The organism is Microbacterium sp. I2 (assembly GCF_051364985.1).
Taxonomy (GTDB): Bacteria; Actinomycetota; Actinomycetes; order Actinomycetales; family Microbacteriaceae; genus Microbacterium.
On the sequence record NZ_JBLWIH010000002.1, the window covers coordinates 56,065 to 112,622 of the forward strand.

Here is a 56,558-nt window from a genome sequence, read left to right on the forward strand (position 1 = left end):
ACCGCGTCGGAGCGCACGAGGGAGACCTGACGGCGCTGCTGAGAGATGCCGGCTGCCTCGACGTGGTCGGGTCGGAACTGAGCGTGTCGGTGGACTTCGCCGACTTCGGGGACTGGTGGGCGCCGTACACGCGCGGGGTCTCCCCCGCCGGCGCGCAGCTCGCTGCTCTCGCGCCCGAGGACCGGGAGCGCGTGCGTCGTCACGCGCACGAGATCATGGGCGACGGTCCCTTCACGGTCGAGGCGACCGCGTGGGCCGCCCGCGGAGTCGCACCCTAGCCGAACTGCGGCCGCGCCCGCCGCCCGATGTCAGCTCGCGGCGAGCCGCTTCTTCTCGGCCTCGACGTCGTACGTCGCTGCGGGCCACTGCGGATCGATGTCTTCCAGCGCCTCGAGCAGCAGGTTCTGCACTGCCAGCCGTGCGTACCACTTGCGGTCGGCGGGCACGACGTACCAGGGCGCGTGCTCGGTCGAGGTCCGCTCGAACACGGTCTGGTAGGCCGCCATGTATTTGGGCCACAGCTCGCGCTCGTCGACGTCGCCGGGGTTGTACTTCCAGTGCTTGTCGGGGCGCTCGAGCCGCTCCATGAGCCGCTCCTTCTGCTCGTCGGGTGAGATGTGCAGCATCACCTTGACGACGCGGGTTCCGGCCTCCGTCACCTCCTTCTCGAACTCGTTGATCGCGCTGTAGCGTCGCTCGATCTCATCCGCCGGCGCGAGCTCGCGCACACGCCCGATGAGCACGTCCTCGTAGTGGGAGCGGTCGAACACGCCGATGATGCCCGGCTCGGGAAGTCGCTTCTGGATGCGCCACAGGAAGTCGTGCTCGAGCTCTTCCGGCGTCGGCTTCTTGAACGCTGCGAGCGCGACACCCTGCGGGTCGACCGAGCCCACGACGTGCCGGATGATGCCGCCCTTGCCTGCGGAGTCCATGGCCTGCAGCACGAGCAGCACCGAGGCGTTCGTGGCATCGACTCTGCTGCGCGCGAAGAGCCGCTCCTGATACTCGTCGAGCTGCACGCTCCCGGCCGCGAGATCGTCGGCGGCCTGCACCTTGTCTTTCGCATAGCCCGGCGTGGAACGCGGGTCGACGTCGGCGAGCACGAACTCGTCCCCGACGCGCAGCAGGTCGTGCACGTCCCCGGTCCAGTGCTTCTGGCTCTTGGCGATCATGGAGCCATCATGGCGGATGCCGGGGGTCAGCGCTCCAGCGGGACCTCGATCAGCTGGCGCCCGGTCACCGGCGACGTCAGCACCTGGTCGAGCTCGGAGCGCGTCGTGACGCGGTGATACTCCCACCCGTACGCTCGCGCGAGCTGCTCCAGCTGCACGGCATGGGGCGTGTAGAGCACGCGATCCATGACCTCGGGGTCGGCGACGGCCGCCACTTCGAGGGCGTCGAAGATCGTGCCGCCGCCGTCGTTGCCGACGAGCACCTGGATGCGCGGCTGCTCCTCGTGCGGCGGCAGCAGCAGCGCGCCGACGTCGTGCAGCAGCGCCAGGTCGCCCAGCAGCACGCGGGTCACCCCGGGTCGGCCGTCGCTCTGGCTCGCGAGGGCGATGCCGAGCGCCGTTGCGACGGTGCCGTCGATGCCCGCAAGGCCGCGATTGGCGTGCACCGGAACCTTCTTGCCGGGCAGGAGTGCGTCGGCGACCCGGACGAGCCGCGACGAGCCGAACACCAGGCGATCGTGCGGCCAGGTCGCTCGCCACACCGCGTCGACCAGGCCGGCCCGGTCGAGCGGAGCGCGGATCACCTCGAGCTCTGCCGCGATGGCACCGAGGCGCTCTTGTGGAACGGCAGAAGCAAGGCCATCGGCGTCGGGGGCGGGCGGTGCGAGGCCGACGGAAGCCGCGCGCGATGCCTGAACCCAGGCTCCGAGCCACGCGCGGTCGGCGTCGCCGGACGCGACGGCGACCGTGTCGGCCGCGACGGTGGCGCCGTTGAGATTGAGGGGCTCGCCCGTGCCGCGGAGTGCGACGATCTCGACTGCGGGGTCAGACAGCAGTGCGGACGATTCGCGGCTGAGCGTCGGGTGCCCGAGCACCACGACACGCTCGATCCGGCCGCCGAGGTCGGGATCCGACAACAGCGCGCGGTAGCCGTGCACCAGGTTGCGGCCGAACCGTGCGCCGCTGACGATCTCGGCGATGAGGGGCCATCCTCCGGCGTGCGCGAGCGCCTCGGCATCCGGTCCTGCGTCCGCTCCCGCGAGCACGACCGTACGGGGTCCTCGGACGAGCACGAACGGGTCCTCGGGTTCGGCAGGCACGTCGGCCTCGCCGATCCCGCCCCCGCCCTGGTACAGCGCACCGGACGCCTCGTCCTCGGAAGGCGCGTCGGCGGGCGCTGCATCGGGGTCGTGGTGGACGACCGTCCCCAGCTCGGCCGACGGCACGCCGAGCCACGACGGCAGCGCGCCCGACAGCGGCTCGCGGTAGGGCAGGTTCAGGTGGACGGGGCCTGCCGAGCGCACCCCGGCGCCGAGCGACGCGGCGACGGCCTCGTCGGCGACTGACCGCAGCATGGCGCTGTGCTCACCGCATCCGTCGCCGTCCGTCTGGTCGGGCACCGGAAGGTCGGCTTCGAACCGCACGGTGGGGGCGAACATGCCCGGCTGCCGCGTGGTCTGGTTCGCGCCGACGCCACGCAGCTCGGGTGGTCTGTCGGCGGTCAGGAGGAGCAGCGGGACGGCGGCGTGATGTGCCTCGAGCGCGGCCGGCAGCAGGTTGGCGACGGCGGTGCCCGACGTGCAGATCACGGCTGCCGGCATCCGTGTTTCCCGCCCGATGCCGAGCGCCGTGAACCCCGCGACGCGCTCGTCGACACGGATGTGCAGACGGATGTCGCCGCGGCGCTCGAGCTCCGCGGCGACGAGTGCAAGAGCCTGCGACCGTGACCCGGGGCTCAGCACGACGTGTCGCACGCCGAGTTCGACGAGGCGGCCCAGCAATGCCGCGGCAGCGTCCGTCGCGGGGGCCGGAGCGAGAGCCATGACGGGCGCGCCGGCGGGATCGGTCGCGCCGGCGGCGCCTTTCGGCTCCGTCACGTCAGCCGACGGCTCCGCGCTGACCCCGCGTGTCGTCCTCGCCGTCGGCGGGATGCGACGGGGGCTTCGGCGCGGGAGGCGTGCCGGAGTCTGCGGCCGGAGCGTCGAGGGCGGATCCCTCCGACGCGGCGGCGGCAGGACCATCGGATGCCGCGGGTCGGGCCGGCGGCTGGAACCGGGGGTCGTCGTCTTCGGAGTCGAGCTGCGCGAGCTCTTCCTCGAGACGGCGGATCCGCTCGTCCTGGTCGCTGATGCTGCCGATGCGTCCGAGGAACTCGGGGTCGTCGTCCGGAGCCTTGCGCTGCGCGATCATGGACTTGCGCGTGCGTCCGACGACGAGCCACAGGATGCCGCCGAGGACCGGCAGCAGCACGACGATGAGGATCCAGATGCCCTTGCTCACCCCACGGTGCCGGGTGGGCGGCTGGACGGCGCAGTCGACGATGGTGAACACCCAGAAGACGGCCGCCACCAGGGCCAGTATCAGCAGTCCCCTCGCCATGACCCCATCCTAGGCGGGCGGCGCGGCACACGGGTGCCCCGGGCGGTCTCGTGATCGAACCGTCGCCGTGGCCGACGCGGGCGAACGTAGGATTGTCGGGTGAAAGCGCGCTCGGCCATCGTCTACACGGTTCTGCGGCTGCTGGCGTTCCTGGTCCCGTTCGGCATCCTCATGCTGTTCCCGGTGATGCGGGAGTTCTACTGGCTCGCGGCGATCTTCGCCGCGCTCATCGGGCTGAGCCTCTCGCTGCTGTTCCTGCGAAAGCCGCTCGACGACGTCACCGCGGGCCTGGCAGAGCGCCGGGCTCAGGCGCGTGCCACCGCCAGTGACGAGACCGTCGAGGATGCCGCGGCCGACGCCGCGACCACCGACCGGCCCGATCGCTCCTGACCCGCCCCGGCTCGCGGCATCCGTCAGCGCTCTTCTTCCGGTGCCGGCACCCCGGCTTAGCACGCGAACACCGGACGAGGTTGAGAAACCGCACGTCGGTTGAGAAATCCTGCGTGCGATGGTTCGTCAACCTACGCGTGGTTTCTCAACCTCAAGCGGGTGCCGAACGTCGCGCGGCCACAGCGCGTCGAGCCGGCGCGGAGCCGGGCGCCGCGGCGCGGCGAGATCAGCCGATGAACGCCCACAGGAGGAACGCGCCGAAGGCCACCGACGTGAGCGAGGTGAGGCCGAGCGCGACGACGAGTTCACGCGGCTGCCGGTAGGTCCACACGATGAGGATCGCGGGCAGCCCCGCGAGCAGCGCGAACAGCGTCAGCCAGGCGATGGGGTAGAACAGCGCGAGGAACACGGCGATCCCGAACGGCGCCAGCACGAAGAGCGTGAACAGCCACCGCGTCGCTGTGCGGCCGATGAGCACGGTGAGCGTGCGCTTGCCAGCCGCGCGGTCCTGGTCGATGTCGCGCAGGTTGTTCGCCAGCAGCACGGCACATGCGAGGAGCCCCGCGCCGACCGCCCCGAACCACGCCTCTTGCGGCAGCGCGAGCGCCTGCACCCACGTGGTGCCGAGGGTGGCGACCAGTCCGAAGAAGACGAACACGAACAGCTCGCCCAGCCCGTAGTACCCGTAGGGACGCTTGCCGCCGGTGTAGAACCACGCTGCGAGGATCGCCACCGCACCGACGGCGATGAGCCACCACTGCTGCGTACGGATTGTGATCGCCAGGCCCGCGAGGGCGGCGATGGCGAAGAACGCGAGGGCCACAAGCAGCACCGTGCGCGGCTTGGCTTTACGCGATGCCGTGAGCCGGGCCGGGCCCACCCGGTGGTCGTCGGTTCCCCGGATGCCGTCGCTGTAGTCGTTGGCGTAGTTCACACCGATCTGCAGCGCCACCGAGACGATGAGGCAGAACAGGGCGATCACCCAGTGGAAGGCGTCGACCACCAGCATCGCGGCCCCCGTGCCGATGAGGATCGGGGTGATCGCGAGAGGAAGGGTGCGCAGCCGTGCCGCGCCGATCCAATCCCGCGCGGTCGCCTTCTCGACGCGCGCGGGGTCGCCCGAAACCCGCGGCTTCTGAGGATTGCCGCGCGCCGCCTGCTTCTTCGGAGTCGGACGCTTGCGCTTCTTGCTGGAGGTGCCTGCCACGAGAGCACATCCTAAGACCCCCGGCTCTGTTCCGTCGGCTGCTCCGCCCCGCGCGCCGGCGCAAGGGGCTGTGACCGACGACGGATGCCGCACACAATGGCGGCATGTTGAGCATCGGATCGATCGTGCTGACCGTGGAAGACATCCAACGCGCCGGGAACTTCTGGCGAGCGGCGCTGGGGTACGTGAACCGGCGTGAGCCGAGCGAGGACTGGGTGATCCTCGACCCGCCCAGCAAGGCGCACTGGCGCGACCCCGGCACCAGCCTCGCGCTCTCAGTCACCGGGTACCCGCAGCACTACCCGCCCCGCATCCACCTCGACCTGTACGCCGACGATCAGGCCGCTGAGATCGAGCGGCTGCTGAGCCTCGGTGCCCGCGAGGTCGACTGGCACGGCTACCCGCCGGACGCCGACTGGATCGTGCTCGAAGACACCGAAGGCAACCGGTTCTGCGTCGTCGACGTGGGCGCCGACGATCCCGACCGCGAGGAGTGATGCGGGTCAGTGCAACGCGAGCACCGCGCGGCGGATCGCCTCGCGGTCGGGTTTGCCCGAGGGCAGCGTCGCGAGCTCGTCGACGAGGATCAGGCGGGTCGGGCGTGCGTGCCCGCCGATCTCGGCCTTCACGGCGTCGCGGGCCTCTTCCAGCTGCACCGATTCGCTGCGGCGCAGGGCCTCACCGCGGGACGCGACGATGACGGATGCCTCGCCCCAGCGCTCGTCGGGGATCCCCACCACCACGGCAAGATCGAGCCCCGGCACGGCCCGCACGATGCGCTCCACCCGGTCGAGCGAGACGTTCATCCCGCCCGAGACGATGACGTTGTCGAGGCGTCCGCGCACGCGCAGCACGCCGTCCTCGAGGAGCCCCGCGTCGCCGGTGCGGTACCACCGCGTGCCGTCGTGGTCCCGGAGGAATGCGGCTGGGCCCACGCGGCCGGAGGCTCCGCTCGACGCGCCAGCGGCGAGTGGAGGGGCCGTGGGGACCGTCCTCTCGGCATCGCCGAGGTAGCCGTCGGCCAGCACCGGGCCGGCGACCTGCACCTCGCCGCGCTCGATCCGCAGGCGCACGCCGCGCAGGGGCACTCCGTCGTAGACGCAGCCGCCGCTGGTCTCGGTCGAGCCGTAGGTGCGCACGATGCGGGCTCCCGCGGCCTCGGCGCGCTCGAGCGTCGCCGGCGGGAGTGCCTGACCGCCGACCAGGATCGTCTCGAAAGAGCGCAACGCCGCCAGCACCGCGCTGTCGTGCTCGGCCGCATCGAGCAGTCTCGACAGCTGAGCCGGCACCAGCGACGTGAAGCTCGGCACGCGATTCCCGCCCTCGGACGAGGCCATCATCAACGCCGCCGCGGCGAATGCCTCCGGTGTGAAGGCGCCCGAGAGGACGGCCGGCTCTCGGTCGGCGACGAGCGAGCGCACGAGCACCTGCAGTCCCGCGACGTAGCTCGCCGGAAGCGCCAGCAGCCACGCGCCGTCGCCGATGCGATCAGCGGTGGCCAGGGCTCCGGCGGTGAGAGCGTCGCGGCTGAGGACGACGCTCTTGGGGATGCCGGTGGATCCCGACGTCGTCACCACGACCGCCGTGCCCGCGCGGACTTCGTCGGGCAGGTCGCCGACCATGCCGAGTGCGAGCGCAGGGCCCGCACCGTGCAGCGCACCGCGCAGCCCCCGCAGGATCTCGCGGGGGTCGTCGCCGGCGACGGGTTGAAGCTTCATGGCGTCAGTACTGCCAGGGGTACGGCGACCAGTCGGGATCGCGCTTCTCGAGGAAGGCATCACGCCCCTCGACTGCTTCGTCGGTGCCGTAGGCGAGGCGCGTCGCCTCCCCGGCGAACACCTGCTGGCCGACGAGCCCGTCGTCGACGGCGTTGAACGCGAACTTCAGCATGCGGATGGCCGTCGGCGACTTGGTCAGGATCGTACGGGCCATCGCGACAGCCTCGCGCTCGAGATCGGCGTGGGGCACGACACGGTTGACGGCGCCCATCTCGTACGCGCGCTGCGCCGAGTACTCCTCGGCGAGGAAGAACACCTCGCGCGCGAACTTCTGCCCGATCTGGCGGGCGAAGTAGGCCGAGCCGTAGCCGGCGTCGAACGAGCCCACGTCGGCGTCAGTCTGTTTGAACCGGCCGTGCTCGGCGCTGGCGACGCTGAGGTCGCACACGACATGCAGCGAGTGCCCTCCCCCGGCGGCCCAGCCGGGGATCACGGCGATCACGACCTTGGGCATGAAGCGGATCAGGCGTTGCACCTCGAGGATGTGCAGACGACCGGCGCGCGCGGGGTCTGCGACAGCAGCAGCGTCGTCGGAGTACTTGTACCCGTCGCGGCCGCGGATGCGCTGATCGCCGCCGGAGCAGAACGCCCAGCCGCCGTCCTTCGGGCTCGGGCCGTTGCCGGTGAGCAGCACCACGCCGATGCGCGGGTCCTGGCGGGCGAGGTCGAGCGCCCGGTACAGCTCGTCCACGGTGTGCGGGCGGAACGCGTTGCGCACCTCGGGCCTGTCGAACGCGATGCGGGCGATACGTCCGTCCGTCGAGACGTGCGCGGTGATGTCGGTGTAGCCATCCTCGGGCTGTCCGGGCGCGGGGGTCCACTCGGATTCGTCGAACAGCTCCGATACGCTCACCCGGCCAGCCTACGGCGGCGCGACCCACAGCGTCATCTGGCCGGGCGTGCGACCGCGCGCGCCCTACCCTGTAGCGGTGACCTCGACTCTTCGCGCGCTGGCCGCGGCCGCGGCATCCGTCGCCCTCGTCTTCACGCTCGCCGCGTGCGCCGGCGGCGCCCCCGAGCCCGCGCCGACCGAGACTCCTGCAGGTGAGACGAGCGTGTCGATCACAACGCAGACCGCGTGCGACGGCGACGAGGGCGTGACGCTGGTCGTGGACGCGACCGCGCTCGAGGGCGGCGAGCCGCAGGAACGCTGCCTCATCACCGAGGAGGCCGTCACCGCCGGCGATGCCCTCACCCTCGCCGGCGTCGAGACCGAGGGCACCGAGGAGTACGGCGACCAGGTCGTATGCCGCGTCGACGGACTGCCTGCCGAGGACGAGGCGCTCACCGCCGAAGACGGCTCGGACTACTTCGAGACGTGCCAGGCGATGCCGGCCGCATTCGCGTACTGGTCGCTGTGGGCGCGGCCCGCCGGTGGCGAGTGGGCGTACGCGCAGGAGGGTCTGCCGACCCTGCAGCTCGAGCCGGGCGACGCGGTCGGGCTGCTGTTCACCCTCCACGGTCAGCCCGCCGCACCGACGTCGTGACATGACTTTCCGGCCCGGCCCCGTGCGCGCCGCGGTGGTGCTCGCCACCGGGTTCGTGGTGGTTCGGGTGCTCTACCGCGTCCTGTTCCACGGCGCAGACGGCACCGGCGCAGTGCTCCTGCCGCTGCCCGAGCTGCGACTGCCGGCGCCGTTCGCACACGTGGTGCTGTTCGGCCCCGTCACGGCCGACGGCCTGGTGGATGCCGCGGCGAGCGCCCTGCCCATCGCGCTCGGCATCGTCGTGTTCGGCGTGCTCAACGCGCTCGTCGACGTCGCCCGCATCCTCGCGCGCGCGTCGCGCCGCGGACCCCTGCGCGGCGTTGCACGGGCCCTGGCGATCGCGTGGGCGACGCTCCCCTCGCTCGCCGATGCGGCGCGATCGGTCCGGTTCGCCCAGCGCCTGCGGGGCGAGCGCGGCGGCGCCCGGATGCTGCTGCCGCTGCTGCAGCGCACCCTCGAACGCGCCGGCGCAGTCGCCGCGGCCCTCGAGCTGCGAGGCTTCGCGGCCTCACGGCTTTCCGCCGAGAACGTGCCTTCGAGCCCGAGCAGGTGGGTTCCGCCCCGAGAAGGTGCGCACCTTCTCGCGACGGGGGGCACCTTCTCGACGGGGGAAGCACCTTCTCGCGGCAGGGGGAACCTGCTGGCGGAGGCCGGTGCAGAAGGGACTGAGGTCGTCGAGGTCCGCGACGCCGAGATCGGGTTCGGAACGGTACCGGATGCCGGGGGCCGCGGCATCCGCATCGATTCCCTGTCGCTGCGAGCAGGCACGCTCACCGTTCTGTCGGGAGCCACGGGTTCGGGCAAGTCGACGCTGCTGCGGGCGCTGGCGGGACTGCACACCCACGTGGACGCTGGCTGGAGCCGGGGGCTGGTCCGCGTGACGGGTCGAGACCGTGCCGCGGTGCCCCCGCGCGACCTCGCACAGCAGGTCGGCGTCGTGCTGCAGCATCCGCGCGAGGCGTTCGCAACCGAGCGCGTCCGGGATGAGATCGCGCTCTCGCTCGAACTGCGGGGCGTCGCGCGGATGATCGTCCAGGGTCGCGTCGAGGCGGTCGCCCAGCGCGTCGGCATCACACGACTGCTCGACCGGCCGACGGGCGGATTATCGGCCGGCGAGGCGACACTCGTCGCGCTCGCGGCGGCGATTGCCGACGACCCGATCCTGCTGCTGGTGGACGAGCCTCTCGCCGATCTCGACGCCGACGTGCGCGTGCGCGTCTCACGCCTGCTGCGAGCGCTCGCCGATGAGGCGGGGATGTGTGTCGTGGTCGCCGAGCATCGGATCGAACCGCTCCGTGCGCTTGCCGACGCCGAGCTGCGGATCGCCGGCGGCGCGGTGGTGTCGGTCGTCTCGGGCACGGAGCTGCGGGTCGAGCGCACCTCCGACCGCGCGGCGCTCCCCCTGAGCCGTTTCCGGCCGGCGGCGGGCGACCGCGACGGCGGGGCAGTCGGCGGCGGGCCGATCGCGCTGCGGGCGATCGACGTGACGGTGCGGCACCGCGACACTCTCGCGGTCGATCGGGCGTCGCTCGAACTCCGCGCCGGCGAGATGGTGGCGCTCGTCGGCGCGAACGGCGCCGGCAAGTCGAGCCTGCTCGCGGCTCTCGCGCTGCCCCGCCGCGGCACGCGGGTCGAGTGCGCGGGGCGCGCCGCGCTGGTTCCGGATGCCTCGGACGACCTCTTCGTGTACGACACGGCCGCCGCGGAATGCCGCCGCGCCGACCGGCGGGCTCGCCGATCGGCGCGATCCTCGGTGCAGCCGACGGCGACAGAGGAGCGATGGGCGGGGTTCCTCGGGCTCGACCCCGGCGGCACCGCGTTCGCGGAGCGCCTGGCGCAGCATCCGCGTGATCTGTCGGTCGGCGAGCGGCGCTGCCTCGCCCTCGCGATCCAGCTCGCGCGCAACCCCGCCGTGCTGATGGTCGACGAACCGACCCGCGGACTGGATCCGGCGGCCCGCGCGCTCGTGTGGACGGCGCTTGCATCGCTCGCATTGCAAGGCACCGCGGTGCTGTTCGCGTCGCACGAGCCGGAGGCTGCCGCCGTCGCGGACCGCACGCTCGTCATGCGCGCGGGCGTCCTCGCGCCGGGTGAGGCCGACGCCTCCGCTGTGCACTCGTCCGTGGTTCCCGTCGACGAGGCATTCCGGATGCGCCCCGGACGTGCCGTGACTCCGGATGAATCCGCCCGGCGCCCGCGCGAATCCGCGCCTCGCTTCCTCGCGACCACCGCCTCTCAGGAGTACCGCACCGCCCACGCGCGATGGGGTCTGCTCCTCCCCGTCGTCGCACTCGTCACCGCGAACCTCGTCGCGCTCGCCGCGTTCTGCTGGCCCCTGCTCGCGACGGCGGTTCCCGCGCAGGCCTCCGCCGCCGTGCCGGTCGCGGCCCTGGCCCTCGCGCCGCTCGCCGCGCTCGTGGTGTTCGCGACGCTCGACGGCTCGGTGCGCTCGGCCCACATGCTCGCCCTCCTCGGCACCCTCGCCGCGATCGGCGCGGCCGTGCGCGTCGCAAGCACCGGCGTCGGCGGCGTGGAGGCCGTCTTCATCCTCTTGATCCTCGCCGGGCGCGCGTTCGGGGCACGGTTCGGGCTGCTCCTCGGCATGGCGACGATCGCCCTGTCGACCGCGGTCACGGGCACCTTCGGCCCGTGGACGCCGTTCCAGATGTTCGCGTGCGCATGGGTCGGCGCGGGGGCGGGCCTGCTGCCCCGCCGCCTCGGACCGGCGGCCGAGATCGCGCTGCTCAGCGCCTACGGGGTCGCCGCGTCCTACGCCTTCGGGTTGCTCATGAACCTGTGGTTCTGGCCGTTCGCGGTCGGGTACGGAACCGGGATCTCATACGACGGCGCGGCACCCCTCGGTACCAACATCGCGAGCTTCCTGCTCTACTCGCTCGTCACCTCGACCGTCACATGGGACACCCTCCGCGCGATCACCTCGGTCATCGGCATCCTGGTCATCGGCCGCCCCGTGCTTGCCGCACTCCGCCGCGCCAAGCCGCTGCGGGCTGGCAAGCAGCCGCGCCGCACGCTGGCTCCCCAGCAGGTCGGCGCCCTACAGTGACGAACGAGCCGACGCGGAAAGGCATCATGACGACCCCGGCTCCCGCGCCGCTGATCGGGCACTACATGCCTGAGATCCATTCCCTCGCGAAGCGGGGGCTTCTGTGGGCGGTGCTCTATGGTCTCTTCGCACGAGGCAGCGCGGGCGGATGCCTCTCCCCTGCACAGAATCAGGTGATGTCACGGGCACAGGACTTATCCGCCCGGATCGTCCTGCCCCGGTGAAATCCCCTGATCTCGTGTCGTGAGCCCCGAGCGCGTCAGACCGAGAAGTACTTTGCCTCGGGGTGGTGGAAGACGAACGCGTCGGTGGACTGTTCGGGATGCAGCTGCAGCTCCTCGCTGAGTTCGACGCCCATGCGCTCGGGGCGCAGCAGCTCCACGACCTTGCGGCGGTCGTCCATGTCGGGGCATGCCGGGTAGCCGAGCGAGAAGCGGGCGCCGCGGTACTCGAGCTTGAACAGGCCGGCCGTCTCGGTGGGGTCCTCGCCCGCGAAGCCGAGCTCGGAGCGGATGCGGGCGTGCCAGAACTCGGCGAGCGCCTCGGTCAGCTGCATCACGAGGCCGTTGAGCTCGTAGTAGTCGCGGTACTTGTCCTCGACGAACAGCTTGGCAGTCACCGAGTCGATGCGCGCTCCAGCGGTCACCAACTGCACCGGCAGGACGTCGACGGCGCCTGACTCCCGCGAGCGCACGAAGTCGGCGAGGCACAGGTGCCGGTCGCGGCGCTGACGCGGGAAGTGGAACCGCAGCCGGTCCGACCCGACAGCACCCCCGGACCCCGTGTCGGGCGCGAGCAGCCCCGGCACACCGAGCACCCCGGACGGGTCGTCGCCGTGGTGCAGCACCACGACGTCATCGCCCTCCGACACCACGGGGAAGTACCCGTACGCCACCGAGGCGTCCAGCATGCCCTCGCCGAGGATCCGGTCGAGCCAGTAGCGCAGCCGCGGGCGGCCCTCGGTCTCGACGAGCTCTTCGTATGAGGCACCGTCCGCGCTGCGGCCGGGCTTGAGTCCCCACTGCCCCATGAAGGTGGCGCGCTCATCGAGGAAGGCGGCGTAGTCGTGCAGCGCGATGCCGCGGACGATGCGCGTGCCCCAGAACGGCGGCGCCGGGATCGGATTGTCGGATGCCACGTCCGAACGCGCCGGCATGGCTTCGGGCTCGGTCAGCGTGAGCTTGGATCCCGCTGCATGCCGGCGCTTCTTCAACGCCGGCAGGCCGACGGAGCCCGGATCGGCGCCGCGCGCGATCTTGACCAGCGGCTCCATGAGGGCGAGCCCCTCGAACGCGTCGCGCGCGTAGCGGACCTCGCCGCCGAAAAATCCGGCGAGGTCGTCCTCGACGTAGGCGCGGGTGAGCGCGGCGCCCCCGAGGATGACCGGCCACTTCTTGGCGAGGCCCCGGGACTGAAGCTCCTCGAGGTTCTCCTTCATCACGACCGTCGACTTCACGAGCAGCCCCGACATGCCGATGACGTCCGCGTCGTGCTCCTCGGCGGCGGCGATGATGTCGGCGATCGGCTGCTTGATGCCGAGGTTGATCACGTCGTAGCCGTTGTTGGTCAGGATGATGTCGACGAGGTTCTTGCCGATGTCGTGAACGTCGCCGCGCACGGTGGCCAGCACGATGCGACCCTTGCCCGAGGCATCCGCCTTCTCCAGATGAGGTTCGAGCAGGGCGACGGCGGTCTTCATGACCTCGGCCGACTGCAGCACGAACGGCAGCTGCATCTCGCCCGCGCCGAAGCGCTCGCCGACGACTTTCATGCCCTCGAGCAGATGCTCGTTGATGATCTGCAGCGGGGTCAGCCCTTCGGCACGCGCGAGGTCGAGGTCGGGCTCGAGGCCCTTGCCCTCGCCGTCGATGATGCGACGCTCGAGCCGCTCCCCCAGCGGCAGCGCCGCGAGCTCGGCCGAACGCTGATTGCGCAGCGCCGCGGTGTCGACGCCGGCGAAGAGATCGAGTATCCGCTCCAGCGGGTCGTAGATGACGTTTCCGTCGGCGTCGTACTCGCGCCGGTCCCACACGAGGTCGAGCGCGACCTTGCGCTGCTCGTCCGACAGCGACGCCAGCGGCACGATCTTGGCGGCGTCGATGATCCCCGAGGTGAGGCCCGCCTCGACGGCCTCGTGCAGGAAGGCCGAGTTGAGCACGCTGCGCGCGGCGGGGTTGAGTCCGAACGAGACGTTGGAGACTCCGAGAGTCGTCTGGATGCCCGGGTACTTCCGCGAGATCTCGCGGATCGCCTCGATCGTCTCGATGGCGTCGCGGCGCGTCTCCTCCTGGCCCGTCGCGATCGGGAACGTCAGGCAGTCGACGATGATGTCGCTCACCCGCATGCCCCAGTCGCCCACGAGCTCGTCGACGAGGCGCGACGCGATGCGCACCTTGCCCTCGGCGGTGCGCGCCTGGCCCTCCTCGTCGATGGTCAGCGCGATGACGGCGGTGCCGTGCTCCTTCACGAGCGGCATGATGCGGCCGAATCGGGATGCCGGGCCGTCGCCGTCCTCGTAGTTCACCGAGTTGACGACGGGGCGCCCGCCGATGAGCTCGAGGCCCGCACTGATGACGGCGGGCTCGGTCGAATCGACGACGAGCGGGAGGGTCGACGCCGACGCGAAGCGCGAGACCACCTCGCGGATGTCGGCGACGCCGTCGCGCCCGACGTAGTCGATGCACACGTCGAGCAGGTGCGCGCCGACACGGATCTGGTCGCGCGCGATCTCGACGCAGTCGTCCCACCGCTCCTCGAGCATCGCCTCCCGGAAAGCCCTCGACCCGTTGGCGTTGGTGCGCTCGCCGATGGCGAGGTACGAGGCGTCCTGGTGGAACGACACGTGCTGGTACAGCGACGCGATACCGGGGTCAGCGGTGATGGAGCGAGCCAGGGAGGCGCGAGACGAAACTCCCCGGGCACCCGCGGCATGCTCGAGGCGTTTCGTCTCGTCGCTGCGCTCCTCGCTCGACCGGAACGGACGGAGCCGCTCGACGACCGCGGCCAAGTGGTCGGGCGTGGTGCCGCAGCATCCGCCCACCAGTCCCAGGCCGAACTCGCGCACGAACTGCTCGTGCGCCGTCGCGAGCTCCGCCGGCGAGAGCGGATAGTGCGCGCCGTCGGCGGTGAGCACAGGCAGCCCGGCGTTGGGCATGCAGGCGATCGGCACGGCGGCATGCTTCGACAGGTGCCGCAGATGCTCGCTCATCTCGGTCGGACCGGTCGCGCAGTTCAGCCCGATCGCGTCGACGCCCAGCGGCTCGATCGCCGTCAGCGCGGCGCCGATCTCGCTGCCCATCAGCATGGTTCCGGTGGTCTCGACGGTCACCTCGACGAAGATCGGCAGACGGATGCCGCGGCTCACGATCGCCTGCTTGCAGCCGTTGACGGCGGCCTTGGTCTGCAGCAGGTCCTGCGACGTCTCGACGAGGAACGCGTCGGCTCCTCCGTCGATGAGACCTTCGGCTTGCAGCGCGAACGTGTGCTTGAGGTGGTCGTAGGTGGTGTGGCCGAGGCTCGGGAGCTTCGTGCCCGGACCCATCGACCCCAGCACCCACCGCATCCGTCCGTCCGCCGTCTCGGCTGCCTCCGCGCGCTGACGCGCGATGCGCGCGCCGGCTTCGGCGAGCTCCGAGATGAGGTCGTCGATGCCGTAGTCGTCGAGGTTCGACCAGTTCGCACCGAACGTGTTCGTCTCGACGGCGTCGACGCCGACGGCGAGGTATGCGTCGTGGATCGCCCCGACGACATCCGGCCGTGAGATGTTGAGGATCTCGTTGCAGCCCTCGAGGCCCCGGAAGTCGCCGTCGACCGACAGGTCGTACTGCTGCAGCATCGTGCCCATCGCACCGTCGGCGATCACGACGCGCTCCCGCACGGCATCCAGCAACCGCTGCGAGCGCTCCGGGCGCGGCACACCGTCGATGTCGAGGGCGAACCGGGGTGCGGGCGGGGCGGCGGTCACCCGCGCGAGTTTAGTGAGCCCCGGTCCGCGGCCACCCCGCGCTCGTCACAAAACGCCGCGCTGCGGCATCCGTCCCCTTCGCATCACACTTTCGCGCTTCAGGTGGCACGGCACGCGGGATCGATCCGGCGACTCCGCGTGTCGTGCCACCCGAACGACCCCACCTGCTCGGGTCAGGCGTTCTTGGCGTCGCGCCAGCGCAGCCACGAGCGGACCATGTCGTAGTCCCAGTCGGGGCCGTGGAAGGCCAGGGTGAACAGACGCACGCCGGCCGCGTACAGGTCGTCGGCGAAGTCCTCGCCGCGCTGGTGGAGCTCGTTCGAGATGACGAGGTCGGACGTGTCGCGCTGCTCGCGGTCGGCCCACCGCTCGATCACGTCGAGCTTGTGCGCCAGCTCGTCGGGCCGCACGAAGCTGTGCCAGATGTCGGCGTGACGGGCGACGAGGCGCAGCGTCTTCTGCTCACCCTTGCCCCCGATCATGACCGGGATCTCGCGGGTGGGTGCCGGGTTGAGCTTCTGCCACCGCGTCTCGATGCGCTCCAGCCCGGCCGCGAGGTCGTCGAGGCGCGACCCGGCGGTGCCGAACTCGTAGCCGTACTCCTCGTAGTCGCGGGCGAACCAGCCCGCCCCGGTCGCGAAGATGAAGCGGCCCTGGCCGCCGTTCTTCGCCGAGATGTGGTCGACTGTGCGGGCCATGTCGGCCTGCAGATCCGGGTTGCGGTAGCTGTTGCAGTTGACCAGAGCGCCGAACTCGACCCGCTCGGTCTGCTCGGCCCACGCCGCGAGCATGGTCCAGGACTCGAAGTGGAGTCCGTCGGGATCGCCCGACAGGGGGAAGAAGTGATCCCAGTTGAACAGGATGTCGACGCCCATGTCTTCGAGTCGGCGCACTGCGTCGCGGAAGGCCGGATACGGGGCGTGCTGGGGCTGCAGCTGCACGCCGAGGCGCACAGGAGTGTCGAGAAGCGGCATGCTGATCAGCCTAGGGGCGGCCGGAACACCGAGGCCGCGGAAGGTCCGTCGATGACGTCCCTCCCGCGGCCCCGAGCGGTCAGCGCGTGCGGTAGGTCTTGACGAAGACGTCCGTGATGTCCCACACCGCGATCCCCGCGATGATGAACCCGAACACGACGCTCAGGATGCCGGCGAGATTCGGGTCGGATGCTGCCGCGCCGCCGGTGACGGCCGGGAAGAACTCGGGGTTGATCAGCATGCCCTGCGCCAGCAGCACCAGCGCGGGAATCGCGACGGCGAGCGCGATCACGGCGTTGACGATCGCGAGCGTCCAGGTCCAGCCGCGGAAGAGATAGACCACGACGGCGAGTGCCGCCTCGAGCGCCATGAGCACGAACAGGCCGCCCACCCACCACGGCCACAGCGCGGGATTCAGGAACGCCAGACCCGGTTCCGTCGGCACGAGCCCGATGACCTGGTCCCAGATCAGGGCGCCCGCGGTGATCGCCAGGAACACCAGCGACGCGACCATGTCGCCGAAGCCGACTCCCTGCGGTCGGGGCTCTGGAAGCTGGTCGACCGTCCACTCGGTGAACGGTCTGCGCGCGCCACGATCCCAGCCGCGCTCGACGACGACGAAGATCAGGGTCGTCCAGAACACGACGTGCAACGCCACTGTCATGAGCGTCACGACGGTGCCGCCGATGATCTCGCCGACGTCCGATCCGGTCAGCGTCCGGGCCAGCGCGACACCGAGCCCTGCGGTGGGGATCACGATCCACAGCAGCAGCTTCAGCAGTCGCCACCACTCCAGGTAGTAGCGCGGGCCGATGAGGTACAGCGGCCGGCCGGTGTATTCGGCCGCGAGCTTCTCGGGGTCGCCGAGGTCGGTGAGCACCGCACGCTCGGCGACGTCGCGGGGCTCGCCGCTGTCGACGCGGGCGTCGATCTGGTCGTCGATCGAGACGCGCAGTTCGTCGGCGAGGTCGCCGCGACCCGATTCGGGCACGGTGCGCATCGCGGCGTCGACGTAGCGGTCGGTGAGGGTCGTGGCGGAGGTGGAGGAGGTGGCGTGCATGTCAGTTCTCTTTCGGAAGGCCGTCGATCGCAGCGGCGATCGAGTGGAAATCGTCGGTGAGGGATGCCGCCAGGCGCGAGCCGGCGGCGCTGGTGCGGTAGAACTTGCGGGGCCGCGCCTCGTCGGTGTTCCACTCGCTCGTGAGATGCCCCTGCTTCTCGAGCCGGCGCAGCAGCGGGTACAGCGTGTTCGCGTCGGTGGGAAAGCCGCGCTTCCCCAGCTCTTCGAGCAGCCCGTACCCGTACCCCGGCTGCTCGAGGAGCCGCAGGCACGCCAGCACGATCGTGCCGCGCCGCAGCTCCTGCAGGTGCGTCTCGAGGATCTCGGATTCGCTCATGGCTCACACTGTACTGTGTGTCACACACTATAGTCAACCGCACATTGTCGGGTTGGTTGTCGTCCCATTTCCGACGCCCGCAGCGGATGCTCCGGCGCGCCGACTCGAGCGCGCTACGGGGAACGAGCGGGAGGGGGAAGGATGAGGGGGTGAGCAACGATGCCGGCCGACCTTCCCTCGACGAGATCCTCGATACGGCGCGCGTCGTCGCGCTGCCGCTGGCGACGCGGTTCCGCGGCGTCGACGTCCGCGAGGCCGTCCTCTTCGAGGGGCCGCTGGGATGGACCGAGTTCTCGCCGTTCATCGAATACGACGACGCGGAGGCGGCGACGTGGCTCGCCGCGGCCATCGACTGGGGATGGATGCCGCAGCCCGAGGCCCGCCGCGACGCCATCGGCGTGAACGCCACCGTGCCGGCGGTGGCCGCGGCATCCGTCCCCGCGGTGCTCGCGCGCTTCGACGGCTGCCGCACCGCGAAGGTCAAGGTCGCCGAGCCCGGCCAGCGACTGGCGGACGACGTCGAGCGCGTGCGCGCGGTGCGCGAGGCGATGGGCCCGGAAGGGCGCATCCGCATCGATGCCAACGGCGCGTGGAACGTCGACGAGGCCGAGCACGCGATCCACGCCCTCGCCGAGTTCGACCTCGAATACGCCGAGCAGCCGTGCGCGAGTGTCGAGGAGCTCGCCGAGCTGCGCCGTCGCGTGAAGTACATGGGCATCCCGATCGCGGCGGACGAGAGCGTGCGCAAGGCCGCCGATCCACTCGCCGTGGCGCGCGCCGGGGCAGCAGATCTGCTCGTCGTGAAGGTGCAGCCGCTCGGAGGCGTGCGGCGCGCGCTCGACATCGTCGCCGAGGCGGGGCTTCCGGCGGTGGTCTCGAGTGCCCTCGACACGTCGGTCGGCCTCGCGATGGGCGTCGCGCTGGCCGCCGCCCTGCCGGACCTCGACTACGACTGCGGGCTGGGGACGGCGTCGCTGTTCACCGCTGACGTCGCCGACCCGCCGCTCACGCCCCGCGCCGGCGCACTGGCGGTCGGCAGGGTGGAGCCGGACCCGGCACTCCTCGACGCGAACGCGGCCGGCGGCGACCGTCGGGCGTGGTGGCTCGAGCGCGTGGCCCGCTGCTACGTGGCACTCAGCGCCCGGGAGTCTCGATGATCAGCTGCGCGACCCGCGCGAGCTCCTCGTTGGTGCGGCGGCACATCTCTTCATAGTCGAGGCCCGCCATCGCGGCCCGCACGGCCGATCCCTCCCAGACGGTCAGCATCAGACGCGCGGCGTCGTACGCGGGCAGGCGGAATCGCAGCACGTTGGCGCGGCCGATGTCGTCGATGATCTGCGCCACGCTGCGGCGCATCTCCTCATCCTGCGCGAGATACGCCATCGCCAGATCGGGACTGCGCAGCGCGTGGATGCGGATCTCACTCATGAGCAGCACGCCCAGCCGGTCGTCGGCCGAGAGGTCGAGCACCTGCTGGATCACGTGCAGCGCGTCGACATGAGCGACGTCGAATGCGCCCTCGCGTTCGAGCTGGGCAACGCGCATCCGCACGCTCTCGACCCGCTCCCGCGCGACCGCGCCCGCAAGCTCGAGGAACAGCTCGTCCTTGCTCTCGAAGTTCGAATAGAAGGCGCCGCGCGTGAAGCCGGCGCGCTCGCAGATCGCTTCGACGGATGCCGCGTCCAGACCGACCTCCGCGAAGACCTGCGCGGCGGCATCCAGCAGCCGCTGCCGGGTCGCCTCCCGGCGGCGGGAGGTGCCAGCACTGCTGGGAACAGTGCCGGTGGCGCCTGCGCCGGCGACCGTCTGTGCATCGACCATCGACCGCACCTCCTCCCGCCCATCTTCACACGGACAACTCAGGTTCGGGCTCGTTGCGCGGCCTACGATACACTCATGTATCCGATACAGCGCTGTATCGAAAGCTCTCGCTCTTCTCATCCGTGAACCCGGAGGCGCTGTGTCCACTCTCCTGTATGCCCTCGGACGCTGGTCCTACCGCCACCCGTGGCGCGTGCTGGTCGCCTGGGTGCTGCTGCTCGGCATCGCGGGCGGCGGCGCGGCGCTGTTCATGAAGGGCACCGACAACTCGTTCTCGATCCCCGGGACCGAAGCGCAGGAGGGCATCGAGCTGCTCGAGCGCAGCTTTCCGCAGGCCAGCGGCACGAGTGCGCAGCTTGTCGTGGTGGCGACCGACGGCGATGCCGTCGACGTCGACCCGTACGCGTCGGGCATCGCCGACTCGATCGCGGAGTTCGAGGACCTCGACGGCGTGATCGCCGTGACCGATCCCTTCGACGAGATGGTGACCGGCCTCGTCGCGGACGACGAGTCGGCCGCGATCATCCGGCTGCAGTTCGACGGGCAGGCCACGGACGTCACCGAAGAGACGACGAGCGCTCTCGAGCAGGTCGCCGACGACTTGCGCGGCTCGCTGCCCGAGGGCTCGCGGGTCGCCCTCGGCGGCGACCTGTTCTCGACGTCCGTCCCCGCGCTGTCGATCATCGAGGCGGTCGGCGTCCTGATCGCGCTGTTCGTGCTGATCGTCACCTTCCGCTCGTTCGCCGTCGCGTGGTTCCCGCTCGTCTCGGCCCTCATCGGCGTCGGCCTGGCGATCGCGCTCATCTACCTCTCGACCGCGTTCGCGTCCATCTCGTCGACGACCCCGATGCTCGCGGTGATGCTGGGGCTCGCTGTGGGCATCGACTACGCCCTGTTCATCGTCGCGCGACATCAGGATCAGGTCCGCGCCGGCATCGATCCCGAGGAGTCCGCCGCCCGCGCGACCGGCACCGCCGGCTCCGCCGTGGTGTTCGCCGGCGTGACGGTGCTCATCGCCCTCGTCGGTCTCGGCTTCGCCGGCATCCCGTTCCTCACCACGATGGGTATCGCCGCGGCCGTCGCGGTCGCGATCGCCGTGGTCGTCGCCATCACCCTGACTCCCGCCTTCCTCGGCTTCTCGAAGGGTCGCGTGGTCGGCTGGGGTCACAAACTGGCACATGCCGGGATGCCCCTCCCCCGCCGATCTCGCAAAGCCCAGCGCGTTTCGTCTCGCTCGTCCCTCGCTCGCTCAACGACCGGTCAGGGGGAAACGACCACTCGCTCAACGACCGGCTCCACCACGACCGCGCCCGACGAGCCGGGGACCGCGGGCAACCCGGGCACAGCCGCGGTCCAGGCGGATGCCGGGCTCGAACAGACCTCAGGGCGCGCGGGAGCGCCTACCCAGGCCGCGCACACGCGCGGTCCGAATCCCAACCCCGCAACGCAACAGACGCAATCACGCGATCCAAATCCACACCCGGCAACGCAACAGACTCAACCAAAGCCCACCAACAAATGGGTCAACATCGTCACGAAGCATCCGCTGATCACCACCCTCGCCGTCGTCCTCACCCTCGGCGTCATGGCGATTCCCGCGGCGAGCCTCGCGCTCGCGCTGCCGAACGCGGGTGTGCAGCCCGAGTCGAGCCAGGCCCGGCAGGCATACGACCTCACGGCGGAGCATTTCGGTCCGGGCGCCAACGGCCCGCTCATCATGACGGGGACGATCGTCACCTCGACCGACCCGCTCGGGCTGATGGAGGACCTGGCCGACGAGATCGAGCAGGTGCCCGGCGTCAAGGAGATCGCGCTCGCGACCCCGAACGAGACGGCCGACACGGGGCTGATCCAGATCGTGCCCGAGACGGCGCCGGACGACCCTGCGACGGCCGAGCTGGTCCGAGCGCTGCGCGACCTCGCCCCGCAGTTGCAGGACGAGTACGGCGTCGATCTGAAGGTGACCGGGTTCACGGCCGTCGGCATCGACATCTCGGATCGCCTCGGCGCCGCGCTGCTGCCGTTCGGGATCTTCGTGGTCGGGCTGTCGCTGATCCTGCTGATGATCGTGTTCCGTTCGATCTGGGTTCCGGTCACGGCCGCGCTCGGCTATCTGCTGTCGGTCGCCGCGTCGTTCGGCGTCGTGGCCGCGGTGTTCGAGTGGGGCTGGTTCGCCGACCTGCTGCACGTGACCCGCACGGGCCCGGTCATCAGCTTCATGCCGATCATCCTCATGGGCGTGCTGTTCGGGCTCGCGATGGACTACCAGGTGTTCCTGGTCAGCCGGATGCGAGAGGACTACGTGCACGCCCGGCGCGCCGCCGCGGGCCACCCCACCCGCAGCGCTCGCGACATCGCGCTCGGCGCGGTGCGTTCGGGCTTCACGGCGTCGGCTCGCGTCGTCACCGCAGCAGCGGTCATCATGTTCGCGGTGTTCGCGGCGTTCGTGCCGGAGGGTGACTCCTCGATCAAACCGATCGCCCTCGGACTCGCGGTGGGCATCGCCGTCGACGCCTTCCTGGTGCGCATGACCCTCGTCCCGGCCGTCATGGCCCTCCTCGGCGCGAAGGCATGGTGGATGCCCCGCTGGCTGGAGCGCGTCCTCCCCCACTTCGACATCGAGGGCGAGGCGGTGGAGCGCGAGCTCTCGCTCGCGGACTGGCCCGAGCCGCATTCCACGGCGGCGCTCGTCGGCGACGGCGTGGCCGTGCGTGCCGACGGTGGGCGGGAGCTGGGCGACGTGGTGCTCTTCGAGGATGCCGCGTTCCGGGTCGAACCGGGCGGCACCCTCATCGCCACCGGCGACCCGCGTTCGGCCCGTGCCTTCGCGCTGACCGTCGCAGGACGCCTCACACCCAGCGAAGGCCGGCTGCGCGTGGGCGGGCACCTGCTGCCCGAACGCGCCGCGTGGGTGCGTGCGCATGTCGGCGTCGCGCTGCTGGCCGACGCCGAGGACCGCGTGCAGGCGCTGCGTCGCGCACTCGGCAGCCGGGCCCGGCTCGTCGTGATCGACGGCGCGGACGTGCTCGACGCCGCCGAGCGCGATCAGGCAGCGGCGCTCCTGCACGACAGCGCTGAGGCACTGCGCACCGGTTCCGATGCAGACGCGCGCCTCACGCTCGTGGTGACCGCCCGCAGCGAGAGCGCCGTCTTGGCGCTCCTCGCCGACGCGCACCGCGCAGATGTGAGCTCTCTCGCGCTGCGCCCCGGAACGACTCAGACCACCACCACCGCAGAGGTGACCGCATGACTCCGAACGCCCTGACACTGCCCATCGAGCGGTCGCGCTCGCGCCGCCCCATCACGTGGCTCACGATCATCGGCGTGCTGCTGCTGCCCGTCGTCATCGGGGGCATCCTCGTCGCAGCTCTCTACAACCCCGTCGAGCGGCTCGACAGCCTCACGGCGGCGATCGTGAACGACGACGAACCGGTCACCATCGACGGGCAGACGGTACCTCTCGGCCGCCAGCTGACCGCGGGCCTCGTCGAAGGCTCTGACGAGCTCGACAGCAATCTCACCTGGACCATCTCGAACGCCGAGGACGCGGCATCCGGGCTCGCGGACGGCACGTACGCAGCCGTCATCACGATCCCCGAGAACTTCTCGGCCGCCGCGACCTCGACGCGGCCCGGCGAGATTCCGGAGCAGGCGACCATCGAGGTGCAGACGCCGCCCGACAGCCTCATCGTCGACGATGCCATCACTGCGCAGGTCGCGAACGCCGCCGCGTCGACCATGGGCAGCGAACTGTCCAGCGTGTACCTCGAGAACGTGCTCCTCGGGTTCACCACGCTCGGCGACCAGCTCGGCACCGCGGCCGACGGCGCGACCCAGCTCGCCGATGGAGCGCAACAGGCCGCCGATGGAGCCTCGGCTCTCCCGGCCGGCATCGCTCAGCTCGGCGACGGGGCGTCACAGCTGTCCAGTGGCGCCACAGACCTCGCCGGTGGCCTCGGCCAGATCGCGGGAGGCATCGGCGGTGCTGCTGGTGGCGCTCGCGATCTCGCAGCGGGACTCGATGCGGCTGCCGCCGGAGTGCAGAACCAGCAGCTGCTCGATGCCGCGAACGCCTCTTCGACGTACGCGGGCGATGCGGCGCGGCAGACCGAGGCTCTCGCCCTGCTGCTCGGCAACCCCGACGTGAACGACCCCGGGCTCGCACAGCGGTTCGGCGCGCTCTACGCGCAGTGCGACCCGTTGGTATCGGGGCAGGGCTTCTGCGATCAGCTCGGCGCTCTTGTCGGAAGCCTCGGCACAGCCGCGAAGGACGCGGGAGCGGCTGCGGTCAGCGCCGGGACCGCGGCCGGTTACGCGGCTCCGACTGCCAGCGGCATCGGCAGCCTCATGACCGAGACGAGCAGCGGACTGACGGGCGCCGCGAACGGCGCCCGAGAGCTCGCGTCCGGCCTCGACCGGCTCCAGGGCGGGACAGCCCAGTCAGCTGACGGTGCCCGTCAGCTCGCAGCCGGCGCCTCCCAGCTGGCATCCGGTGCCGGGCAGGCCGCCGACGGTGCGACGACCCTCGCAGACGGCGTGGCACAGCTGGCCGACGGCACCGGCGAGCTCGCGAACGGGCTGGCGACAGCATCCGGTTCCATCCCTTCGTACACCGACGAAGAGGCGACCGACCTCGCCGGCGTCGTGGCCGACCCCGTCGCGGCCGAAGGCGTGGGAACGTCGTTGTTCGGCGCGTCGGCAGTGCCGCTGCTGGCGATGCTCGCGCTGTGGTTCGGGGGTCTGGGCACCTTCATCGCGCTGCAGGCGGTGTCGCGCCGGGCACTCACGTCGCGCGCGCCGTCGGCCGTGCTGGCACTGCGCTCATTCCTGCCCGCCGCCGGGCTGGGTGTCGCTCAGGGTCTGCTCGTGGCCGGAGTCGTGCAGCTGGCCGCGACATATTCGTGGGCGGAATGGTCGGTGTTCGCCGCGGTCTGCGTGGTGGCAGGTGTCGCCTTCGCCGCCGTCAATCAGGCGCTGGTGGCGGTGTTCGGTGGCGCCGGACGGTGGATCGCTGCCCTGGTCGGTGTGCTCGGAGTCGCGACCGGCGTCGTCTCCACGGCGCCCGGCGTGCTGAGCGAGATCGCCGGCCTGATGCCCACGGCTCCCGCCTACCAGGGCATGCTGGCGGCGCTGACCTCGGCGTCCGGACTCGGCGCCGCGTTCACGGGGCTGATCATCTGGTCGCTCGGCGCACTCGTGGTCACGATCATCGCGGTCGCGCGCCGTCGCACGACCTCGGCGCGCGCCCTGCTGCAGGCGGTGCCGGCCACGGCCTAGCCTGCGGCGGGTCCGGCCGGCGCGCTACAGCACCCGCCAGCGCGACAGCTCCCGGCGAGCGCCACAGTTCCGGACCGGCCCTCACAGTTCCGGACCGGCGCGCTACAGCCCCCGGCGAGCGCGACAGCGCCGGACCGGCGCGCTGCAGCTTGCGGCGAGCGCTACGCCGCGCTCCGGCGCGGATGCAGAAAACTGCAGCGCCGAGCTCGGGCGCGCAAGGACGGCTGAGGGATGCCGGAGTCCGCGGCACCTCGGATCGAAGTGCCGCGGCGTGCCCTCACTCCAGTCCGGAGTAGGCGTGGAGGCCCTTGAAGAACATGTTGACGATGGTGAAATTGAAGATCACCGCGGTGAACCCGATGATCGACAGCCACGCCGAACGCGCACCGCGCCAGCCGCGCGTGGCGCGTGCGTGGATGTAGCCGGCGTAGAGCACCCAGATGACGAACGTCCAGACTTCCTTGGTGTCGAAGCCCCAGTAGCGACCCCACGCGTCGTTCGCCCAGATCGAGCCCGCAATGAGCGTGAAGGTCCAGAAGATGAAGCCGAGGATCGCGAACCGGTACGCGAGCGCCTCGAGGGCGTCGGCACCCGGCAGCGTGCGCAGGAAGCCGGGACCGCTCTTCGTCGTCGGTCCGTCAGCATCTGCTGCGGCCGCGATGACGCGCTCGCGCCGTGCCTGCATGAGCTGCAGCACCGACAGGCCGAACGCCAGCGCGAACAGGGCTGTCGAGAGGGATGCCACGAACACGTGGATGACCAGCCACACCGACTTGAGCGGGTCCATGAGCGGCGTGATCTCGACGTAGAAGCTCAGCGCGGACGCACCGAGCAGCACCACCGTGAGACCCGTGATGAACGAGCCGAGGAATCGAAGGTCGTACCGGAAGAGCACGCCGAGGTACACCGCGACGACGAGCAGGGTCCCCGTCAAGGCGAACTCGTACATGTTCGACCACGGCACGCGTCCCGCCGCGATGCCGCGAGTGACGTCGCCGCCGAGATGGAACAGGAAGGCGAGCACTGTCAGCGACGTGCCGATCCGCGCCCAGACCAGCCGTTCGCGGCGCCCGATGGGGGCGTTGAGGGCCGCCTCGGACGCCTCCTCCTGAGCGCGCATCGCGGCGATGACCCCACCTCGTGGTCCGGCGGAGCCGGCGTACCCGCCCCCCGCCGCGACGAGTTCACGCTCGCGCGCGCCTTCGGTCCTCGCGGCGCCCTTGGCATCCACGGCCACGGCGCCACGCCGGGCGAGGTCGACCGCGTACGCGACGAACGCCAGAGCGTAGATGGCGATGGCCGTCCACACCAGGAGCACCGATACCGATTCGAGCGTCAGGGCAGAGGACTCGGGCATGGGTCTCAGTCTACGCGCGGGCTCGGGTCCGACTGCGGCCGACCGTCGGACAGCGAGGCGAGGTGCCGCTGCGCGAACTGCTCCACCGCGGCATCCAGCGTCGGGTCCTCGCCGCGCGCGAGTCCCGCGTACTCGAGCTGCACGGTGTGGCCGTCCGGGGTCGCCTTGACCCACATACGCCGGCGCGGCACGAACAGCGCGGCGAGCAGGCCCGCGGTGGCGAGCACCGCGAAGATCAGCACCCACGTGGCCGCGGCATCCCGGTGCACCGACAGCGACACGTAGCGCTTGACCGACTCGTCGTAGCCGCTCGCGCCGTCGGGCGCCTCGTTCTCGAACGTGATCGTGCCGAGTCCGCCGGGCAGCTCGGCGGTCTCGCCCGGCGCGATCTCGAGCGACTCGACGTCGGTGCCGCGACCGGTGAGCTTGTCCATCTCACCGGTGTCGAGCGTGTACACGGAGCGGGGCACGCCGCCGTCGATGCCGAGGTCGCCGGTGTAGACGTCCAGGGTCACGACGGGGTTCGTCAGGGCGGGGTACGCCGAAGTGAACGCCCCGTCCTGCCGCTGGACCTGCGTCGGGTAGAAGAACCCGACGAGACCCATCTGCTCGTCGAGGCCGTCGGGCACCTTCACGACTCCGAGCGAGGTCATGTTGGTGTCCTGCGGCAGGAACGGGACGGACTCCGAGAACACGACGTTGTCGTCGGCGTCGCGGATCGTGAGCGTCGGAGCGTAGCCGTTGCCCATGAGGTAGATGCGGTCTCCCGCCATCTCGAGGGGGTGGTTGACGCGCACCTCGCCGGAGCCGGGCGTGCCGCCGGCGAGCTGGGTCGTGAGGTTCGCGACGAAGTCGCCCGCCTGGCCCTCCCCCTGCGTGCCGCGCGGCTGGTAGGTCACATCGAAGCGGTCGAGCGTCAGCGCGTACGGCGTGAGCGAAGTCTCGTCGACGAACCGCCCCGGGTTGAACGACGTGTAGTCGAGCATCGTGTTGACCCACGTGCGGCCCTCGATGATCACCGTCTGCCCGGTGTAGGTGAAGCCGCCGCCGATGCCGACCGCGAGCAGCACGCCGACCAGCGACGCGTGGAACACGAGGTTGCCGGTCTCGCGCAGGTACCCGCGCTCGGCCGACACCGACAGCACGCCGCGGGAGTCGTAGCGCTCGACCCGGTAGCCGGCCTTCTTGAGCTGCTGCTGCGCGGCCTCGATCGACGCGGATGCCGCAGCCGCGGCTGGGCCCGCGCCCCCCGAGGCTCCAGACGACGCGCCAGCGGCGTCTGGAGAGGGCGTGGGGACTATGTCGTCCGCGAGCTCGAGGGTCTCGGAGTGGTGCACATCCAGGCGCGACAGACGAGCGGGAGTGCGCGGCGGCTTCGCCCGCAGCGCCTTCCAGTGATGCTTCGTGCGCGGGATGACGCAACCCACGAGCGACACGAACAGCAGGATGTAGATCGCCGAGAACCACGGCGACGTGTACACGTCGAACAGGCTCAGGTTGTCGAGGATCGGGGCGAGCTCGGGGTTGTCGGTGAAGTACTGCGTGACGCCGTTGGGATCGGCGCTGCGCTGTGGCACGAGCGATCCGGGCACCGCCGCGATCGCCAGCAGCAGCAGCAGCACGAGCGCGGTGCGCATCGAGGTGAGCTGACGCCATCCCCACCGCAGCCAACCGACGAAGCCGAGCGCGGGCTGGTTGACGTCGCCGGACGGCTCGGCGGCGTCGGCATGGTCCGCCGGACGCATCGGGTCGCCTGCGCTCGACACGTCAGAGCGGGGCCGGGACACTCGCGAACACCCCCTGCAGCTGAGCCATGATCGCCGTCCAGACGCCGGTCACCATGAGCAGCCCCAGCACGACGAGCACCGCGCCGCCGACGAGGTTGACCACGCGGATGTGGCGCCGCACGAACGACACCGACCGCGTCGCCCACCCGAAGCCGAGGGTGAGAAGGAGGAATGGGATGCCCAGGCCCAGCGAGTATGCGACGCCCAGCAGCGCGGCGCGTGCGGCCGAGCCGGAGTCGAACGCCATCGTGAGGATCACGGCCAGTGTGGGACCGATGCACGGTGCCCACCCGATGCCGAGCGCGATGCCCAGCAGCGGGGCGCCGACGAGGCCCAGGTTCGAGCGCACCTGCGGGCGGGCGATCCGCTGCGCCCAGCCGAACGCGCCGATGAAGACCAGGCCCATCGCGATGACGACGACGCCGAGGATGCGGGTGATGAGGTCCTGGTACTCGAGCAGGAAGCGGCCCAGTGTGCCGCCGAGCATCGCGATGCTCACGAACACGACGGTGAACCCCGCGATGAACAGGAGCACGCCCAGCACGAGCCGGCCGCGTGCGGGCGCCTCGGTCGCGGCATCCGTCGTCACAGCGCCCTTCGTCTCGGTCGTAGAGCGGGCGAGGCGAGACGAAACGCCTGCGCGTTCGACAGGCACCGGCCGAGGAGCGACCGCGCCGCCGATGAAGCCGAGGTACCCCGGCACGAGCGGCAGCACGCACGGTGACAGGAACGATACGAGCCCCGCGAGCACTGCGATCGGGATCGCGACGAGCAGCGACCCGTCGGCGACGAGCGCCCCCAGGTTCACGCCTCCTCCAGCGCGTCGCGCACGAGCGCCTCGAGGATGGAAGCGTCGTCGAGCTGTCCGATGATGCGCGCGGCGACGCGCCCCTCGGTGTCGAGCACGAGCGTGACCGGCACCGCGTTGAGCGGCGTCTGCCCCGCGAACGCGAGCTTGATCGAGCCGTCCTCGGTCGCGAGCGCGCTCGGGTAGGTCACGCCGTACTTCTCCGCGAACGCTCGCGACGCCTCCGCGCCGTCGTACAGGTTGACCCCGAGGAACGACACGTCCTGCCCCTCGAACGTCTCGTGCGCATCTTCGAGCTGCTCGGCCTCGACGCGGCACGGGGCGCACGCGGCGTACCAGAAGTTCACGACCAGCACGTCCCCGGCGTAGTCGGCGCTGGTGGCGGTGCCCCCGGTGTCGAGCACGCCCTCGAACTCGATCGGCTCGGTGCGCTCGTCCGCGGGGATCTCCTCCACCTCGAACCCGCTGGCCGCGATGAACCCCTTGTTGTCGCCCTCGCGGTACTGGTCGGCGAGAGGGTCGTTCGTGCACGCGGCGAGCGCCGCGATGAGCCCGACGGCCAGGAGCGCGGATACCGCGGCCCGGAGCCTGCGTCCGAACCTGGTCATACCGCCCCCACGTCCACTGCGCCCGCCGTGGACGCCGGCTCGGCGTAGGCGGTCTCGGTCCACTTGCCCTCCACCATCTCGAAACTGGTGACACTCGACAGTGCACAGCGGCGGGCGCGGGGGTCGTGACGCAGCGGCAGCCCGGCGACCGCGAGGTGCGTCACCCAGATCGGCAGCTGATGCGAGACGATCACGACATCGCCCGAGTCCACGGCATCCCACGCCTGCGTCATGGCCGCATTCATGCGACCCACGACGTCCGCGTACGGCTCGCCCCAGCTCGGCAGCGCCGGCTTGCGCAGGTGGCGCCAGTTCCAGGGATTGACCAGGGCGCGCATCATGCGCTTGCCCTCGAAGACGTTGGTCGGCTCGATCACGCGTTCGTCGATGACGGGCTCGATGCCGAACAGCGCCGTGAACGGCTCGGAGGATTCGCGCGCGCGCTGCAGCGGCGAGCAGATGAGCGTCGCGACCGGTCGCTGCATCGCCTGCACGAACTCGGCCGCCTGCCGGGCCATGTTCCGCCCGTCCGCGCTGAGCCCGTAACCGGGGAGTCGCCCGTAGAGCACGCGGCGAGGATTGTGGACCTCCCCATGGCGCACGAGATGGAGGCGATCGGCGGGCACCGCCCCAGTCTACGGCGGCTGGTTCTGTGGGGCGGCTGAGCGTCAGTCCGCCTCGGGTTGCGGCCCGGTGTCGCGGTCGTTGAGCAGGCTGCGGATGCGCACGAACAGGAACCACGCGACCGCGAGCGCGGCGACCCCGATCACGACGTACTGCAGGATGTCGGCGTAGCGCTCGACGATGTGCCACGACTCCCCCAAGAAGAAGCCCGACAGCACGAAGATGGAGTTCCAGATGAGGCTTCCCGTGGCGGTCAGCAGCACGAACCGCCACAGCGGCATCCGGGTGATCCCCGCCGGAATCGAGATCAGACTCCGGAAGATCGGGATCATCCTCCCGAAGAAGACGGCCTTGCCTCCGTGACGTCCGAACCAAGCGACGGTGCGGTCGATGTCTTCCGGACGCAGCAGCGGCACCTTCGCGGCGATCGTCCGCAGTCGCGCGACCCCGAGCCACGCGCCGAGACCGTAGAGCAGCAGCGCGCCGACCACCGAGCCGGCCGTCGTCCACAGCAGCGCCTCGACCAGCGTGAACGAGCCGCGGCTGGAGGCCAGGCCCGCCATCGGCAGGATCACCTCGCTCGGCAGCGGCGGGAAGAGGTTCTCCATCGCGATGGCGATGCCGGCGCCCGCGGGGCCGATCACATCCATGAGCGAGACGGCCCAGTCCGCCAGGGCGCTGAGCCAAGAACCGTCAGAGGTGGCAGTCGAGGTGTTCGTGGTCGCGAGGATGGCTGTCACGTCCTCGACGCTAGGCGAGCGACGTGAACCGTTCCTGGGTGCCAGCCCCCGAATCGAGCGGGGGGATGCCGTCGACGTACACTTGACCCTCGTGACTGAACGCGCTCTGATTGGCCAGCTCAAGGGTCTCGCCGACGGCCCCGTCTCGGTGTCGGGATGGGTCGAGACCGTCCGCGACCAGAAGAAGGTGCAGTTCGTCATCCTTCGCGATGAGACCGGCGCCGTGCAGCTGGTCAATCCGGCGACGCGGCCCGCCGAGGACGGCGCGGAACAGGATGCCGCAGCCCTCGCCCTCACCGACCTCATCTCGAACCTCGCCACCGGCACGTTCCTGACGGTGCGAGGCGAGCTCAAGCACGACGAGCGGGTCAAGCTCGGCGGTGTCGAGATCAAGATCGGATCGCTCGACATCGCCGCCGCGGCGCTGCCCGAGACGCCGATCGCCGCGGACTCCGGCATGGACAAGCGCATGGACTGGCGCTTCCTCGACCTGCGCCAGCGCCGCAACAACCTCATCTTCCGCGTGCAGACCACACTCGAGCACGCGATGCGCTCGTACTGGATCGAGCGGGACTACATCGAGGTGCACTCGCCGAAGCTCATGGCCTCAGCATCCGAATCCAATGCCGAGCTCTTCTCGCTCGAGTACTTCGGCGACCAGACCGCCTACCTGGCGCAGTCCCCGCAGTTCTTCAAGCAGATGGCGCAGGTCGCCGGGTTCGGCAAGATCTTCGAGATCGCCCCGGCCTTCCGCGCCGACCCGTCGTTCACCTCGCGCCACGCGACCGAGTTCACATCGATCGACGCCGAGATCAGCTGGATCGACTCGCACGAAGACGTGGCCAGGATGCAGGAAGAGCTGCTGGCGACCGCGTTCCAGGCCGTGAAGGACAAGCACGGCGCCGAGATCGAGGAGCTGTTCGGCCTCGAGGTGCAGGTTCCGGCGATCCCGTTCCCGCGCATCCCGCTCGCCGAGGCGCTCGAGATCGTGAAGAGCCGCGGCTACGAGGTGCCCCGCACCGACGGCGACCTCGACCCCGAGGGCGAGCGTCAGATCTCGGCCTACGTCGAGGAGACCTACGGCCACCAGTTCGTCTTCATCACCGACTACCACCCCGAGATCCGCGCGTTCTACCACATGCGTGACGAAGAGACCGGGCTCACCAAGAGCTACGACCTGCTCTTCAAGGGCGTCGAGATCACGACCGGCGCGCAGCGCGAGCATCGCGTCGACGTGCTCATCGCGCAGGCCAAGGAGAAGGGCCTCGAGCCCGAGCATCTCGACTTCTATCTCGACTTCTTCCGCTACGGCGCCCCGCCGCACGGCGGCTTCGGAATGGGCCTCGCCCGCGTGATGATGCTGCTGCTCGGGCAGGATTCGATCCGCGAGGTCACCTACCTGTTCCGCGGTCCGACGCGCCTGGCCCCGTAGTTTCCCGCGACGTCGCCCTGCGGCATCCGGTTCCGTCCTGCGAAAACACCAGTCCGTCGCGCGACACGCCGGGCCGAGGCATGCGTCACCGGCGTGTCGCGGTTACCGACTGGTGTTTTCGCGGCCGGACGGGCTTGACGCGTGACGTCGGGAGTCAGCCGGTGAGGGCGGAGCGCAGGCGGTCGGGAGACACGCGCCAGTGGCCGTGCAGCTCGCCGTCGATGAGCACGACCGGGATCTTCTCCCACCACACGGCATAGAGCGCCGGGTCATCGGCGATCGAGAGCTCTTCGACGTCGACAGCATCCTCGGGCAGCTCGGCGACGACGGTCTCGACGACCTCGCGCGCGACATCGCACAGATGGCAGTCGGGCTTGCCGATGAGGGTGAGCGTCGTCACCGCTTCAGTTTAGGAGCGCCGACGGATGCTGCGGCTCAGCGCTCGACCGGAAAGCCCGCGGCGATCCACTCGTGGGTGCCGCCGTCGACGTTGGTGGCGTCGTAGCCGCGCGCCTCGAGCGCCTCGACCACGCGGCCGGAGCGACCACCGATCGCGCAGATGACATCGAACGCGCCGTCGGGCAGCTCGTCGAGCCGGCCGCCGATGGCCGACATCGGGATGTTGACGGCGCCCGGCACATGCCCGGCGGCGAACTCGTCGACTTCGCGCACGTCGATGAGCGGCACGTCGACGCGATCGCGGAGCTGCTGGACGGTGATCGACTTCATCGGTTCCTCCCGCGGCAGAACACGAAGCGCCCGTCCATGGACAGGCGCTTGGTGTGGTGGCCGCTTACTTCTTGTTGCGGCGCTGGTGGCGAGTCTTGCGAAGCAGCTTGCGGTGCTTCTTCTTCGCCATGCGCTTGCGGCGCTTCTTGATGACAGAACCCACGGAAAACCTCACTATGTCGGGGTCTGGGCGCAACATGTGCGCGCCCGGGATCGGGGCAGATGCGTAAAATGCCTCGGGACAGTCTAGCCGACGTCAGCGATCGGCCGTTGCAGGGCCTCGGTGACCGCCGACTCGGGGACGCGATAGCTGCGACCGAACCGCACCGCCGGGAGCTCGCCCGAGTGGACGAGCCGGTACACCGTCATCTTCGAGACGCGCATCAGCTCTGCGACCTCGGCGACGGTGAGGAAGCGCACGTCGGGCAGCTCCGCCATTTGTGTCATTCCTTCCCCAGAAGTCTTGACGACACTCTAGATCCCGCGCGGTGTGCGTGTAAACACGGGGCGCATGTAAACCGGTGTGACACGTGAGAAAGTCGGGGCGCTGATTCAGGAATCGCCACGCTGCCGCGCGCGGTGCTCGTGTGCGATCCGGGCGGCCTGACGCTCGAGCTTGCGGGCGTCGCGCAGCGCCTTCTCGGCCGCGCGCACCGCCTTCTGGGCCTCGCGGAACTTCTTGTCGTCCATGATCTCGGAGTCGTCCAGCTTCGCCCACGGTGACCGCGGCCCGCGGCCCTCGGACGCCACGCGGTCGATGTAGGCGGCGACCCCGTCCAGGCTCCGCTCCAGATTGAACCGGAACGGGTCCGAATCGTCGAGGAAGACGCCGGCCTCGATGGCCGCGCGCAGCTCGGGGTAGCCGTCGGCGCTGATCAGTGCGCGGAAGAGCGCGTCCTCCTGGACGGTGATGTCGTGCCCGCGGAGGCCGCGCTCACGCTCCGTGCGGGCGTATCCGGCGAGCACTGTTCCGGTCCACCGCGAAGTGCCGGTGACCATGAGCACGACGGCCAGGCGCTCCTCGTAGGTGAGCTCCGTCTCGGCGAGCGCCCGCAGGCCGGCGTCCATCCACGCGGCGCTGTTCGGAGTCACCGGCGATCCGCTGATCGGGATGTCGAGTACCCACGGGTGACGCAGGTACATCTGCACCTGCTCGTTGTAGAGCGCCGTGAGCTGCTCACGCCAGCCGCCGGCGCCGGCGGCCTCCTCGCTCGGCAGCCCGGTGGCCTCCTCCTGCATCAGCAGCACGAGGTCGTCCTTCGCCGTGACGTACCGATAGAGCGACATCGGCGTGAAGCCCAGGCGTGCGGCCACGGCTGCCATCGACACAGCACCCAGGCCGTCGGCATCCGCGATCTCCACCGCCGCCTCGACGATGCGCTCGACGCTCATCTCGCGCTTAGGGCCGCGCTGCGGATTCGCCGCCACGCCCCACGCGAGAGCGATGCCGCGGGGAAGCTCGGGCTCTGGCACGTCGGTCATGCGGCCAAGTCTAGGTCTGTATATCTCGTAAACAGTGTGTTACCGTCATAAACAGTTATCGTGCTAAACAGTTTTCCACGTACACACCACTCGAAGGGATGCCTCCATGAACGACCCGACCCTCGCGCCGCCGGCCATCGCCGTGCGGGGCCTGCGCAAGAAGTTCGGTCGCCAGACCGTGCTCGACGGCCTCGACCTCACCGTCCGGCGCGGCGAGGTGTTCGCGCTCCTCGGCCCGAACGGCGCCGGCAAGACCACCACCATCAACGTGCTCACCACCCTCGCCCGCCCGGATGCCGGCACGGCCGAGATCTCGGGCATCGACGTCGAGCACGACCCGCAGGCCATCAAGCAGCGCATCAGCCTGACGGGTCAGGCAGCCGCCGTCGACGACGTCCTGACCGGCACCGAGAACCTCGTGATGCTGGCACGGCTGTCGGGTCTGTCGATCCGTGCAGCGCGGAAGAAGGCGGCCGAGCTGCTGGCCCGTTTCGACCTGACGGATGCCGCGGCGAAGCGTGTCGGAACCTACTCGGGCGGCATGCGCCGACGCCTCGACCTCGCCTTGAGCTTCGTCGTGACCCCCGAGGTGCTGTTCCTCGACGAGCCCACGACCGGGCTCGACACCCGCAGCCGCCGCGAGCTGTGGGATGTCATCCGCTCGCTCGCCGACGCCGGCACCACGGTGTTCCTCACCACGCAGTACCTCGAGGAGGCCGACCAGCTGGCCGACCGCATCGCGGTTCTCGACGGTGGCCGCATCGTCGCGACCGGAACCGCCGCGCAGCTGAAGAGCCGCGTCGGCGGCGACGCCGTCGAGCTGCACGACGCCCACGGCGACCTGCTGCGAGAGGTGCCCACGGACGGCACCGTGTCGGGCCTGCGTCGTGCCCTCGACGTGCTCGACGAGTCCGGCGCCGAGGGCACCGTCACCCTGCGTCGCCCGAGCCTCGACGACGTCTTCCTCGCCCTCACCGGCGGCAGCGCCGCCACTCAGCCCCGCCCCGCCGCAGATTCCGTGAAGGAGCTCGCATGACCACCATCGCCCCGCCGGCCCCGCCGGCCCTGCGTCCGCGCGTGTCGGGCCTCACCGCCGAGAGCGTCTTCGTCGGGCGCAGCCTTCTGCACTCCCTCCGCGATGGCGAATCCCTGCTGATGGCGATCATGCTGCCGGTGATGCTCATGCTGATGTTCACATGGGTCTTCGGCGGCGCGATCGACCCCACCGGCGACTACGTCCAGTACGTCGTGCCCGGGGTGATCCTCACGTGCGCCGGCTTCGGCGCGGCGTCCACCGCGGTCTACGTCGCCGGCGACATGAAGGCCGGCATCATCGACCGGTTCCGCACGATGCCGCTGCGGGCGAGCGCCGTCCTCACCGGGCACGTCGTCGCCAGCCTGCTGCGCAACCTGATCGCGACCGGCATCGTGATCGGCGTCGCACTCCTCGTCGGGTTCCGCCCCACCGCCGACGTGTGGGGCTGGATCGGAGCGGTCGCCGTGATCGCGCTGTGGATCCTCGCGATCACCTATCTGTTCGCCGCCATCGGTCTTGCCTCGGGGAGCCCCGAAGGAGCGAACGGCTACGGATTCATCATCCTGTTCCTGCCGTACCTCTCGAGCGCGTACGTCCCGGTGGCGACCATGCCGGAGTGGCTGCAGGGAGTCGCCGAGTACCAGCCGGTCACCCCGATCATCGAGACGATCCGCGGCCTGCTCATGGGCACACCGGTCGACGACTACGTCGGCTGGGCGGTGGCCTGGTGCCTCGCGATCCTCGCGGGGTCGTTCATCTGGGGCGCCTGGTTGTTCCGCCGCAAGGCCGGACGCCGCTAGTAGTCCCTTCCGCTGCGCGGGGTCATCCTCTGCCCGAGGACGATCCCGCGTCGCTCTGCCGCGGAGGAGTGTCGGGTCGTACTACCTGCCGGGGAGCTTGCGGAGGGCGTTCTCGAGAGCGTGCTTGGCGGATGCCGCGGCACGGCCCACCACTTCGGCGGCGTGCGCTGCGGGCTCGGGGAGCGAGGACGGCACCGCCGGCGCGTCGGCCCCGTCGTCCAGGAACGGGACCAGCCAGTCGTCCACCTCGTCCAGCGGCGCGGCCGAGAGGCTGTAGTAGCGATGCTGGCCCTCCTCGCGCACCGAGACGAGGTGCGCATCACGCAGCACCTTGAGGTGCTTCGAGACTGTGGGCTGGCTTGCGCCGAGCTCGTGCACGATATGCGACACGCTGGTGCCGTGCTCTCCGGCGGATGAGCGATCGAGCAGAAGTCGCAGGATGTCGCGACGCGTGCCGTCCGCGATCACGTCGAAGATGTCCGCCATGTGCTCAGATTAGTCGGGAGCCCATCGGAGTACCATGACACGGGTCTCAGAGCGAAAGGGGCACGCATGGCGACGGACCCGGCTGGGTCGCTCATGCGGCGTATCCCCACGACGCTCCGCGGCTGGTGGGACGGTCTGCGCAACCTCACGACATCCTCGCCCGCCCGGTTCGCGGTCCTCGTCTTCGTCTCGCTGATCCTCGTCTTCACCGCGTTGTTGTCGCTGCCGGCTTCCGCAGCCGACGGCAGGCGCATCCCGCTGGCTGACGCGGTCTTCACCGCGGTATCCACCATCTGCGTCACCGGCCTCACCACCGTCGACATCGCGACGACCTTCTCGGCCTTCGGCAAGGTCGTCATCTTTCTCGGCGTGAACATCGGCGGCATGGGCGTGCTGACACTCGCGTCGATCCTCGGCCTCGTGATCTCGAAGCGGCTCGGTCTGCGCGCCAAGCTCATCGCGGCGAGCGACTCCAATCCGCTTCGCACGCACGGCGGCCCCGTCAATGAGGGCCAGACGGTGCGTCTGGGCGAAGTCGGTCAGCTGCTGCGGACCGTGGCGCTCTCGACGCTCCTCATCGAGGCTCTGGTCGCGATCGCTCTCTATCCGACGCTCGTCATGGCCGGCATCGGAGCCCTCGAAGCGCTCTGGGAAGCGCCCTTCTACGCGGCGATGGCCTTCACCAACACGGGTTTCACGCCCAACCCGGGCGGGCTCATGCCGTTCGCCGACGACTACTTCCTGCTCACGACCCTGATGGTCGGGGTGTTCCTCGGGAGCATCGGCTTCCCGGTCATCTACGCCCTGTTCAAGCATTACTGGCACGTGCGCCGGTGGCCGCTGCACACCAAGCTCACGATCATCACGACGGTGCTGCTGTTCATCGCCGGGGCCGCGGCCTTCCTCGCGCTGGAGTACAACAACCCCAAGACCTTCGGCTCGATGGACGCGTGGGACACCACGTTCCAGGCCTTCTTCCTGTCCGCGATGACCCGTTCGGGCGGCTTCGCCGTCGTCGACATCGGTGAGCTGTACGGCTCCTCGCTCATCGTCGGAAGCATGCTGATGTTCGTCGGCGGCGGATCGGCGTCGACGGCCGGCGGCATCAAGGTGACCACGCTCGCGGTGCTCGCCCTCGCAGTCTTGTCCGAGGCGAAGGGCCGTCAGTCGGTCGAGGTGTTCGGCCGCCGCATCCCGAGCGATGTCCAGCGCGTGGCGCTGTCGGTCGTCGCGTGGGGTGCCACGATCGTCGCCCTCTCGACGATCGTCATCGCCCAGATCAGCCAGGAGCCCATCGCCGACGTCCTCTTCGATGTCATCTCGGCGTTCGGGACCGTCGGCCTGTCGACCGGCCTCACGGCTGAGCTGTCGGACCCGGCCGTCTACGTGATGGCCGTGACGATCTTCATGGGCCGCATTGGTACAGTGACTCTCGCCGCGGCCGTGGCCGCGACATCCCGTTCGCAGCTCTACTCGCTGCCCGTGGAAAGGCCCATCGTTGGTTGAGCGGATCAGAAGCGACGCCCCCGTCCTCGTGATCGGACTGGGACGCTTCGGCGCGGCCTGTGCCGGCGAGCTCGACCGGCTGAACCGCGAGGTGCTCGCGATCGACGACAACCTCGAGCTGGTCCAGAAGTGGTCCGAGCGCGTGACGCACACGGTGCAGGGGGACGCGCGCAACATCGACGCCCTCAAGCAGATCGGCGCGCAGGACTTCCAGGTAGCGGTGGTCGCCGTGGGTTCGTCGATCGAGGCATCCGTGCTCATCACCGCCAACCTCGTCGACTTGAAGGTCCCGCAGATCTGGGCGAAGGCGGTGTCGCAATCGCACGGCAAGATCCTCGCCCGCGTCGGCGCCAACCACGTGATCTACCCCGAGCGCGAGGCCGGCGAGCGCGTGGCGCACCTCGTGAGCGGGCGGATGCTGGACTTCATCCGCTTCGACGATGACTTCGTGCTGGCCAAGATGTATCCGCCGAAGTTCGTCCGCGGTATCGGCCTGAACGAGTCGGGCGTGCGTACGAAGTACAACGTCACGGTGGTCGGCGTGAAGAGCCCCGGCAAGCCCTTCCGCTACGCCGAGGCCAACACTGTGGTGACCAACCACGACCTCATCATCGTGTCGGGCACGAACGTCGACATCGAGAGGTTCGCGGCGCTCGACCGCTGAGTCTCGGCTCTCGCGATCGCCTACGCTCCCGCGGCCAGCTCCTTCGCGCGGGCCAGCGCGGCGTCGGTCGCTCGCGCGAACACATCGTCGAGCCGCGCGTCCTGCAGGACGGCGACGGCACGCTCGGTGGTGCCCTTCGGGCTCGTGACGCGACGCCGCAGCTCGGCCGGGTCGTCACCGGATGCCTCGAGCAGCGCTGCCGCGCCGATGAAGGTCTGCTCAGCCATGAGACGTGCCTCCGCCTCCGAGAAGCCCTTGCCGATCGCGGCCCGGGTGAACTCCTCCACGAGCAGGAAGAAGTAGGCGGGTCCCGAGCCGGAGATCGTCGACAGGGCGTCGATCCGATCCTCGGGCACGTCGACCACCGTGCCGACGGTCTCGAACAGGCGATGTGCGAGGGCGACCGCATCCGGTCCCGCCGTCGTGCCCGAGGCGAGTCCCGTCACTCCCCGGCCGACGAGCGCCGGAGTGTTCGGCATCGAACGGAGCACCGGGATGCTCGGTCCGAGGATGCTCTCGAACGTCGCGATCGTGACGCCGGCGGCGAGGCTGATCACGATCGTGCCCGGCCGCAGCACCGGGGCGATCTCTCGCAGAAGGTCGGGCACCATCGCCGGCTTGACTCCCACCAGCACGACCTCGGCGGTGGCCGCGGCCTCCGTGTTCGCCGCCGGCTCCCGCTCGAGCGCGACGCTCGCGACGCGGTCCAGGCCCGCGAGCTCCTCGGCCTTCGCCACGGTGCGGTTGGTCGCCGTCACCCGCGTGGCGAGGCCGGAGCGCACGACTCCCTGGACGATGGCGCCGCCCATCGAGCCGGCGCCGAGGAAGGCGAGGGACGGGAGAGCTGTGTCGTCGGTCATGCCGCCCATCGTACGATCTCCCTTTATTGAGCCTTGACTTATATAAGCGGCAATGCAAATATAGGTCGCATGCACGCGCTCGACGTCCTCGGCGACCCGGTGCGCCGCCGCATCCTCGAACTCCTCGCGGAGGGCGAGCACAGCGCCGGCGACATCGGCGAGGTCGTGCAGCGCGAGTTCGGCATCTCGCAGCCCGCAGTGTCGCAGCACCTGCGCGTCCTGCGCGATTCGGGATTCGCGAGCGTGCGCCCCGAGGGCACGCGCCGGTTCTACGCGCTCGACCCCGAGCCGCTCGAGACCGCCGCGGCGTGGTTCGACCCCTTCCGCCGGTTCTGGCAGCCGCACCTGGATGCGCTCGGCACCGAGCTCGCGCGCGGCCGGCGGCAGCGGCGACTCGCCGCAGAGCGGGACTCGCCGCAGGCGACGGATGCCGACGAGAAGCCGGATGCTTCGGCATCCGACTCCCCCGCCACCGATCCTGACGACCCCGACCCCCACACGACAGAGGAGAACTGAAATGGTCGATGTCAACGCACAGATCGACGCCGTGACGCGCGGCGTCCGCACCGTCGACGTGGACGGCGAGCCGTCGCACGTGCAGACGCTGACGCAGGAGTACCCCAGCCCGATCGAGGACGTGTGGGATGCCGTCACCAACGGCGAGCGCATCCCCCGCTGGTTCCTGCCGGTCTCGGGTGAGCTTCAGCTCGGCGGGCGCTACCAGCTCGAGGGCAACGCCGGTGGCGAAGTGCTGCAGTGCGACCCGCCGAAGGACGGAGCCGCCGGCTACCGCATCACGTGGGAGTACGGCGGCGGGGTGAGCTGGGTCGCGGTGCGCCTCGTCTCCAACGGCGACGACACGACGCGCCTCGAGCTCGAGCACACCGCGCACGCGGCGGACGTGCCCCCGGGATTCTGGGAGCAGTTCGGCCCCGGGGCGACCGGCGTCGGCTGGGATGGCGGCCTGCTCGGACTCGCACTGCACCTCAGCGGCAGCGGCGAACTCCCGCCGGGCGCGGCGGAGGAGTGGGCCCTCACCGACGAGGGGAAGGCCTTCTACCGTGCGGCCGCAACCGCATGGGGTGACGCCCACGCCGCCGGCGGCGCAGACCCCGAGGACGCGGCCCGCGCGGCCGACAACACCTTCGGCTTCTACACGGGACAGCTTCCCGCCGAGATGCCGGAGTCCTGAACCTCGACGCCTCTCACAGACGGGACACGTCGCCTCGGACTCACGCCCGGCGCGCCGTGTCCCGTCGTCGTCTGCAGGGGTGCGGCGCGCGGGCGCGGGACTATCCTCGAAAGCAGCGGAGGCACGGGTGCCTCGGCCCGGACCTGGGGAGGACCGACATGACGCTCTTCGACGGCATCACGGCACGACTGATCGAGACCCCTCGGCTGATGGTCAACGTCCTCGAGAGGGCCGGCGACGACCCCGAGACCCCCGCAGATCGCACGGTCGTGTTCATCCACGGCAACGTGTCGTCGTCGCTGTTCTGGCAAGAGACGATGCAGGACCTTCCGCCGGACTTGCGCGTCCTCGCGATCGATCTGCGCGGCTTCGGCGGCACCGAGCACGCCCCCATCGATGCGACCCGCGGCGTGCGCGATTTCAGCGACGACGTGCGCGAGACGCTGGCCGTGCTCGGCATCCCGACGGCGCATCTCGTGGGATGGTCGATGGGTGGCGGCGTGATCCTGCAGTATGCGCTCGATCACCCGGTGCTGAGCCTGACACTGCAGGCGCCGGTCTCGCCGTACGGCTTCGGCGGCACGCGGCGCGACGGCTCACGCCTGACCGACGACGACGCCGGCTGCGGCGGCGGCAGCGCGAACCCGGATTTCGTTCAGCGGCTCATCGACCACGATCGCAGCGCGGACGCCCCGACCTCGCCGCGCAGCGTCTTCCGTTCGGGCTATGTCGCCGGCGGCTACCAGAGCGAGCACGAGGACGTGTGGGTGGAGTCGATGCTGACGACCTCGACGGCGACCGGAAACTACCCCGGAGACTCCGTCGCGTCGGAGAGCTGGCCGGGCTTCGCGGCCGGCGACGTGGGCGTGCTCAACACGATGACGCCGGGGCATTTCGATGTGTCGGGCATCGTCGAGCTCGCCGACAAGCCCCCGATCCTGTGGATCCACGGCACGCTCGACGCGATCGTCTCCGACACCTCGTTCTACGATCTGAACAATCTCGGCAAGCTCGGTGTAATCCCGGGTTGGCCCGGCGACGACGTCGCGCCGCCGCAGGCGATGGTGTCGCAGACGCGCGACGTCCTCTCGCGGTATGCCGCGGCCGGAGGCAAGGTCACCGAGCTGAGCCTCGAAGGCGTCGGGCACTCGCCGCATCTGGAGCGGCCCGTCGAGTTCCGTCACGCACTCCTCGAGGCGATCGGCTACGTCGGCCATCCGATCGACCCCGCCCCCTCGACCGAGGCGATCATCATCCGCTCCTCGGACTGAGCTTCTGAGGGGCCACCGCATCCGTAGACTCGTGGCATGAGTGCTTCGGGCGGCAGCAGGGCGATCATCGCGGCGTTTCTGGCCAACATGGGCATCGCGATCGCGAAGTTCATCGCGTGGTTCCTGTCGGGCTCCGCCTCGATGCTCGCCGAGGCCATCCACTCGGTCGCCGACTCGGGAAACCAGCTGCTGCTCCTCCTGGGCGGCCGTCGCGCCAAGCGCGCCGCGGACCGCGAGCACCCCTTCGGGTACGGACGCGAACGGTACGTCTACGCCTTCGTGGTGTCGATCATCCTGTTCTCGGTCGGCGGCCTCTTCTCGATCTACGAGGGCATCGACAAGCTGACCCACCCGCACGAGCTCGAGAACGTGTGGATCCCGATCGGCGTCCTCATCATCGCGATCGTGCTGGAGTCGTTCTCGCTGCGCACCGCGATCAAGGAGAGCAACCACGTGCGGCTCAAGGGGCAGTCGTGGGTGTCGTTCGTGCGGCACGCCAAGGCACCCGAACTGCCGGTCGTGCTGCTCGAAGACATCGCCGCGCTCACGGGTCTGGTGTTCGCGCTCGCCGCGGTCAGCCTCACCGCGATCACTCACAACCCGCTGTTCGACGCGATCGGCACCCTGATGATCGGCACGCTGCTGATCCTCGTCGCGGTCACCCTGGGCATCGAGACCAAGAGCCTGCTCGTCGGGGAAGGGGCGACGGATGCCGATCACCAGCGGATCGTCGACGCCATCCTCGCGGGGCCCGAGGTGCACAAGCTCATCCACATCAAGACCCTCTATCTCGGTCCCGACGAACTCATGGTCGCGGCCAAGCTGGGCTTCGCCGCCGACGCGCCCCTGGCGCATATCGCGTCCGACATCGATCGCATCGAGGATCGCGTACGCGAGGCCGTTCCGGCCGCGCGCGTGATCTACTTCGAACCCGACATCTACCGGCCGGGCGACGACCGCACGCCGCCGACGTCGGAGTTCGTGATCAAGTCCACCGATTGATCCGTCGGCACCGTGCGGTCACGGCGATCAGGCCGCCGCGCGTACCGGCGCGCCGGATCCGCGCGATCTCCGCCCGCAACGAAAGGACACCGTGCAGTACTGCCTGTTCACCGAACCCCAGATGGGCGCGACGTACGCCGACCAGCTCGCGTACGCGCAGGCCGGCGAACGCCTCGGCTTTCACGGCTTCTTCCGGTCCGACCACTTCCTCAGCGGCATGGGGGACGGTCTCCCCGGGCCGACCGACGCCTGGACGACGCTCGCGGGGCTCGCGCGCGAGACCACGCGACTGCGCCTCGGGACACTCGTCTCGCCGGTGACCTTCCGCCACCCCGGGATCCTCGCGATCCAGGTCGCACAGGTCGATCAGATGTCGGGCGGACGCGTCGAGCTCGGGCTCGGTGCCGGCTGGTTCGCCCGCGAACACAAGGCCTACGGCATCCCGTTCCCGGATCGCCGATTCGACCTCCTCGAGGAGCAGCTCGGCATCCTCACCGGACTCTGGTCGACGCCGGTGGGCGAGACGTACTCGTTCGAAGGCCGCGACTACACGCTCGTCGAGGCGCCTGCCCTGCCCAAGCCGGTGCAGAGCAGCGTGCCCGTGATCATCGGCGGCGGCGGAAAGCGCCGCACGCCTGAGCTGGTGGCGCGGTTCGGCACCGAATACAACATCGGCTTCCCCGAGGATCACCAGATCCAGGAGCGGATCGACAACCTCCTCGCCGCGTGCGACCGGGTGGGTCGCGATCCCGGCACCATCCGGCTGTCGATCGCGATGTCGACGTTCGCCGGCAAGGACGAGGCAGCGGTCGCCGCGCGGGCCGCGCGTATCGGCAAGACCCTCGATGACGTGCGCGACGGCACCAACATCGTCGGCGGACCCGACGAGATCGCGGAGCGCATCGCCACGTATCAGGCTTTCGGGATCGAGCGCCTGTACTTCCAGCTGCTCGACCTGCAGGATGTCGACCACGTCGAGTACCTCGGCGCGGAGGTGCTGCCGCACCTTCCGGTGTGATTCTGCGCGTCGCGGAGGGCGCGCGTCAGCGACGGTCGTCGAAGAAGGCGCGCAGGAGAGCGGATGCCTCGGCCTCGCGCACGCCGGCGACCACCTCGGCACGGTGGGGCAGACGCCGATCGCGCACGACGTCGTACATCGAGCCGGCCGCGCCGGCCTTGTCGTCCCACGCGCCGAACACGAGCCGCGAGACGCGGGACTGCAGCACCGCGCCCGCGCACATGAGGCAGGGTTCGAGGGTCACCACGAGCGTGCAGCCTTCCAGGTTCCACGACCCGGTCGCCTCCGCGGCGGCGCGCAGGGCCACGACCTCGGCGTGGGCGGTCGGGTCATGCGTGGCCTCACGCAGGTTGCGGCCTTCGCCGATGGCGCGGCCCGCGGCATCCGTCACCACCGCACCGACCGGCACGTCGCCCGACTCCCCCGCGGCGGCGGCCAGCGCGAGCGCCCGGTCCATCGCGGCGAGATCGGCGGGGTCGGCGTGCACCCCTCGAGCGTATTGCCTCCACCTCCCTCGTTCACTTGCCCTGTTTGTATGCGCCGGCTGCGACTGCGCGTACATCCATGGCAAGTGAACGGTGCCCCCAGGCGCCGCAGGGCGGGCAGGGACGACGCGGAGGAACCGGACGGCACGCACTACCCTTGGCCTATGCGCCTGCACGTCGCCGACCACCCGCTCATCACCCACAAGCTCACGGTGCTGCGGGACCAGCGCACATCGTCGCCGGTCTTCCGGCAGCTGACCGAAGAGCTGGTGACCCTGCTCGCCTACGAGGCGACGCGCAACGTGCGCGTCTCGCCGATCGAGATCCAGACGCCGGTCACCACGACGATGGGTGTCAGGATCAGCGAGCCCCGCCCCCTCGTCGTGCCGATCCTGCGTGCCGGGCTCGGAATGCTCGAGGGCATGGTCAAGCTCATCCCCACCGCCGAAGTCGGATTCCTCGGCATGGTGCGCAACGAAGAGACGCTCGAGCCCTCGACGTACGCCGAGCGTCTTCCCGACGATCTCAGCGACCGGCAGTGCTTCGTGCTCGACCCGATGCTGGCCACGGGCGGCTCCCTCGGCGCCGCGATCGAGTTCCTCTTCGCGCGCGGCGCGCAGGACGTCACCGCGATCTGCCTGCTCGGCGCCCCCGAGGGGGTCGCGGCGATCGAGAAGCAGGTCGACGGCCGCGATGTGACGCTCGTGCTGGGCGCGATGGACGAGCGCCTGAACGAGAAGGGCTACATCGTTCCCGGACTGGGCGACGCCGGCGACCGGCTCTACGGCACCGTCTGAAGAAGGCTCGCGCGCGCCCCATGCGAACGAGGAGCGCGGGCGCGACATCCGCCCCTCGCCGAACGGATGCCGCACCCACGCCCCTCGACGCTTCGTCAGGCTACGCGCGCGATATCGGCCACCCAACGGGGTTGACACGACCAGGGCAGTTGTCTAGGGGTCGGCGCGGTGCACCGCCGGATCGGCTCAATCGCCGAGCGGAGGCTCCTGCGACGAACGCCTGCCCGTCTCCTGCTCCCAGAACTCCAGCTGCTGGGTGAGGGCTTTCGCGAGTTCGAAGACCTGCTCGGGTGGAATCCGGATGCGGCTGACCACGCGAGCCGGAACGATCGTGTGCCGCTGCCCGGTGTCGGCGTCGACCTGCTCCCGGGGCGGCTGCGCGAGCGTCAGGAAGTCCATGACGAACACGGTGGGCGTATGCCAGACGTTCGCGAAGTCCGCATACGCGCCGCCGATCAGCTCGGGCGGCAGGTCGATCTCGAACTGGCGGGGGGCGTCGTCGGCCATGGTGCCTCCTGACGGATCGGTCGCGGGTACGGCGAGGTCGAGCGCGAGTCTACGCGGGGGTCAGCCGCGGCCGACGAGGCGCGCGAACCCACTCAAGCGGGCGACGCCCTCGGGCGTGTAGGGAAGGTCGTCGAGCAGCCCCGGCGAGTACACGACGTACGCCGTGTGCATCGCTCGCGAGATGGCGACGTTCAGCCGGTTGCGCAGCAGGAGGAACTCGAGCCCGCGCGGCGCATCGCGCCCGCTCGACGCGGCCAGCGACACGATCGCGACGGCGGCCTCCTTGCCCTGGAACTTGTCGACGGTGCCCACCGGCACCTCGGCGAACCCGGCCGCGGCGAGCGCCGCCTCGACGGCGACCTGCTGCGCGTTGTAGGGCGTGACCACGATGATGTCGCGTGCCTCCAACGGCCGCGCGGGCAGCGTCGACGAGATTCCGCCCTCGTCGACGTGCGCGTCTGTCCATTCGCGGCCGACGAGGTCGGCGACCAGTCGCGCCACCTCGGCGGCCTCTTCGAGCGACTGGGTCGCGTTGCCGTGGTGGCGCAGCGCGACCGGGATGAGGCCCGGAGCGACGCCCTCTATCCGGCGAAGGGCGGTGGACGGGTGGGCTTCGAGCTCACCGCGATACGACAGTGCCGAGACGGGTGCCGCGACTTCGGGACGCATGCGCCAGGTCTGCGCCAGGAAGTATCCGTACTCCTGCGGGATGACGTCGGCGCCGTCCATCACCCAGCCGAGCGCAGAGGTGTCCACCGGTGCGGGATGGGTGCCCTGGCTCACCTGCGGCAGTTGCTGCGGGTCGCCCAGCAGCAGCAGGCGCGGAGCAGCGAGCGACACCGCGATCGTCGAGGCCAGCGAGAACTGACCGGCTTCGTCGACCACGAGCAGGTCGAGACTGCCGCGGGGCACGCGCCCCTCGTGGCTGAAGTCCCATGCGGTGCCGCCGATCACATAGCCCTCGGCCTCGTGCTCGGACGTGAACGCGGCGATCCCGTTCTTCGGCAGCACCGTGAAGGTGTGGTCGGCGCCGGGATCCTTCGGCGCCTTGCCGACCTGCGCGGCGGGCACCCCGGCCGCGATCACGCGATCGAGCAGCTGCTCGATCGTCGCGTGCCCCTGGGCGACGACGCCGACCTTGTAGCCGTGGTCGCGAACGAGCCGCGCGATGACGTGCGAGCCGACGTAGGTCTTTCCCGTCCCGGGCGGCCCCTGCACGGCCAGGTAGCTGCGATCGAGGTCGCGCACGGCCCGGGCGATCGCGTCCACGACATCGCCGCCGACCGCCGGCAGCGCGCCCGTGAGCGTGCGCGGGGGGCGACGGCACAGGATGTCGGTCGCCGGATCCTCCGGGAGCCGGGGGTGGGCGTCGATGACGGCATCCGCCCACGCGTCGATCGCCGCCTGCTGGTTGCCGGCGCCGGGCGGCGCGGGCGGCGTCAAGGCGAGCGGCAGTTGGCCCCACGTGTTCCCGTCGACCGCGGTCTCTTCGATCACGGCGCCGTCATCGAGCACCTCGAGGACCTTGACCGAGCGGTAGGAGTGGATCCACCGCGGCGACGCCTCGAACGGGTAGGGGGCGGGCAGCTCGTACAGGGCGAAGGGGTTCGTGCCTTCGCTCAGGCGCGTGCCGGGCGCGAGCTCGCCACGCAGCTCGATGATGCGACGCTCTCCGCCCCGCCCGCTCTCGGCGAAGTGCCAGTCCTCGGTCACGCGGCTGCGCGCCGGGTCGATGGTGACGACGTCACGCGTCTCGTCCCACAGCGACACCGGCTCGCGCAGCCGCAGGAAGTGCGTGGCCCAGAACGACTTCGACTCACGCGGGTAGTAGTCGATCGCGGCGGCACCGAGGTGCAGGGTGCGCGCCGCGACGGAGTCGTCCGGATGCTGGTGCGCGAGGCCCTCGAGCATGGTCGCGCGTGGCGACGGCTCGTACGCCCGCTCGTCGGGTTCGGGATCGGGAGAGGGCCGAAGCTGCGCTTCGCGTGCGCGGTCGACCAGCCAGTCGCGCAGGCGCCGCGTCGACACGCAGTCGTAGCGGTTGTAGTCCGCGAGATCGTCGAGGATCTCGCGCGCCGTGGCCTCGTCGCCGTCGTCGGCCAGCGCGCGCGCCTCGACGTAGCGCACGATCGAGTCGTCACCCTTCTGCACGTCGCTGGTGCGCACCTCGTCGCCCATGTACAGGGGCTCGAGCTTCTTGATCGAGTACGACCGCGATCCCACTCGCAGCGCGCGCCGGACGATCGGGTACAGGTCGACGAAGACACCGTCGCGCAGCAGCCGGTCGACGTCGGCCTCGCGCACGCCGTGGCGCGCAGCCATTGCGAGCAGGTGGGTCGGCTCGTACGGCGCGTAGTGGTAGATGTGCATGCCGGGGAACTGCTGGCGTCGCAGTGCGACGATGTCGAGGAACGTCTCGAGCGCGCGCTTCTCGTCGTCGAAGCTGTGCGCCCAGAGGGCGGTGTACTGCTCGCGCGAGTCGACCCAGCCGAACAGATAGTCGATGCCCCACTGCGTGGGCTCCCCCGGTGCCGGAGGCTCGGAGTGCAGCGGATCACCCTCGAAGTCGAAGAACAGGTCGCCATGGTCGGGCCGTGGGAGGGCGCCGAGCGCCTGCGGCGCGACGACCTCGAAGACCGGCATCGGGGGCGCGTCCGTCGCCGTTGCCGCCGGAAGTTCGACGACCGTCGCGACGGCATGGGCGACACGACCGGCCGAGGCGGCGGCGGCTTCCGCGACGATCACGGCGGGAGCACCACCGTCGTCGTGCGCGCCCGTGGTCTCGGTGCCGGCGAACGGCTTCGGTGGGAAGAGCGGCGGCGTGCCGGCAGGGCTCTCGAGCTGCAGTCGTGCCTGCGTCCGCAGGGACGCCAAGACGTCGGGATTCAGCCCGGCAGGCGCCGCCTCGACGGTCGCCAGCCGGTCGATGGTCGTCACGCCTGCCCCACGCAGCCGGTCCCGCTGAACGGGCCGCATACCGGCCACGAGCAGAAGATCGCGGGATGCCACGACCTCGGCGTCGCACGTCGCGCAGCGTCCGCACGCGATCACGCCCAGCTCACCCCGTTCGTCGCCCCATGCGATCGGCTCGCCCGCGGCGCCGAGCTCGAGACGGCGGTCGCCGATGAGGGCGGCCAGCCGCTCACGGCGCAGGCGGAAGACGGGCAGCAGGTCGTCGACCTCGTGCACGCTCACGCTGCCGTCGCCGAGCAGCAGTTCTACGCGGTCGGACCGCTGGACACTGAGCCGGTCGAGCTGATCGACGTATGCCGCCAGCTGCATGAGCGCCGTCACGCGCGCACGACGTGCAAGCTTCGTGTCCTGCACGATCCACGGCCGGGGGCCGGTCTGCGCGCCGTCCGACGGCTCGCGCACCAGGAAGTCCGCGAACCCGACGAAGTCGCTCGTCGCGAAAGCGGCCTGGTAGATCACCTCGGCGTCCGATGCCAGCGCCGCGTTCGTGCGTGCCACCGCGTCGGCCAGCGCCACGGCATCCGACGACCGCACTTCCGGGATCTCGACGACACCCTCGCCGTACCGGGCGACGTAATCAGCGAGCACCCGCCGCTCGTGCACCGTGCCGAGCCGGCCCGCCCGCTCGAGCGTGAGGTCCTCGGGCTCTTCGACGGCGGGGACCCTGCCCAGCCGCGCGTCGATCGCCCGCAGCCACGCGAACTCGCACTCCGCCGCGGCCTTGAGGTCGCTCGCGCTCCAGACGATCCGGCCTTCGTCTTCGATGTATCGCATGCCCTGCCCTTCGCTACGACCCTAACCGCGCCCGCCGACACTCCCCCTCTCTCCCCCGCCCCACGCGCGGCCTCCGGCCCACGGTCCGCGCGGCCCCGTCCCGCGCGGCCCCCGGTCCCGCGCGGCCCGAGCCGTCGCAACGGGTCGCTTGCGCTTGCCGCATGCGGCCATTCGCGACGCCTCGACATCCGGCGAACGATGCCGGGCGGACGCAGGCCGGCGGACGCAGGTCGGCGGAAGGACACCGGGAGGCGGGCACCTGCCAGACTGGTGCGCATGAACCTGCCGTTCGAGAGCGCCTACCGGCACGGGTTCGCGCGGGTCGCCGCGTGCACGATCCCCGTCGCGATCGCCGATCCGGCCGCCAACGCCGACGCCGTGCTCGCCGCCGCACGCGAGTGCGACGCCGAGGCCGTCGCCGTCGCCGTCTTCCCCGAGCTGTGCCTGACCGGGTACGCGATCGAGGACCTCGTGATGCAGGATGCCGTGCTCGACGCGACCGCGACCGCGATCGAGCGGCTGGTCGAGGCATCCGTCGATCTCTTCCCGGTGCTCGTCGTCGGTGCACCCCTGCGCCATCGCAACCGGCTCTACAACTGCGCCGTCGTGATCCACCGCGGCGAGCTGCTCGGCGTCGCACCCAAGTCGTACCTGCCGACCTATCGCGAGTTCTACGAGCGGCGCTGGTACGCGCCCGGCGACGATCGCGGCGACCACGACATCCGGGTCGGCGAGCTCGAAGCGCCGTTCGGCCCCGACCTGATCTTCGAGGCGCTCGACGTCCCCGGCCTCATCGTGCACGCCGAAGTGTGCGAGGACGTGTGGGTGCCGATCCCGCCGTCGTCGCGGGCCGCGCTGGCCGGCGCGAGCGTGCTGCTGAACCTGAGCGGCAGCCCCATCACGATCGCCCGCGCCGAGGATCGCAAGGATCTGTGCCAGTCGCAGTCGCTGCGCTGCCTCGCGGCCTACGCGTACGCTGCGGCGGGCACCGGCGAGTCGACCAACGACGTGTCGTGGGACGGCCAGACGATGATCTACGAGGGCGGCAATCTGCTCGCCGAGACCGAGCGGTTCCCCGACGGTCCTCGCCGTTCCGTCGCCGACGTCGACCTCGACCGGCTGCGTCAAGACCGCCTGCGCCAGGGCACGTTCGACGACAACCGCAGGACGCACGAGGCGGATGCCACCTTCCGCACGGTGCATTTCCAGCTCGACCCGCCGGCGACCGACATCGGCCTGCGCCGCAGCCTCGACCGCTTCCCGTTCGTGCCCGACGACCCCGAGCGCCTCGCGCTGGACTGCTACGAAGCGTTCAACATCCAGGTGTCCGGCCTCGTACAGCGGATGCGCGCGATCGGCGACCCCAAGCCTGTGATCGGCCTCAGCGGCGGGCTGGACTCCACGCACGCGCTACTCGTGGTCGCGCGCGCCATGGACCGCATGGGCCGCCCGCGCAGCGACATCCTCGCGTACACGATGCCCGGGTTCGCGACCAGCGACCACACCAAATCCAACGCGATCGCCCTGGCCGAGTCCGTCGGCGCGTCGATCGAGACGATCGACATCCGCCCGGCCGCGACCGAGATCCTGGAGGGCATCCGACACCCGTTCGCCGAGGGCGAGCCGGTGCACGACGTCACCTTCGAGAACGTGCAGGCGGGCGTGCGCACCGACTTCCTGTTCCGCCTGGCCAACCACCACGGCGGCATGGTGATCGGCACGTCCGACCTGTCCGAGCTCGCGCTCGGGTGGGCGACCTACGGTGTCGGCGACCACATGAGCCACTACGCCGTCAACGCCGGCGTGCCCAAGACGCTGATCCAGCACGTCATCCGGTGGGTCATCGCGCACGGCGAGGGCGTGGATGACGCCGAGGCCGCGGTGCTGCAGTCGGTGCTCGACACCGAGATCTCGCCCGAGCTCGTGCCCGCCGGGCAGGACGGCAAGATGCAGTCCACCGAGGACCGCATCGGCCCGTACGCTCTGCACGACTTCGCGCTGTACCACGTGCTGCGCTTCGGGTTCCGGCCGTCCAAGATCGCCTACCTCGCCGCGCACGCGTGGGCGGATCCGGATGCCGGGGCCTGGCCGCCCGGCTTCCCTGATGAGGACCGCTACGCCTACGACCTGCCGACGGTGGTGAAGTGGCTGCAGGTCTTCCTGCAGCGCTACTTCGCCTTCGCGCAGTTCAAGCGCTCGGCCATCCCGAACGGCCCGAAGGTCTCACCCGCGGGGTCGCTCTCGCCGCGGGGCGACTGGCGCGCCCCCTCGGACGGCAACGCGCGGGCGTGGATCGACGAGCTCAAGGCCGCGCTGCCGGAGCTCGTCGAGGACTGACCCGACGGATGCCTCGGCTCGACGCATCCGCTCGTCCGTTCCCGCCCACTCCCTCAGCCCCTTGCCGAGGACAGGTGCTCTGGCGAACCCAGGCCGGGTCCGGCATCCGCTCGTCCTTTCCATCCGTCTCCCGCCGATGCGCGCCCCGAGATCAGGTGATTTCGCGAGCGGAGGACGTTCTGGCGAGATTCCTCCTACCTCGGTGAAATCACCTGATCTCGCGGCGGCGGCCAGGCGCAAAGCAGGCACTCACCGGCCTGCATGCACCCCCGATACCGGGCCGGGCGACGGCCGAAGCGCCCGCCGACGGCTCAGGCGGGCACGGCGCCGAAGGCGAGCGTGATGATCCAGCCGTCGCGCGACAGGTCGGCGAGGTGGTACTGCACGCGCCGATCCGGGATCCAGCCCTTGGTGCGCGGACTGTCGAGGCGCACGTGGTCGGCGGCGACGCGCGCCCCGCGGCCGTCCGCGTCACGCACGGCCTGCACGCGCGTCCAGTGCGCGAGGAGCTTCGAGAGGTCGTCCTCCTCGAACAGGTGCGAGTGCCGCTTCATGGTGCGCAGCTCCGCGTCGTCGGGGTGCGCGTCGCGCAGGTCGAGGCCGATCGGCACCGCGGGGTCGCAAACGGCGACGACGCTCGCCGCGCGGAAGTTGGCGTTGCGGATCTTCACCGGAAGCTCCTGGCCTCCGACCTCCGCGATCAGCTGCGTGTGGAACCCGAAGCCGCCCGGCGCCTCACGCTCCACCCGCACATCCTTCGGCTCGACGCGCATGAGCCCGGCGACGATCTCTTTCGCGAGGAGTCGCTTGCGGTCGTGCTCGGCGAGCTTGGGATCCCATCCGAGTCGCGCCGTGACACCGTCCGGCGTGTCGAGAAGCACCGATTGCATGGTCCACCTCTTCCCGCGGAACCCCCGCCCTCCCATCCTGTCGAACCCACGGCGGCGACGGAAGATGGCCACGCGGGGGCCGGGCGGCTGCCGCGGCGTGCGTCAACCCCTGCGCGACCACGGCACGTGGATGCCAGGATGAGCCGATGGACGGCTTCGCGGCGGTCGACTTCGAGTTCGCGCGGCAGGTGCTCCAGCGGGGTATCGCGGCGCTGTTCGCGGTCGCGTTCGCGTCCTCGCTGAATCAGTTCCGCCCGCTCCTGGGCGAGCACGGCCTGCTTCCCGCGCCGGAGCTTCTCGCGTGGGCGCGCTCGTCGCCTCAGCGGCGCCGGATGCTGCGTCCCACGCTCTTTCTGCGCGTGCGCTACACCGACCGCCGCCTCGTAGCCATGTGCATCGCGGGCATCGTGGTCGCCGCTGCCCTCGTCGCGGGCATCCCGCAACTCGGCCCGCCCTGGGTGCCGATGCTGTGCTTCCTCGCGCTGTGGCTCGGCTACATGTCGATCACGAGCATCGGCCAGACCTTCTACGGCTTCGGATGGGAGATGCTGCTGCTCGAGTCCGGGTTCCTCGCGGCGTTCCTCGGGTCGAACGAGCAGCCACCCTCGACGGTCGTGATCGTGCTGTTCTGGTGGCTGGTGTTCCGGCTGGAGTTCGGCGCAGGCATGATCAAGATCCGCGGCGGGCGCGAGTGGCGCGATCTCACCGCGCTGACGTATCACCACGAGACCCAGCCGATGCCCGGGCCGCTCAGCCGGCAGGCGCATCTGCTCCCCCGCTGGTTTCACAAGGGCGAGGTGCTCGGCAACCACTTCGCGCAGCTGATCGTGCCGTGGTTCCTGTTCGCGCCGCTCCTCGGACTGTTCGTCCCCGGCCCCGTGCCGGCGATCATCGGTGCCGTGGCGGCGGCGATCGTCATCGCCACCCAGGTGTGGCTCGTCCTCACCGGCAACTTCGCGTGGCTGAACTGGATGACCATCGTGCTGGCGTTCTCGGCCATCGGTGTGCCGGGAATCGGCGCCGAACCGCGACCCGCCGCGAGCGACCCGCCGTGGATCGTCGACGGGATGCCGCTGTACTGGGCCGTCGTGACCGCCGCGGTCGGCCTGCTGTTCGTCGTGCTCAGCTGGGCGCCGCTGCGCAACCTGTTCGCACGACGGCAGCTCATGAACGCGAGCTTCAACCGGTGGCAGCTCGCCAACGCCTACGGGGCGTTCGGAACGGTCACGAAGGAGCGCATCGAGATCGTCGTCGAGGGCACGATGGACGAGATTCCGGATGCCGCCACCTGGCGCGAGTACGGATTCAAGGGCAAGCCCGGCGATCTGCGCCGGATCCCGCGGCAGTACGCGCCCTACCATCTGCGGCTGGACTGGCTGATGTGGTTCCTGCCGCTCGGACGTTCCCTCGAGGACTGGTTCACAGCGTTCCTGGTGAAGCTGCTCCAGGCGGATGCTCCGACGCTGCGACTGCTGGCGCGCGATCCGTTCGAAGGCGAGCGACCCCGATGGGTGCGCGCGGTGTCGTACCGCTACCGCTTCACCACGCGCGCGGAGTTCCGCGACACCGGCACCCGGTGGGTGCGCGACCGCCGCCGCCCGGTCATGGGCCCGGTCTCGTTGCGCCGCTGACCGGCCGGCTCCGGTTCGGGGGCAGCTTCCGCGAGAACGCCGCCGGGAGCGACCCGCGAACCGCGACCGCGCCCGAGATCAGAGGACGGGGGCGTCGCCGGCGGCGTCGGTGCGCTGCTTGCGCCGGGACGTGAGGTCGACGATGGCCACGACGAACGCGAGCGCGAGGAACAGCCCGACCGACAGCATCCCGAACGCGAAGGCGTCGTGGTAGACGACGAGGTCGTCGCGCGAGCCCGACTCCCGGTAGATCGTCGCGTAGAAGAGCGACAGCCCGACCGCGGTGCCGACGGCCGCCCCGATCCGCTGGCCCAGCTGGCCGACCGAGCCGGCAAGGCCGCCCTGCTTGACGGGCACGTCGGCGAGCGTGAGCGTCTGGTTCGGCGCGATCACCAGACCGCCGCCGGCGCCGCCGAGCGTCATGATCCCGGCGAACACGTAGGGTACCCACGCGGGATCCCCGAACATGGTCGTGAGCACGAGGCCCCCCACGCACGCCAGCATGCAGGCCAGGCCCCACACCACGATGATGCGGCCGTACTCCGAGACCAGGTTGCCCCCGATCCACGAGGTCACGGCGCTGGCCAGCGCGAACCCGATCGACGTCATCCCCGCATACACCGGCTCGAGTCCGAGACCGAGCTGCAGGTACAGCGTCGAGACGAGGAACAGCGCGGGCATCGCCGTGAAGTACGCCGTCTGCAGCAGTGTGCCGTTGCGATACGAGGTGACGCGGAACAGCTTGAGCGGAACGAGCGGACTGCCGCCCCGCGCGGCGTACCGGCGTTCCCACGCGACGAACGCCGAGACGAACAGCGCGAATGCGACCAGCAGCCACCATCGCGCGGGGTTGTCGGTCGGGGCACCGGTGGTGAACAGGAACGGCCACATGAGCGACACGATGCTCGCGCCGAAGAGCAGGACGCCGATGGGGTCCAGCTGCACCGGACGCCGCGACCGCGTGCGCGTGTCGGGGAGCAGCCACAGCGCGAGGCCGATCGCCGCGAGGCACAGCGGCACGTTCATCCAGAAGATCAGACGCCAGCCGTCGGTCGGGCCGCCGACGGCGATCAGCAGCCCGCCGAGGGTGGGGCCGAACGCCGTCGCCACGCCGATCGTCGCGCCGAACAGGCCGAAGGCACGGCCGCGCTCCTTTCCCTGGAACAGCTCCTGCGCCATGCCGAGGACCTGCGGCATCTGGATGCCGGCAGCCACGCCCTGCAGGAGGCGTGCGACGAGCAGGAACTCCGCCGAGGGCGCCAGCGCGCACGCCACGCTGGTGAGGGTATACAGCGACAGGCCGACGACGAACAGCGTCCGGCGGGAGCGCTGATCACCCAGGCGGCCCATGGGCACGAGAACCAGGCCGAACGTGAGCACGAAGCCCGACACGATCAGCTGCAGCTCGGTGGAGCCGGCGTCGAGCACGTCGCCGATCGAGGGCAGCGCGACGTTGACCTTGGTCATGTCCAGGATCGTGATCGCCGCGACCGACACGCACACCCAGAACGCACGCCAGCGTGCGCCCGACGTAAGCGGGATCGCGGCGGTGTGCGGCGCGGCATGCGCAGCAGCGTGTGCCGCGAGCGGGCGCTCCGCGAGTGCGCCCTCGGTGGTTTCCGGCGTCGGCTCTGGAGTGGGCATCGAGCCCAGGCTAGCGCGGGCATCAGACCCGATCAGCGCCGGATCCCGGTGCACGGGAGCCCGGATCGTCGGGCGCCGCCGGTGCACCGGCGAGAATGGAGGCATGAGACTTCTCGTCGCCGCGCTGGAATCCGAGCTGGCCGCCTTCCCTGGGGAGCTTCCCGGATTCGACCGGCTCGTGACGGGACCGGGCAAGCTGCAGGCCACC

At 70.5% G+C, this 56,558-nt stretch carries 51 protein-coding genes (2 of these 51 only partly in view); 22 read left to right on the top strand and 29 right to left on the bottom strand.

The window, feature by feature from the left end:
• On the top strand, nt 1–278 hold the end of the coding sequence (locus ACLKM7_RS03835) for a class I SAM-dependent methyltransferase (RefSeq protein ID WP_436445835.1). The gene continues 484 nt to the left of window position 1, outside the view; 278 of the gene's 762 nt are visible here — the last part of the coding sequence; its start codon lies off the left edge, out of view; its stop codon occupies nt 276–278.
• Nucleotides 279–308: 30 nt separating this feature from the next.
• On the opposite strand, the gene ACLKM7_RS03840 is transcribed toward ACLKM7_RS03835, so the two are convergent.
• From ACLKM7_RS03840 to ACLKM7_RS03850, 3 genes are read right to left on the bottom strand one after another with little or no spacing between them, the layout of a single operon-like run.
• Complete coding sequence (locus ACLKM7_RS03840) at nt 309–1,172, bottom strand: polyphosphate kinase 2 family protein (protein ID WP_436445836.1); 864 nt, start codon at nt 1,170–1,172, stop codon at nt 309–311.
• Nucleotides 1,173–1,198: 26 nt separating this feature from the next.
• Nucleotides 1,199–2,995 carry a 2-succinyl-5-enolpyruvyl-6-hydroxy-3-cyclohexene-1-carboxylic-acid synthase gene (gene menD / locus ACLKM7_RS03845; protein ID WP_436445895.1) on the bottom strand — a complete coding sequence of 599 codons (1,797 nt, stop codon included), beginning with the start codon at nt 2,993–2,995 and terminating at the stop codon, nt 1,199–1,201.
• A gap of 55 nt (nt 2,996–3,050) precedes the next feature.
• A complete protein-coding gene (locus ACLKM7_RS03850) occupies nt 3,051–3,551 on the bottom strand; it encodes a PLD nuclease N-terminal domain-containing protein (RefSeq protein WP_436445837.1) in 501 nt (166 codons plus the stop codon).
• 99 nt (nt 3,552–3,650) lie between these two features.
• Between ACLKM7_RS03850 and ACLKM7_RS03855 the strand changes: the two genes are divergently transcribed.
• Nucleotides 3,651–3,941: a DUF4229 domain-containing protein gene (locus tag ACLKM7_RS03855; RefSeq protein ID WP_436445838.1), complete on the top strand. Its 291-nt coding sequence runs from the start codon at nt 3,651–3,653 to the stop codon at nt 3,939–3,941.
• Between the two features lie 226 nt (nt 3,942–4,167).
• Here ACLKM7_RS03855 and ACLKM7_RS03860 read toward each other — a convergent pair whose 3' ends face one another.
• On the bottom strand, nt 4,168–5,148 hold the full coding sequence (locus ACLKM7_RS03860) for a 1,4-dihydroxy-2-naphthoate polyprenyltransferase (RefSeq protein WP_436445839.1): 981 nt from the start codon (nt 5,146–5,148) through the stop codon (nt 4,168–4,170).
• Between the two features lie 104 nt (nt 5,149–5,252).
• On the opposite strand from ACLKM7_RS03860, the gene ACLKM7_RS03865 reads away from it, so the two are divergent.
• Complete coding sequence (locus ACLKM7_RS03865; protein ID WP_436445840.1) at nt 5,253–5,645, top strand: VOC family protein; 393 nt, start codon at nt 5,253–5,255, stop codon at nt 5,643–5,645.
• 6 nt (nt 5,646–5,651) lie between these two features.
• On the opposite strand, the gene ACLKM7_RS03870 is transcribed toward ACLKM7_RS03865, so the two are convergent.
• Together ACLKM7_RS03870 and ACLKM7_RS03875 are read right to left on the bottom strand one after the other, a co-directional pair.
• Nucleotides 5,652–6,866 (bottom strand): AMP-binding protein, encoded by a 1,215-nt coding sequence (locus tag ACLKM7_RS03870; protein ID WP_436445841.1) that lies wholly within the window; start codon nt 6,864–6,866, stop codon nt 5,652–5,654.
• Nucleotides 6,867–6,870: 4 nt separating this feature from the next.
• A complete protein-coding gene (locus ACLKM7_RS03875) occupies nt 6,871–7,779 on the bottom strand; it encodes a 1,4-dihydroxy-2-naphthoyl-CoA synthase (RefSeq protein WP_436445842.1) in 909 nt (302 codons plus the stop codon).
• A gap of 76 nt (nt 7,780–7,855) precedes the next feature.
• On the opposite strand from ACLKM7_RS03875, the gene ACLKM7_RS03880 reads away from it, so the two are divergent.
• Complete coding sequence (locus ACLKM7_RS03880; protein WP_436445843.1) at nt 7,856–8,413, top strand: hypothetical protein; 558 nt, start codon at nt 7,856–7,858, stop codon at nt 8,411–8,413.
• A gap of 1 nt (nt 8,414) precedes the next feature.
• Entirely contained in the window at nt 8,415–11,477 is a 3,063-nt protein-coding gene (locus tag ACLKM7_RS03885; RefSeq protein ID WP_436445844.1) for an ATP-binding cassette domain-containing protein, read from the top strand.
• Between the two features lie 259 nt (nt 11,478–11,736).
• Here the strand turns inward: ACLKM7_RS03885 and metH are convergent, their stop codons facing one another.
• From metH to ACLKM7_RS03905, 4 genes are all read right to left on the bottom strand, one after another.
• The gene (metH, locus tag ACLKM7_RS03890; protein WP_436445845.1) at nt 11,737–15,441 is read right to left on the bottom strand and encodes a methionine synthase; all 3,705 of its coding nucleotides are present in this window, start codon (nt 15,439–15,441) and stop codon (nt 11,737–11,739) included.
• A gap of 173 nt (nt 15,442–15,614) precedes the next feature.
• A complete protein-coding gene (locus ACLKM7_RS03895; protein WP_436445846.1) occupies nt 15,615–16,415 on the bottom strand; it encodes an LLM class F420-dependent oxidoreductase in 801 nt (266 codons plus the stop codon).
• 79 nt (nt 16,416–16,494) lie between these two features.
• The gene (locus tag ACLKM7_RS03900; RefSeq protein ID WP_436445847.1) at nt 16,495–17,475 is read right to left on the bottom strand and encodes a permease prefix domain 1-containing protein; all 981 of its coding nucleotides are present in this window, start codon (nt 17,473–17,475) and stop codon (nt 16,495–16,497) included.
• Between the two features lies 1 nt (nt 17,476).
• On the bottom strand, nt 17,477–17,812 hold the full coding sequence (locus ACLKM7_RS03905) for a PadR family transcriptional regulator (protein ID WP_168911504.1): 336 nt from the start codon (nt 17,810–17,812) through the stop codon (nt 17,477–17,479).
• A gap of 149 nt (nt 17,813–17,961) precedes the next feature.
• Between ACLKM7_RS03905 and ACLKM7_RS03910 the strand changes: the two genes are divergently transcribed.
• The gene (locus tag ACLKM7_RS03910) at nt 17,962–18,969 is read left to right on the top strand and encodes an o-succinylbenzoate synthase (RefSeq protein ID WP_436445848.1); all 1,008 of its coding nucleotides are present in this window, start codon (nt 17,962–17,964) and stop codon (nt 18,967–18,969) included.
• Here the strand turns inward: ACLKM7_RS03910 and ACLKM7_RS03915 are convergent.
• Nucleotides 18,947–19,633: a TetR/AcrR family transcriptional regulator gene (locus tag ACLKM7_RS03915; protein ID WP_436445849.1), complete on the bottom strand. Its 687-nt coding sequence runs from the start codon at nt 19,631–19,633 to the stop codon at nt 18,947–18,949. The genes ACLKM7_RS03910 and ACLKM7_RS03915 overlap by 23 nt on opposite strands.
• Before the next feature lie 139 nt (nt 19,634–19,772).
• Here ACLKM7_RS03915 and ACLKM7_RS03920 point away from each other — a divergent pair, with 139 nt between their 5' ends.
• Entirely contained in the window at nt 19,773–22,883 is a 3,111-nt protein-coding gene (locus ACLKM7_RS03920; protein WP_436445850.1) for an MMPL family transporter, read from the top strand.
• Entirely contained in the window at nt 22,880–24,910 is a 2,031-nt protein-coding gene (locus ACLKM7_RS03925) for a YhgE/Pip family protein (RefSeq protein WP_436445851.1), read from the top strand. The genes ACLKM7_RS03920 and ACLKM7_RS03925 overlap by 4 nt, the downstream gene beginning before the upstream one ends.
• Before the next feature lie 277 nt (nt 24,911–25,187).
• Here the strand turns inward: ACLKM7_RS03925 and ccsB are convergent, their stop codons facing one another.
• Genes ccsB through ACLKM7_RS03955 form a run of 6 tightly spaced genes read right to left on the bottom strand, consistent with a single transcriptional unit; the run spans nt 25,188 to nt 30,744 of the window.
• Nucleotides 25,188–26,267 (bottom strand): c-type cytochrome biogenesis protein CcsB, encoded by a 1,080-nt coding sequence (gene ccsB / locus ACLKM7_RS03930; RefSeq protein ID WP_436445852.1) that lies wholly within the window; start codon nt 26,265–26,267, stop codon nt 25,188–25,190.
• Nucleotides 26,268–26,272: 5 nt separating this feature from the next.
• Nucleotides 26,273–28,012, bottom strand: a complete 1,740-nt coding sequence (gene resB / locus ACLKM7_RS03935) for a cytochrome c biogenesis protein ResB (RefSeq protein ID WP_436445853.1) — start codon at nt 28,010–28,012, stop codon at nt 26,273–26,275.
• A 22-nt stretch (nt 28,013–28,034) separates the two neighbouring features.
• Nucleotides 28,035–28,862, bottom strand: coding sequence for a cytochrome c biogenesis CcdA family protein (locus ACLKM7_RS03940; RefSeq protein WP_436445854.1), 828 nt, complete (start codon nt 28,860–28,862; stop codon nt 28,035–28,037).
• Complete coding sequence (locus ACLKM7_RS03945; RefSeq protein ID WP_436445855.1) at nt 28,859–29,470, bottom strand: TlpA family protein disulfide reductase; 612 nt, start codon at nt 29,468–29,470, stop codon at nt 28,859–28,861. The genes ACLKM7_RS03940 and ACLKM7_RS03945 overlap by 4 nt, the downstream gene beginning before the upstream one ends.
• Nucleotides 29,467–30,096, bottom strand: a complete 630-nt coding sequence (locus ACLKM7_RS03950; RefSeq protein WP_436445856.1) for a histidine phosphatase family protein — start codon at nt 30,094–30,096, stop codon at nt 29,467–29,469. The genes ACLKM7_RS03945 and ACLKM7_RS03950 overlap by 4 nt, the downstream gene beginning before the upstream one ends.
• 42 nt (nt 30,097–30,138) lie before the next feature.
• A complete protein-coding gene (locus ACLKM7_RS03955; protein WP_436445896.1) occupies nt 30,139–30,744 on the bottom strand; it encodes a DedA family protein in 606 nt (201 codons plus the stop codon).
• Between the two features lie 181 nt (nt 30,745–30,925).
• Between ACLKM7_RS03955 and aspS the strand changes: the two genes are divergently transcribed.
• Nucleotides 30,926–32,266, top strand: a complete 1,341-nt coding sequence (aspS, locus tag ACLKM7_RS03960; protein WP_436445857.1) for an aspartate--tRNA(Asn) ligase — start codon at nt 30,926–30,928, stop codon at nt 32,264–32,266.
• Nucleotides 32,267–32,420: 154 nt separating this feature from the next.
• Here aspS and ACLKM7_RS03965 read toward each other — a convergent pair whose 3' ends face one another.
• The 5 genes from ACLKM7_RS03965 to ACLKM7_RS03985 all read right to left on the bottom strand — a co-directional run bounded on the left by ACLKM7_RS03965 (nt 32,421) and on the right by ACLKM7_RS03985 (nt 34,477).
• The gene (locus ACLKM7_RS03965) at nt 32,421–32,666 is read right to left on the bottom strand and encodes a glutaredoxin family protein (RefSeq protein WP_436445858.1); all 246 of its coding nucleotides are present in this window, start codon (nt 32,664–32,666) and stop codon (nt 32,421–32,423) included.
• A gap of 35 nt (nt 32,667–32,701) precedes the next feature.
• A complete protein-coding gene (locus ACLKM7_RS03970) occupies nt 32,702–32,995 on the bottom strand; it encodes a rhodanese-like domain-containing protein (protein ID WP_436445859.1) in 294 nt (97 codons plus the stop codon).
• Between the two features lie 64 nt (nt 32,996–33,059).
• Nucleotides 33,060–33,158 carry a 30S ribosomal protein bS22 gene (locus ACLKM7_RS03975; protein WP_003792170.1) on the bottom strand — a complete coding sequence of 33 codons (99 nt, stop codon included), beginning with the start codon at nt 33,156–33,158 and terminating at the stop codon, nt 33,060–33,062.
• Between the two features lie 83 nt (nt 33,159–33,241).
• Entirely contained in the window at nt 33,242–33,433 is a 192-nt protein-coding gene (locus ACLKM7_RS03980) for a helix-turn-helix domain-containing protein (protein ID WP_019182077.1), read from the bottom strand.
• 114 nt (nt 33,434–33,547) lie between these two features.
• Nucleotides 33,548–34,477, bottom strand: a complete 930-nt coding sequence (locus ACLKM7_RS03985) for a TetR/AcrR family transcriptional regulator (protein WP_436445860.1) — start codon at nt 34,475–34,477, stop codon at nt 33,548–33,550.
• Nucleotides 34,478–34,583: 106 nt separating this feature from the next.
• Between ACLKM7_RS03985 and ACLKM7_RS03990 the strand changes: the two genes are divergently transcribed.
• Together ACLKM7_RS03990 and ACLKM7_RS03995 are read left to right on the top strand one after the other, a co-directional pair.
• Entirely contained in the window at nt 34,584–35,513 is a 930-nt protein-coding gene (locus ACLKM7_RS03990) for an ATP-binding cassette domain-containing protein (RefSeq protein WP_436445861.1), read from the top strand.
• Nucleotides 35,510–36,313 carry an ABC transporter permease gene (locus ACLKM7_RS03995; RefSeq protein ID WP_436445862.1) on the top strand — a complete coding sequence of 268 codons (804 nt, stop codon included), beginning with the start codon at nt 35,510–35,512 and terminating at the stop codon, nt 36,311–36,313. Before ACLKM7_RS03990 ends, ACLKM7_RS03995 begins: the two co-directional genes overlap by 4 nt.
• 81 nt (nt 36,314–36,394) lie before the next feature.
• On the opposite strand, the gene ACLKM7_RS04000 is transcribed toward ACLKM7_RS03995, so the two are convergent.
• Nucleotides 36,395–36,799: an ArsR/SmtB family transcription factor gene (locus ACLKM7_RS04000; protein WP_436445863.1), complete on the bottom strand. Its 405-nt coding sequence runs from the start codon at nt 36,797–36,799 to the stop codon at nt 36,395–36,397.
• Between the two features lie 93 nt (nt 36,800–36,892).
• Between ACLKM7_RS04000 and ACLKM7_RS04005 the strand changes: the two genes are divergently transcribed.
• Together ACLKM7_RS04005 and ACLKM7_RS04010 are read left to right on the top strand one after the other, a co-directional pair.
• Nucleotides 36,893–38,305, top strand: coding sequence for a TrkH family potassium uptake protein (locus ACLKM7_RS04005; protein ID WP_436445897.1), 1,413 nt, complete (start codon nt 36,893–36,895; stop codon nt 38,303–38,305).
• Nucleotides 38,298–38,969 carry a potassium channel family protein gene (locus tag ACLKM7_RS04010; RefSeq protein ID WP_168911519.1) on the top strand — a complete coding sequence of 224 codons (672 nt, stop codon included), beginning with the start codon at nt 38,298–38,300 and terminating at the stop codon, nt 38,967–38,969. The genes ACLKM7_RS04005 and ACLKM7_RS04010 overlap by 8 nt, the downstream gene beginning before the upstream one ends.
• Nucleotides 38,970–38,989: 20 nt before the next feature.
• Here ACLKM7_RS04010 and proC read toward each other — a convergent pair whose 3' ends face one another.
• Nucleotides 38,990–39,829 (bottom strand): pyrroline-5-carboxylate reductase, encoded by an 840-nt coding sequence (gene proC / locus ACLKM7_RS04015; protein ID WP_436445864.1) that lies wholly within the window; start codon nt 39,827–39,829, stop codon nt 38,990–38,992.
• A gap of 69 nt (nt 39,830–39,898) precedes the next feature.
• Between proC and ACLKM7_RS04020 the strand changes: the two genes are divergently transcribed.
• The 5 genes from ACLKM7_RS04020 (at nt 39,899) to ACLKM7_RS04040 (ending at nt 44,312) form a co-directional block, all read left to right on the top strand.
• The gene (locus ACLKM7_RS04020; RefSeq protein ID WP_436445865.1) at nt 39,899–40,345 is read left to right on the top strand and encodes an ArsR/SmtB family transcription factor; all 447 of its coding nucleotides are present in this window, start codon (nt 39,899–39,901) and stop codon (nt 40,343–40,345) included.
• Nucleotide 40,346: 1 nt separating this feature from the next.
• Entirely contained in the window at nt 40,347–41,021 is a 675-nt protein-coding gene (locus tag ACLKM7_RS04025) for an SRPBCC domain-containing protein (protein ID WP_436445866.1), read from the top strand.
• A gap of 158 nt (nt 41,022–41,179) precedes the next feature.
• Complete coding sequence (locus ACLKM7_RS04030) at nt 41,180–42,292, top strand: alpha/beta hydrolase (RefSeq protein ID WP_436445867.1); 1,113 nt, start codon at nt 41,180–41,182, stop codon at nt 42,290–42,292.
• 36 nt (nt 42,293–42,328) lie between these two features.
• A complete protein-coding gene (locus tag ACLKM7_RS04035; RefSeq protein ID WP_436445868.1) occupies nt 42,329–43,294 on the top strand; it encodes a cation diffusion facilitator family transporter in 966 nt (321 codons plus the stop codon).
• A 91-nt stretch (nt 43,295–43,385) separates the two neighbouring features.
• A complete protein-coding gene (locus ACLKM7_RS04040; protein ID WP_436445869.1) occupies nt 43,386–44,312 on the top strand; it encodes an LLM class F420-dependent oxidoreductase in 927 nt (308 codons plus the stop codon).
• 25 nt (nt 44,313–44,337) lie between these two features.
• On the opposite strand, the gene ACLKM7_RS04045 is transcribed toward ACLKM7_RS04040, so the two are convergent.
• Nucleotides 44,338–44,769 carry a nucleoside deaminase gene (locus tag ACLKM7_RS04045; protein ID WP_436445898.1) on the bottom strand — a complete coding sequence of 144 codons (432 nt, stop codon included), beginning with the start codon at nt 44,767–44,769 and terminating at the stop codon, nt 44,338–44,340.
• Nucleotides 44,770–44,961: 192 nt separating this feature from the next.
• Here ACLKM7_RS04045 and upp point away from each other — a divergent pair, with 192 nt between their 5' ends.
• On the top strand, nt 44,962–45,594 hold the full coding sequence (upp, locus tag ACLKM7_RS04050) for a uracil phosphoribosyltransferase (protein ID WP_436445870.1): 633 nt from the start codon (nt 44,962–44,964) through the stop codon (nt 45,592–45,594).
• A 186-nt stretch (nt 45,595–45,780) separates the two neighbouring features.
• On the opposite strand, the gene ACLKM7_RS04055 is transcribed toward upp, so the two are convergent.
• Together ACLKM7_RS04055 and ACLKM7_RS04060 are read right to left on the bottom strand one after the other, a co-directional pair.
• Complete coding sequence (locus ACLKM7_RS04055) at nt 45,781–46,101, bottom strand: DUF3467 domain-containing protein (protein WP_436445871.1); 321 nt, start codon at nt 46,099–46,101, stop codon at nt 45,781–45,783.
• A gap of 60 nt (nt 46,102–46,161) precedes the next feature.
• Complete coding sequence (locus tag ACLKM7_RS04060; RefSeq protein WP_436445872.1) at nt 46,162–49,848, bottom strand: TM0106 family RecB-like putative nuclease; 3,687 nt, start codon at nt 49,846–49,848, stop codon at nt 46,162–46,164.
• A gap of 276 nt (nt 49,849–50,124) precedes the next feature.
• On the opposite strand from ACLKM7_RS04060, the gene ACLKM7_RS04065 reads away from it, so the two are divergent.
• Nucleotides 50,125–52,185, top strand: a complete 2,061-nt coding sequence (locus ACLKM7_RS04065) for an NAD(+) synthase (RefSeq protein ID WP_436445873.1) — start codon at nt 50,125–50,127, stop codon at nt 52,183–52,185.
• Nucleotides 52,186–52,496: 311 nt separating this feature from the next.
• Here the strand turns inward: ACLKM7_RS04065 and ACLKM7_RS04070 are convergent, their stop codons facing one another.
• Nucleotides 52,497–53,075, bottom strand: a complete 579-nt coding sequence (locus ACLKM7_RS04070) for a hypothetical protein (RefSeq protein ID WP_436445874.1) — start codon at nt 53,073–53,075, stop codon at nt 52,497–52,499.
• Nucleotides 53,076–53,221: 146 nt separating this feature from the next.
• Here ACLKM7_RS04070 and ACLKM7_RS04075 point away from each other — a divergent pair, with 146 nt between their 5' ends.
• Nucleotides 53,222–54,706, top strand: coding sequence for a lipase maturation factor family protein (locus ACLKM7_RS04075; RefSeq protein WP_436445875.1), 1,485 nt, complete (start codon nt 53,222–53,224; stop codon nt 54,704–54,706).
• Nucleotides 54,707–54,784: 78 nt separating this feature from the next.
• Here ACLKM7_RS04075 and ACLKM7_RS04080 read toward each other — a convergent pair whose 3' ends face one another.
• A complete protein-coding gene (locus tag ACLKM7_RS04080) occupies nt 54,785–56,350 on the bottom strand; it encodes an MFS transporter (protein ID WP_436445876.1) in 1,566 nt (521 codons plus the stop codon).
• Between the two features lie 103 nt (nt 56,351–56,453).
• On the opposite strand from ACLKM7_RS04080, the gene ACLKM7_RS04085 reads away from it, so the two are divergent.
• Nucleotides 56,454–56,558, top strand: the 5' end (the start) of a protein-coding gene (locus tag ACLKM7_RS04085) for a phosphorylase family protein (protein WP_436445877.1). The gene runs 453 nt beyond the window's last position; only the first 105 of its 558 coding nucleotides appear in the window; the start codon lies at nt 56,454–56,456; its stop codon lies off the right edge, out of view.

Excerpts from the sequence above, each read along its gene's own strand:
- ACLKM7_RS04020 (WP_436445865.1), top strand. The coding sequence starts at position 39,899 with ATGCACGCGCTCGACGTCCTCGGCGACCCGGTGCGCCGCCGCATCCTC.
- ACLKM7_RS04070 (WP_436445874.1), bottom strand. The coding sequence starts at position 53,075 with ATGCAATCGGTGCTTCTCGACACGCCGGACGGTGTCACGGCGCGACTC.
- ACLKM7_RS03925 (WP_436445851.1), top strand. The coding sequence starts at position 22,880 with ATGACTCCGAACGCCCTGACACTGCCCATCGAGCGGTCGCGCTCGCGC.
- ACLKM7_RS03895 (WP_436445846.1), bottom strand. The coding sequence starts at position 16,415 with ATGCCGCTTCTCGACACTCCTGTGCGCCTCGGCGTGCAGCTGCAGCCC.
- proC (WP_436445864.1), bottom strand. The coding sequence starts at position 39,829 with ATGACCGACGACACAGCTCTCCCGTCCCTCGCCTTCCTCGGCGCCGGC.
- ACLKM7_RS04060 (WP_436445872.1), bottom strand. The coding sequence starts at position 49,848 with ATGCGATACATCGAAGACGAAGGCCGGATCGTCTGGAGCGCGAGCGAC.
- ACLKM7_RS03870 (WP_436445841.1), bottom strand. The coding sequence starts at position 6,866 with ATGAAGCTTCAACCCGTCGCCGGCGACGACCCCCGCGAGATCCTGCGG.
- ACLKM7_RS03900 (WP_436445847.1), bottom strand. The coding sequence starts at position 17,475 with ATGCACGCCACCTCCTCCACCTCCGCCACGACCCTCACCGACCGCTAC.
- ACLKM7_RS03990 (WP_436445861.1), top strand. The coding sequence starts at position 34,584 with ATGAACGACCCGACCCTCGCGCCGCCGGCCATCGCCGTGCGGGGCCTG.
- ACLKM7_RS03865 (WP_436445840.1), top strand. The coding sequence starts at position 5,253 with ATGTTGAGCATCGGATCGATCGTGCTGACCGTGGAAGACATCCAACGC.
- ACLKM7_RS03995 (WP_436445862.1), top strand. The coding sequence starts at position 35,510 with ATGACCACCATCGCCCCGCCGGCCCCGCCGGCCCTGCGTCCGCGCGTG.
- ACLKM7_RS04055 (WP_436445871.1), bottom strand. The coding sequence starts at position 46,101 with ATGGCCGACGACGCCCCCCGCCAGTTCGAGATCGACCTGCCGCCCGAG.
- ccsB (WP_436445852.1), bottom strand. The coding sequence starts at position 26,267 with ATGCCCGAGTCCTCTGCCCTGACGCTCGAATCGGTATCGGTGCTCCTG.
- ACLKM7_RS03945 (WP_436445855.1), bottom strand. The coding sequence starts at position 29,470 with ATGACCAGGTTCGGACGCAGGCTCCGGGCCGCGGTATCCGCGCTCCTG.
- ACLKM7_RS04045 (WP_436445898.1), bottom strand. The coding sequence starts at position 44,769 with ATGGACCGGGCGCTCGCGCTGGCCGCCGCCGCGGGGGAGTCGGGCGAC.
- ACLKM7_RS03840 (WP_436445836.1), bottom strand. The coding sequence starts at position 1,172 with ATGATCGCCAAGAGCCAGAAGCACTGGACCGGGGACGTGCACGACCTG.
- ACLKM7_RS03885 (WP_436445844.1), top strand. The coding sequence starts at position 8,415 with ATGACTTTCCGGCCCGGCCCCGTGCGCGCCGCGGTGGTGCTCGCCACC.
- ACLKM7_RS04000 (WP_436445863.1), bottom strand. The coding sequence starts at position 36,799 with ATGGCGGACATCTTCGACGTGATCGCGGACGGCACGCGTCGCGACATC.
- ACLKM7_RS03970 (WP_436445859.1), bottom strand. The coding sequence starts at position 32,995 with ATGAAGTCGATCACCGTCCAGCAGCTCCGCGATCGCGTCGACGTGCCG.
- ACLKM7_RS04065 (WP_436445873.1), top strand. The coding sequence starts at position 50,125 with ATGAACCTGCCGTTCGAGAGCGCCTACCGGCACGGGTTCGCGCGGGTC.
- ACLKM7_RS03955 (WP_436445896.1), bottom strand. The coding sequence starts at position 30,744 with ATGGATGTGATCGGCCCCGCGGGCGCCGGCATCGCCATCGCGATGGAG.
- ACLKM7_RS04035 (WP_436445868.1), top strand. The coding sequence starts at position 42,329 with ATGAGTGCTTCGGGCGGCAGCAGGGCGATCATCGCGGCGTTTCTGGCC.
- ACLKM7_RS04030 (WP_436445867.1), top strand. The coding sequence starts at position 41,180 with ATGACGCTCTTCGACGGCATCACGGCACGACTGATCGAGACCCCTCGG.
- ACLKM7_RS04075 (WP_436445875.1), top strand. The coding sequence starts at position 53,222 with ATGGACGGCTTCGCGGCGGTCGACTTCGAGTTCGCGCGGCAGGTGCTC.
- ACLKM7_RS03915 (WP_436445849.1), bottom strand. The coding sequence starts at position 19,633 with ATGGTCGATGCACAGACGGTCGCCGGCGCAGGCGCCACCGGCACTGTT.
- ACLKM7_RS03980 (WP_019182077.1), bottom strand. The coding sequence starts at position 33,433 with ATGGCGGAGCTGCCCGACGTGCGCTTCCTCACCGTCGCCGAGGTCGCA.
- resB (WP_436445853.1), bottom strand. The coding sequence starts at position 28,012 with ATGCGTCCGGCGGACCATGCCGACGCCGCCGAGCCGTCCGGCGACGTC.
- upp (WP_436445870.1), top strand. The coding sequence starts at position 44,962 with ATGCGCCTGCACGTCGCCGACCACCCGCTCATCACCCACAAGCTCACG.
- ACLKM7_RS03850 (WP_436445837.1), bottom strand. The coding sequence starts at position 3,551 with ATGGCGAGGGGACTGCTGATACTGGCCCTGGTGGCGGCCGTCTTCTGG.
- ACLKM7_RS04025 (WP_436445866.1), top strand. The coding sequence starts at position 40,347 with ATGGTCGATGTCAACGCACAGATCGACGCCGTGACGCGCGGCGTCCGC.
- ACLKM7_RS03905 (WP_168911504.1), bottom strand. The coding sequence starts at position 17,812 with ATGAGCGAATCCGAGATCCTCGAGACGCACCTGCAGGAGCTGCGGCGC.
- ACLKM7_RS04080 (WP_436445876.1), bottom strand. The coding sequence starts at position 56,350 with ATGCCCACTCCAGAGCCGACGCCGGAAACCACCGAGGGCGCACTCGCG.
- ACLKM7_RS03985 (WP_436445860.1), bottom strand. The coding sequence starts at position 34,477 with ATGACCGACGTGCCAGAGCCCGAGCTTCCCCGCGGCATCGCTCTCGCG.
- ACLKM7_RS04005 (WP_436445897.1), top strand. The coding sequence starts at position 36,893 with ATGCGGCGTATCCCCACGACGCTCCGCGGCTGGTGGGACGGTCTGCGC.
- menD (WP_436445895.1), bottom strand. The coding sequence starts at position 2,995 with ATGGCTCTCGCTCCGGCCCCCGCGACGGACGCTGCCGCGGCATTGCTG.